39 protein-coding genes, 2 pseudogenes and 1 riboswitch (2 of these 42 cut by a window edge) are annotated in these 57,671 nt (G+C 50.6%); of the genes and pseudogenes, 27 read left to right on the top strand and 14 right to left on the bottom strand.

Annotated elements, in window-relative coordinates:
* On the top strand, positions 1–545 hold the 3' portion of the coding sequence (locus ABWH99_RS16295; RefSeq protein WP_375582896.1) for a CPBP family intramembrane glutamic endopeptidase. 4 nt of this gene lie to the left of the window's left edge; 545 of the gene's 549 nt are visible here — the last part of the coding sequence; its start codon lies beyond the left edge, outside the window; it ends in the stop codon at positions 543–545.
* A 194-nt stretch (positions 546–739) separates the two neighbouring features.
* On the opposite strand, the gene ABWH99_RS16290 is transcribed toward ABWH99_RS16295, so the two are convergent.
* Together ABWH99_RS16290 and ABWH99_RS16285 are read right to left on the bottom strand one after the other, a co-directional pair.
* On the bottom strand, positions 740–2,611 hold the full coding sequence (locus ABWH99_RS16290) for a beta-N-acetylhexosaminidase (RefSeq protein ID WP_375582895.1): 1,872 nt from the start codon (positions 2,609–2,611) through the stop codon (positions 740–742).
* A 362-nt stretch (positions 2,612–2,973) separates the two neighbouring features.
* Entirely contained in the window at positions 2,974–4,074 is a 1,101-nt protein-coding gene (locus tag ABWH99_RS16285) for a metallophosphoesterase (RefSeq protein ID WP_375582894.1), read from the bottom strand.
* A gap of 601 nt (positions 4,075–4,675) precedes the next feature.
* Here ABWH99_RS16285 and ABWH99_RS16280 point away from each other — a divergent pair.
* From ABWH99_RS16280 to ABWH99_RS16255, 6 genes and pseudogenes are all read left to right on the top strand, one after another.
* Complete coding sequence (locus ABWH99_RS16280) at positions 4,676–6,433, top strand: SLC13 family permease (RefSeq protein WP_375582893.1); 1,758 nt, start codon at positions 4,676–4,678, stop codon at positions 6,431–6,433.
* A gap of 34 nt (positions 6,434–6,467) precedes the next feature.
* Positions 6,468–7,061: an adenylyl-sulfate kinase gene (gene cysC / locus ABWH99_RS16275; RefSeq protein WP_375582892.1), complete on the top strand. Its 594-nt coding sequence runs from the start codon at positions 6,468–6,470 to the stop codon at positions 7,059–7,061.
* A 2-nt stretch (positions 7,062–7,063) separates the two neighbouring features.
* On the top strand, positions 7,064–7,969 hold the full coding sequence (gene cysD, locus ABWH99_RS16270; protein WP_375582891.1) for a sulfate adenylyltransferase subunit CysD: 906 nt from the start codon (positions 7,064–7,066) through the stop codon (positions 7,967–7,969).
* A 298-nt stretch (positions 7,970–8,267) separates the two neighbouring features.
* Positions 8,268–9,527, top strand: a complete 1,260-nt coding sequence (locus ABWH99_RS16265) for a sulfate adenylyltransferase subunit 1 (RefSeq protein WP_375582890.1) — start codon at positions 8,268–8,270, stop codon at positions 9,525–9,527.
* A 92-nt stretch (positions 9,528–9,619) separates the two neighbouring features.
* Positions 9,620–9,979: pseudogene (locus ABWH99_RS16260) on the top strand (3'(2'),5'-bisphosphate nucleotidase CysQ); the annotation flags it as partial.
* Positions 9,980–10,010: 31 nt separating this feature from the next.
* The gene (locus tag ABWH99_RS16255) at positions 10,011–10,379 is read left to right on the top strand and encodes a 3'(2'),5'-bisphosphate nucleotidase CysQ (RefSeq protein ID WP_375586588.1); all 369 of its coding nucleotides are present in this window, start codon (positions 10,011–10,013) and stop codon (positions 10,377–10,379) included.
* 214 nt (positions 10,380–10,593) lie between these two features.
* Here the strand turns inward: ABWH99_RS16255 and ABWH99_RS16250 are convergent, their stop codons facing one another.
* Both ABWH99_RS16250 and ABWH99_RS16245 read right to left on the bottom strand, forming a co-directional pair.
* The gene (locus ABWH99_RS16250) at positions 10,594–11,955 is read right to left on the bottom strand and encodes a hypothetical protein (RefSeq protein WP_375582889.1); all 1,362 of its coding nucleotides are present in this window, start codon (positions 11,953–11,955) and stop codon (positions 10,594–10,596) included.
* Positions 11,952–12,957 (bottom strand): annotated as a pseudogene (locus ABWH99_RS16245) (c-type cytochrome). Before ABWH99_RS16245 ends, ABWH99_RS16250 begins: the two are co-directional and overlap by 4 nt.
* A 105-nt stretch (positions 12,958–13,062) precedes the next feature.
* Between ABWH99_RS16245 and ABWH99_RS16240 the strand changes: the two are divergent.
* The 5 genes from ABWH99_RS16240 (at position 13,063) to ABWH99_RS16220 (ending at position 19,027) form a co-directional block, all read left to right on the top strand.
* Entirely contained in the window at positions 13,063–13,248 is a 186-nt protein-coding gene (locus ABWH99_RS16240; RefSeq protein ID WP_375582888.1) for a hypothetical protein, read from the top strand.
* Complete coding sequence (locus ABWH99_RS16235; protein WP_375582887.1) at positions 13,245–15,200, top strand: heparinase II/III family protein; 1,956 nt, start codon at positions 13,245–13,247, stop codon at positions 15,198–15,200. Before ABWH99_RS16240 ends, ABWH99_RS16235 begins: the two co-directional genes overlap by 4 nt.
* Before the next feature lie 33 nt (positions 15,201–15,233).
* Positions 15,234–16,628, top strand: coding sequence for an MATE family efflux transporter (locus ABWH99_RS16230; protein ID WP_375582886.1), 1,395 nt, complete (start codon positions 15,234–15,236; stop codon positions 16,626–16,628).
* Positions 16,629–16,743: 115 nt separating this feature from the next.
* Positions 16,744–18,318, top strand: coding sequence for an acyl CoA:acetate/3-ketoacid CoA transferase (locus tag ABWH99_RS16225; protein WP_375582885.1), 1,575 nt, complete (start codon positions 16,744–16,746; stop codon positions 18,316–18,318).
* The gene (locus ABWH99_RS16220) at positions 18,311–19,027 is read left to right on the top strand and encodes an enoyl-CoA hydratase/isomerase family protein (RefSeq protein WP_375582884.1); all 717 of its coding nucleotides are present in this window, start codon (positions 18,311–18,313) and stop codon (positions 19,025–19,027) included. The genes ABWH99_RS16225 and ABWH99_RS16220 overlap by 8 nt, the downstream gene beginning before the upstream one ends.
* Before the next feature lie 810 nt (positions 19,028–19,837).
* On the opposite strand, the gene ABWH99_RS16215 is transcribed toward ABWH99_RS16220, so the two are convergent.
* From ABWH99_RS16215 to ABWH99_RS16195, 5 genes are all read right to left on the bottom strand, one after another.
* Positions 19,838–21,805, bottom strand: coding sequence for a hypothetical protein (locus ABWH99_RS16215; protein WP_375582883.1), 1,968 nt, complete (start codon positions 21,803–21,805; stop codon positions 19,838–19,840).
* A gap of 322 nt (positions 21,806–22,127) precedes the next feature.
* Entirely contained in the window at positions 22,128–22,415 is a 288-nt protein-coding gene (locus tag ABWH99_RS16210) for a Trm112 family protein (RefSeq protein ID WP_375582882.1), read from the bottom strand.
* A complete protein-coding gene (locus tag ABWH99_RS16205; RefSeq protein ID WP_375582881.1) occupies positions 22,396–23,061 on the bottom strand; it encodes a thiamine phosphate synthase in 666 nt (221 codons plus the stop codon). The genes ABWH99_RS16210 and ABWH99_RS16205 overlap by 20 nt, the downstream gene beginning before the upstream one ends.
* Positions 23,058–24,107, bottom strand: a complete 1,050-nt coding sequence (locus ABWH99_RS16200; protein WP_375582880.1) for an AIR synthase-related protein — start codon at positions 24,105–24,107, stop codon at positions 23,058–23,060. Before ABWH99_RS16200 ends, ABWH99_RS16205 begins: the two co-directional genes overlap by 4 nt.
* Positions 24,108–24,833, bottom strand: a complete 726-nt coding sequence (locus ABWH99_RS16195) for a class I SAM-dependent methyltransferase (protein WP_375586587.1) — start codon at positions 24,831–24,833, stop codon at positions 24,108–24,110.
* 77 nt (positions 24,834–24,910) lie between these two features.
* Positions 24,911–25,006, bottom strand: a riboswitch (TPP riboswitch).
* A 153-nt stretch (positions 25,007–25,159) separates the two neighbouring features.
* Between ABWH99_RS16195 and ABWH99_RS16190 the strand changes: the two genes are divergently transcribed.
* Entirely contained in the window at positions 25,160–27,079 is a 1,920-nt protein-coding gene (locus ABWH99_RS16190; RefSeq protein WP_375582879.1) for a D-arabinono-1,4-lactone oxidase, read from the top strand.
* Positions 27,080–27,770: 691 nt separating this feature from the next.
* Here ABWH99_RS16190 and ABWH99_RS16185 read toward each other — a convergent pair.
* From ABWH99_RS16185 to ABWH99_RS16165, 5 genes are read right to left on the bottom strand one after another with little or no spacing between them, the layout of a single operon-like run.
* The gene (locus tag ABWH99_RS16185) at positions 27,771–28,727 is read right to left on the bottom strand and encodes a catalase (protein ID WP_375582878.1); all 957 of its coding nucleotides are present in this window, start codon (positions 28,725–28,727) and stop codon (positions 27,771–27,773) included.
* Entirely contained in the window at positions 28,720–29,346 is a 627-nt protein-coding gene (locus ABWH99_RS16180) for a Dyp-type peroxidase (RefSeq protein ID WP_375582877.1), read from the bottom strand. Before ABWH99_RS16180 ends, ABWH99_RS16185 begins: the two co-directional genes overlap by 8 nt.
* A complete protein-coding gene (locus ABWH99_RS16175; RefSeq protein ID WP_375582876.1) occupies positions 29,315–30,136 on the bottom strand; it encodes a hypothetical protein in 822 nt (273 codons plus the stop codon). Before ABWH99_RS16175 ends, ABWH99_RS16180 begins: the two co-directional genes overlap by 32 nt.
* Positions 30,136–30,858, bottom strand: a complete 723-nt coding sequence (locus ABWH99_RS16170) for a hypothetical protein (RefSeq protein WP_375582875.1) — start codon at positions 30,856–30,858, stop codon at positions 30,136–30,138. The genes ABWH99_RS16175 and ABWH99_RS16170 overlap by 1 nt, the downstream gene beginning before the upstream one ends.
* Positions 30,859–30,865: 7 nt before the next feature.
* Positions 30,866–31,456, bottom strand: a complete 591-nt coding sequence (locus tag ABWH99_RS16165; protein WP_375582874.1) for a hypothetical protein — start codon at positions 31,454–31,456, stop codon at positions 30,866–30,868.
* Between the two features lie 251 nt (positions 31,457–31,707).
* On the opposite strand from ABWH99_RS16165, the gene ABWH99_RS16160 reads away from it, so the two are divergent.
* The 14 genes from ABWH99_RS16160 to ABWH99_RS16095 all read left to right on the top strand — a co-directional run.
* Complete coding sequence (locus ABWH99_RS16160; protein ID WP_375582873.1) at positions 31,708–33,582, top strand: sulfatase-like hydrolase/transferase; 1,875 nt, start codon at positions 31,708–31,710, stop codon at positions 33,580–33,582.
* A 3-nt stretch (positions 33,583–33,585) separates the two neighbouring features.
* Complete coding sequence (locus tag ABWH99_RS16155; RefSeq protein WP_375582872.1) at positions 33,586–34,212, top strand: hypothetical protein; 627 nt, start codon at positions 33,586–33,588, stop codon at positions 34,210–34,212.
* Positions 34,209–35,801 (top strand): metallophosphoesterase family protein, encoded by a 1,593-nt coding sequence (locus ABWH99_RS16150; protein WP_375582871.1) that lies wholly within the window; start codon positions 34,209–34,211, stop codon positions 35,799–35,801. The genes ABWH99_RS16155 and ABWH99_RS16150 overlap by 4 nt, the downstream gene beginning before the upstream one ends.
* Complete coding sequence (locus ABWH99_RS16145; protein WP_375582870.1) at positions 35,798–38,509, top strand: family 78 glycoside hydrolase catalytic domain; 2,712 nt, start codon at positions 35,798–35,800, stop codon at positions 38,507–38,509. The genes ABWH99_RS16150 and ABWH99_RS16145 overlap by 4 nt, the downstream gene beginning before the upstream one ends.
* A 475-nt stretch (positions 38,510–38,984) precedes the next feature.
* Positions 38,985–39,584, top strand: a complete 600-nt coding sequence (locus tag ABWH99_RS16140; protein WP_375582869.1) for an RNA polymerase sigma factor — start codon at positions 38,985–38,987, stop codon at positions 39,582–39,584.
* Between the two features lie 270 nt (positions 39,585–39,854).
* The gene (locus ABWH99_RS16135) at positions 39,855–40,889 is read left to right on the top strand and encodes a FecR family protein (RefSeq protein WP_375582868.1); all 1,035 of its coding nucleotides are present in this window, start codon (positions 39,855–39,857) and stop codon (positions 40,887–40,889) included.
* 147 nt (positions 40,890–41,036) lie between these two features.
* Positions 41,037–44,492 (top strand): SusC/RagA family TonB-linked outer membrane protein, encoded by a 3,456-nt coding sequence (locus ABWH99_RS16130; RefSeq protein ID WP_375582867.1) that lies wholly within the window; start codon positions 41,037–41,039, stop codon positions 44,490–44,492.
* A gap of 12 nt (positions 44,493–44,504) precedes the next feature.
* On the top strand, positions 44,505–46,214 hold the full coding sequence (locus ABWH99_RS16125; RefSeq protein WP_375582866.1) for a RagB/SusD family nutrient uptake outer membrane protein: 1,710 nt from the start codon (positions 44,505–44,507) through the stop codon (positions 46,212–46,214).
* A gap of 461 nt (positions 46,215–46,675) precedes the next feature.
* A complete protein-coding gene (locus ABWH99_RS16120) occupies positions 46,676–49,135 on the top strand; it encodes a hypothetical protein (RefSeq protein ID WP_375582865.1) in 2,460 nt (819 codons plus the stop codon).
* 4 nt (positions 49,136–49,139) lie between these two features.
* Entirely contained in the window at positions 49,140–51,221 is a 2,082-nt protein-coding gene (locus ABWH99_RS16115) for a glycoside hydrolase family 172 protein (RefSeq protein ID WP_375582864.1), read from the top strand.
* Positions 51,222–51,757: 536 nt separating this feature from the next.
* A complete protein-coding gene (locus ABWH99_RS16110) occupies positions 51,758–53,539 on the top strand; it encodes a hypothetical protein (RefSeq protein ID WP_375582863.1) in 1,782 nt (593 codons plus the stop codon).
* Positions 53,540–54,205 carry a hypothetical protein gene (locus ABWH99_RS16105; RefSeq protein ID WP_375582862.1) on the top strand — a complete coding sequence of 222 codons (666 nt, stop codon included), beginning with the start codon at positions 53,540–53,542 and terminating at the stop codon, positions 54,203–54,205.
* A gap of 237 nt (positions 54,206–54,442) precedes the next feature.
* Positions 54,443–56,590, top strand: coding sequence for a serine aminopeptidase domain-containing protein (locus ABWH99_RS16100; protein ID WP_375582861.1), 2,148 nt, complete (start codon positions 54,443–54,445; stop codon positions 56,588–56,590).
* A gap of 51 nt (positions 56,591–56,641) precedes the next feature.
* Positions 56,642–57,671, top strand: the beginning of a protein-coding gene (locus ABWH99_RS16095; protein ID WP_375582860.1) for a right-handed parallel beta-helix repeat-containing protein. The gene runs 1,100 nt beyond the window's last position; 1,030 of the gene's 2,130 nt are visible here — the first part of the coding sequence; it begins with the start codon at positions 56,642–56,644; its stop codon lies beyond the right edge, outside the window.

Raw genomic sequence — 57,671 nt, 5'->3', positions numbered from 1 at the left:
ATCCTGACATGCGTTTTTTGGGCTGGGCTACCTTGTTGGGTTTTGGCCTGACCGGCCTGGGCCTGGTGTATTTTTTTCAGGAAGTACCGCTCCCGGTGCTATTGACAGGGCCCTGGCCGATACCGGAGCAGCTGCTTCTGGGCGTTCCCGCCGGAGCCCTCGCGGCCTTATTGGCCAAATGGATCATCTGCCGGCCTTTCTTTTCCCGGGAAAGGGTAAAATACCAGGGCCTGATCAATCAATGGCCCTGGACTCCGGGGAGGATCCTCTTTATTTCCTTCTGTGCGGGGGTAGGGGAGGAACTGTTTTTCCGGGCAGGATTGCAGCCCTTGCTTGGACTCTGGACTACCTCCCTGTTATTTGTCCTGCTTCACGGATACCTGAATCCTTTCAATTGGAAAATCAGCATCTACGGATTGGCAATGGTGGGGCTGATCGCATTTTTTGGCTACTTATTTCAGGAGACAGGGATTTTTACGGCCATGGCTGCCCACGCTGCTTTCGATGCGGTGCTTTTGTTTTGGCTTACCTCAAAAACACGATAAACGGACGAGATAATGGGCGCAATTCCTGCACCCGCTACCCCAGGAGTGGACCCCCTCAGGTCTTCCCTATGGCGCAGGGTTTTTCCACTCCCCGTTCTTTGGCGGTTTCGAGACGGTGAAGGTCTTTTTCGTTCACAATCGGCAGCCGGTCCTTGAGGTTTTAGAAACCTCAAGGACCGGGGTAGCTTTCCAGGCTAGTCGATGGGTACCTGAAATTCATTGCTGCTTCTGCCTCCGGGAGTCAGGGTAATGTACCGCAGCACCAGCGGTTCCTGACCCGCTCCGGGCACTGGCGCCAGAAAAGGACCCGTATACAAACGGGCAGTTTGATCGGCTTTGTGCCCGTCTACCGTGTAGTAGACCTTTGCGCCCGCCACCAAAGGCTGAATCGAAATCCGATGGGCACCGGTAGCTGCATCCTTGCTGATGCGAACGCTCGCTTCGGGTATGCGGAAAAACACCCCTCGCTCTTCAAGGGACCGAAGCTGCTGCGGCAGTCGCTCGTGAACAAAGTAGGAATAGTCCTTGTCCTCCCGGGTTTTCCAGGCTACTTCGGCGAGGGCCAGGGCACGGGGAAAAAGGAAATACTCCATTTTCTGGTTGCTATCGATGTATTCTGTCCAAAGGTTTGCCTGTACGCCCAGTACATGGGTGGCCTCTTCCGGGTTCAGCGCGTCGGGAATCGGCGAGTAACTGTAAACTTTTTCCAGGGGCAGGAATCCGCCGATGGCCAGGGGTTCGGTAGTTTTGTCTTCGGCCTGATAGTGGTCAAAATACAAATGGCTGTTGGGGGTCATGATGACATCGTGCCCCATTTTTGCAGCGGCAATTCCACCTTTTTCCCCACGCCAGCTCATGACCGTGGCATTGGGCGCCAACCCACCTTCCAGAATTTCGTCCCAGCCGATAATTTTGCGTCCGTTTTTATTCAGGAATTGCTCGATTTGCTGGATAAAATAGCTTTGAAGCTCGTGTTCGTCTGCCAGCTTTTCCTTTTTGATGACCTTTTGGGCAATGGCAGAAGTTTCCCAATGGTCTTTGGGCACCTCGTCTCCGCCGATGTGAATGTATTCCGAGGGAAAAATGTCCATGACCTCGGCAAGTACATCCTCCAGAAATCCGAAAGCCGCAGGAGTCGGTCCGTAAATATTGTAATGGACGCCCCAATAGCCGGGTACCTGCCTGCTGATTTCGTTGTTCAAGGGCTCTCTCTTGTCGTTGACGGCCGCAATGCTGCCCCTGGCTGTTCCGTCCTGTACCTCAAAACTCCCAAACTCAGGATAGGCGGCAAGAACGGCCGAACTATGTCCGGGAAGTTCGATTTCCGGGATTACGGTGATGTGCCGATCGGCAGCATACCGAACGATTTCCCGTGCCTCTTCCTGAGTATAATAGCCGCCGTGTTTTTCTCCATCGTAAATAAAGGGCTTGAAATCGTAGTATTGACCGATGATGGTGGAATCCCGCCAGGCACCGATTTCGGTCAGTTTGGGGTATTTCTTGATTTCCAGGCGCCAGCCCTGATCGTCGGTCAGGTGCCAGTGCATGGTGTTAAACTTGAGTTGGGCCATCAGGTCCAGTATTTTTTTGATCTGATCCGTACTAAAAAAATGCCGGGATACGTCCAGCATGATTCCGCGATAGCCAAAGGCCGGAGCATCGGCAATGTGGACCAGGGGCACGACGGCTTCGCCACCCTGCATTTCTACCAGCTGGAACAAGGACTGCAAGCCATAAAAAAGCCCGCTGCTACCCCCACGGATACCGATGCCTTCGTTGGTAACCTGCAGTGTATAGGCTTCCGGGTTCCCATCGACGATTTCCTCTTCCAGCAAAACGACCGGGGCATTTGCCGGAGCCGCCTGCTGCACGCGCAATTGAAACCCGGTTTTTCCTTCCAACAGACCGTTAAACAAATGGGCAGACGTTCGGGCCGAAGCCGTCGTTGCCAGCAATACGGTACCTGCCTGCAGACGAAATTGCCCCTCCCCGGCAGTCAACGTCCGGGGTTGAGGAAGGATGGGATAGGTTTGGGAAAAAGCAATGCCTGGCACAACAACAGGCAAAGTCCGGTAAGAAGGAGTTTTTTATTCATGGATTATTTGGTTGTATCGGTCCACCGACCGGTTGAAATTAGTTCTCGTCGTTTCGTAAAAAATTTAACGAAGTATCAAATGTAACTATAAAAAATAATAAATAAAATTTCGGTTCTTTCGATGGTTTGGGGATGGGTTGAGGCCTCGTCCTGCCCGGAAGATGGATAAGCGATGAGGCATGCGGCCCCGGGAACGATCTGTTCCCGGCCGAAGGGTAGGTGTTTTTTCGTGTACATGCGGAAGTAGCGCTTCGAGGGTACTGAAACCTCAACGGTCAGGGGATACCCTTTCACGTTTCCCGGGCCTTTGCGGGGGCGGCCGGAGCATGTCGGTTAATTGCCGGGCACGTAAAAGGGGTCGATGGAAAATAAATTGGGATGCCGGGGATCGATTTCTACCTGCACCGCATGCATGTCCCGGTCGCCAAATACCTGCACCGCCGTAAAATGGGTGACGGTTCGGCCCGAGTTGTCCCGAAGCGGCTGATCCACCATAAACCGGTGGTGGTCTCCATAGAGCAGCAGGACCGGTTTGCCAAAATCCAAAACCTGCTCCCGGAGAATGCTGACAAAGCTCGCATGCCCGTTGCGCTCGTCCCGGGTTTGGTAGTTTAGTCCGGCATGCAGTACCAGCACCAGGCCCAGACTTTCGTTTGCCCTTGCCTGCTCAAAAAGCTGCTCCAGCCAGAAATTATTGGCCATTTCCCGTTCGTAAAATTCATCGTTCAGGGCGCCTGAATCCAATTTGAAATTATTATTGGAACCGATCACATGCAGGGTACCAAAGGTCACTCCTCCCTGCTGCCAGCGGGCATTTTCGGGAAATTTCTCAAAACCCTCCCAATTGTTCTGTCGCTCAAGGGGCATGGGTTGCTTGCCCTGACTCTGATCGCTGCCGAAGAAAAGCTGCCGTAGTTTGTCGAGGCGTTCCTCCGGCTCGTAGCCACCGCAGGCTTCCCGGTGACAATCGGTCCATTCGTTGTCGCCGGGCGTGTATACCAGGGGATGCTCAAATTCATCGAAATAGCTTCGGATGGTTTCGTAATAGGCATCCGAACAAGGCGTACTTCCCGATTTGATATCGCCTACATGCAGGGAAAATGCCGGTGCCGCGGCATTGATGGCCTCGATCATCCGTTCAAAGCGTACAAAATCTTCGGGAAGGTGGTAAGGAACATCGCCCATGGCCATAAAGCGTACTGATTTCTGCTCCGGGGGTGCACAGGCTGCGATCAGGCTGCTGACGAATAGTACCAGTCCATAGCGAAACCAAAAACCGAGTTCCCCTGCCGGAAGTTGACTCCGCCGTGCAGGTGGATTGCTAATCGACCCGGAAAACGGACGTTTGAGAATCCGGCCGGGAAATGCCTCCGGAAACCGTGGGTAGCTGGGGGCCTCCTCGTGGAGGTACCCGTTTGATTTTTTGTCGGGCATGTTTTTTTTTGGTTATGCTAAACGCAGGCGTTGCAGTAGATTTTCCTAACCCGGGTTGTTTTTAGACAACAAACGGATGGTATCGGTAACAGCTAAAATACGCCGAAAGGGATGATTTCACCAAATCAAAAAGCAAGATCGGTACACTCTCGATCAAACCGATAGGGAAAGCAGGAAAAAATATTCGGGATCCTTCCCCGGCATGTTTTCGGTAAATATATTTATAAAAAACATTTTAAATTATTTAAACCAATAAAAAGTGTATTTAAAAAATAAATCCCCGCAGAAAAGGTTTGGGAGGACATCGGTCGGAGGCTTGCAGTCCAGGGTTTAATTTTCGCCAAAATTTTGAAATAAATGCCTGCCCGACTACTTTTGGGCGTTTGAAAAGCCATGAGTTGCAGGGTATTTCCCCTCTTCTCGGCTTGCAGGATACCGGCACCGCCATTGGTAAAATCCCCAGCTTCTACAGGTAAGGAATTGGTTTTCTCCCGGAATAGGATCGCTCGGGAGCCGCATTTTTCGCCGGGACCCGAACGAGTGAATCCGGTCCTTTCCGGGACTCACGAGGCGAAGCTGTGTTTTGCCCTAAACGCCAACTATGTTTACTCCCAGTCTGATTACCTTGTATGTAGTAGCCCTGTTGGTCCTGGTGCTTTATAGGGATCTCCTTCGACCGTCCTTCGCGTTTTTGGGGGCGGTTTTTTTATTGCTGATCCTGCAAATCATTCAGCCGGAGGAATTTTTAATGGGCCTGGCTAACAAGCAAATTGTGGTCATTTTTCTTCTGATCGGACTTACGGCCGGAATTCAGCAAAATATCGGAACGGGATTCTTTTTTCGGATTTTTAGCCAGAAGCTCAAGCCAGGGATTTTCAGGGTCCGCATGATGCTGCTGGTCGGAAGTTTATCGGCGGTATTGAATAACACCCCCGTGGTGGCATTTATGATCCCTTATGTGAAGGAATGGACCAAGACCAATCAGGTTCCGGCCTCCAAATTCCTCATTCCGCTGTCGTTTTCCACCATACTTGGCGGAATGATCACGGTGGTGGGTACGTCTACCAACCTGGTACTGAACGGCCTGATCAGTCAGTATGGGTTGCCGCTGCTGGGATTTGAGGATTTTTTGTACCTGGGTTTACTGGTGGCATTATCGGGAATTCTCTACCTGAGTCTTGCCTCCAATCGGCTGCTGCCGAACCGGGAAGAAAATAAAAGCGAAATCATCGACCACCTGAACGAATACCTGGTGGAAACTCACCTGCTTCCTGGCTCAAAGATGCACGGAAAAACCGTAAAGGAGGCCGGCCTGCGAAAGTTACGCGAAGTATTTCTTGCTGAGATCAAGCGGGGCAGTCAGGAGATTTCTCCCGTGGGTCCCAACGAGTTGCTTCAGGAAGGAGACATCCTCTTCTTTACGGGCAATACGGATGCCATCTTGCAGCTGATCAAGGAAGAAAACGGACTGAGTCTTCCGGAGGAAGGGCACGTGTCGAACTACGGATTTTTCCAGCTCACCGAAGCGGTGGTGCCTGCAAGCTCCTCTCTGATCGGGGAAAAGATCAAGGACAGCGACTTTAGGAACCGGTACCAGGCTTCCATCATTTCCATACATCGGAACGGTACCCAGCTAAAGGGCAATATTGGAGAGACCAAGGTACAAGCAGGAGACCTGTTTTTGATGCTAACCGGTAAGGACCACAGCCGAAACGATTACCTCAAAGATTTGATCGTCATCACCCTGCGGGGGGAAATCAGCCCCGAAAACGGTCGTTTCCGCCAATTGCCCTCCCTGCTTGCCCTGTCCCTCTTGTTTACAGGGATCATCGGCTGGTTGGATCTTTTTATGGCAGCTTTTGCAGGAATCCTTACCCTGTATCTATTTAAAGTGTTAAATTTGCAAACCTTGCGGAAAGCGGTAGACCTGGACTTGCTCCTGATACTGGTTTGTTCCCTTTCCCTGGGCGTGGCACTGAACAATTCGGGAGCGGCCACCCTACTTGCTTCGGGATTGCTTTTCCTGACGCATGGCGCGGCGCCAGTTTGGGCTTTGTTGCTGCTCTTTGTGATGACCCTCGTTCTGACCAGTCTGATTACCAACGCGGCGGCGGTATCTATCATGTTTCCCATCGCGATGGAGCTGGGGCAACAATTGGGCCTCCCCTTGACGCCCTTTTTTGTGGCCATTGCCTTCGCGGCGTCGGGAGACTTCATGACCCCGATCGGATACCAAACCAATCTGATGGTGATGGGGCCAGGAAATTACAAGTTTAGGGATTATTTTGCCATTGGGTTTCCCTTGACCTTGATCTACGGTACCGTGGTCATGGTTTTTATCCAATGGTACTATTTCTAAAAGACTCAAAATCGCTGGAAATCGGCATTGTATCATGCAGGAAAACATTCATCCGTCCAAATTCAAGATTACCCGTGAGCTGCGGGAGCAGGCTCTGGATCAAAAGCCGGGGCTGATTTGGTTCACCGGATTGTCCGGGTCCGGCAAGTCTACCCTTGCCAATGCTGCAGAGCAGGCCTTGCATCAACGCGGGTTTCATACCTACCTGCTGGACGGAGACAATGTACGGACCGGCCTAAACCGCGACTTGAATTTCAGCAAGGAAGACCGGATAGAAAATATCCGCAGAATTGCCGAGGTGGCCCACTTGATGATGGATGCAGGATTGATCGTTCTGTCGGCCTTTATTTCTCCCTTTCGCTCCGATCGGGAAATGATCCGGGACCTGGTCGGTGCGGGACGGTTTTTGGAAATTTACGTGGACTGTCCGCTCGAAATCTGCGAGAAAAGGGACGTTAAAGGCCTGTACCAAAAGGCCCGCAAAGGCCTGATCAAGGATTTTACGGGAATCGACTCCCCGTACGAAGCACCCGAATCCCCTTTTATGACAATCAAAACCGCCGAGGTTCCCCTGGAGCTGTCGGTGCAGCAATTGGTAGACGCATTAGATAAAAACCTCAAACGTTGACTATGGCACATTACTATTTATCGCACCTGGAAGAACTGGAAGCGGAGGCGATTTTTGTTATCCGGGAGGTGGTCTCCCAGTTTGAAAAACCAGCGCTTTTGTTTTCGGGAGGAAAGGACAGTATCGTACTGGCCCACCTGTCCCGCAAAGCTTTCTACCCTTCCAGAATTCCCTTTCCCCTGATTCACATCGATACCGGGCATAATTTCCCCGAAACCATCGCCTTTCGCGACGAGCTGGTGGACAAGTTGGGCGTGCAGCTGATCGTAGGCTCCGTGCAAAAAAGTATCGACGAGGGCAAAGTCCGGGAGGAAACCGGCGCCAATGCCAGCAGGAACGCGCTGCAAACGGTAACCTTGCTGGATACATTGGAGGAATACAAGATCGACGCCGCCATGGGGGGAGCCCGTAGAGACGAAGAAAAGGCCCGGGCAAAGGAACGGTTCTTTTCCCATCGCGACGAATTTGGGCAATGGGACCCCAAAAACCAACGTCCCGAACTGTGGAACCTGTTCAATGGCAAAAAGCACATGGGCGAACACTTTCGGGTGTTTCCAATTTCCAATTGGACGGAAATGGATGTTTGGCAGTACATCCAACATCAAAACATTGACCTGCCTTCCCTGTATTTCTCCCATCAGCGCGAATGCGTGGTGCGCGATGGCGTGATTCTGGCCAAGTCGGAATACATACAGCTAAAGCCCGAAGAAGAAGTTCAAACCATGACCGTTCGGTACCGTACCTGTGGCGATATGCCCATTACGGGTGCAGTGGAATCCGGTGCGGATACCCTGGAAAAGATCATTGCAGAGGTCGCCACTACCCGGACCACCGAGCGCGGTACCCGGGCCGATGACAAGCGGGGAGAAACTGCCATGGAAGACCGGAAGAAGAGCGGGTATTTTTAGGCAGCGTAACGGGCGAGCAAAGAAACGCTGCCCGGCCTGAAAGGCGCTGCCGCCGGAACCTGGGGATTTCCAAGGTCCCGCCCTCGATTTTGATCCAGCCGTCTTCGCACCATTGCCCGGACCCTTTGCCCGGCGCGTAGCGAGGCTTTGTTTCCCAAGGTTTTGGCGCAGCAAAACAAAAGAAAGTACCAACAAAGGATGCGGCAGCGCTTCCTCTAAAAAATGATTCCAATAAGATAGCAACCTCCCGAGAAAATGCATCGGCACCGATGCGGATTGAGGAACTAACACAACGCGCATGAACATACAAGAAACCAATCAACTCTTACGTTTTACTACCGCCGGGTCGGTGGACGATGGAAAAAGCACCCTGATCGGCAGGCTGTTGTTTGATTCCAAGTCCATTTTTGAAGATCAGATCGCCGCCGTTAAAACCTCCAGTGAGAAAAAAGGCTTCGACTACGTGGATCTTTCCCTCCTTACCGATGGCCTGAAATCGGAGCGGGAGCAGGGCATTACCATCGACGTCGCGTACCGCTACTTTGCCACGCCGAAACGAAAATTCATCATTGCCGATACCCCGGGTCATATCCAGTACACCCGCAACATGGTAACCGGTGCTTCTACAGCCAATCTGGCCATTATTTTGATCGATGCCAGAAAAGGGCTGCTCGAACAAACCTATCGGCATTCCTTTATTGCCTCCCTGCTGAAGATTCCGCACGTCATTGTTTGTGTAAACAAGATGGATTTGGTGGATTACGACGAAACGGTATTCGAAACGATCATCAAGGATTACAAGGCCTTTGCCAGCAAGATGGAAATCAAAGACGTGCATTTTGTACCCATTTCCGCATTAAAAGGTGACAACGTGGTGGACCGTTCCAAAAATATGGAATGGTACGAAGGACCCACCTTGCTCTACCTGCTGGAAAACGTGCACATTGCCTCCGATTTGAACCATATCGATTGCCGTTTTCCGGTGCAGATGGTCATTCGCCCCCATACCCACGAGCACCGGGATTTTCGGGGATACGCCGGAAGGATCGAAGGGGGGATTTTCAAACCGGGCGACGACGTGAAGGTGCTGCCTTCCGGGTTTACTTCCAAAATCAAAACCATCGAACTCAACGGGCAACCCATCAGCGAAGCGTTTTCCCCCATGTCCGTCACCATGACGCTGGAGGACGAATTGGATATCAGCCGGGGCGACATGCTGGTGCGGCCCAATAACGTGCCCACCGTCGGGCAGGACCTGGACGTGATGATTTGCTGGATGAGCCAGCAAAAGCTGGCCGGAAGAAGTAAATTGCTGCTGCGGCATACCACCAAGGAATGCCAGGTGATGGTGCGGGAGATCCTTTACCGGGTAAACGTCAATACCCTGCACCGGGAAGAAGGGGTAGGCGAAATTGGCATGAACGACATTGCCAGAATCAGTATTCGCGCTGCCCAGCCCCTGTTTTTTGATGCCTACCGACGCAACCGTCAAACAGGGTCCATCATTCTCATCGATCCCAATACGAACGAAACCGTTGCCGCCGGCATGGTGATTTAGTTCGCGAGAGAACACGCGGCTCCGCTGTCTGCTTGTGAGCGGCCTGCCCGGAACGAACCTCCGATTTACCAACCGATACCGACCCTTCTTCCATGATTGATCTATCAAAATTGACCCGCCTTGCCGTCGAAGCCTCTCGGGCTGCTGGCACGGAAATCTTGAAAATATACCATTCGTCCGACTTTGGGGTGGAAATGAAAAGCGACGATTCCCCGCTTACCCGCGCCGATAAGGCGGCCCATGAGCGGATCATGCAGTACCTCAAAGAAACCCCCTATCCGGTGTTATCGGAGGAGGGTAGGGACATTCCCTATTCCGAACGAAAAAACTGGACCTACTTCTGGATGGTGGATCCACTGGACGGGACCAAGGAATTTATCAAGAAAAACGGGGAGTTTACGGTAAATATCGCCTTGATTCACCGGGACAGCCCGGTGTTGGGGGTGGTGTACGCGCCCGTACTGGATTGGATGTATTGGGGCAATGCGGAGGAGGGATCCTGGAAACAAGCGGGGCAGGAAAAGCCACGATCGCTGGCAGGCCCCGGCCGACCCCACCGTACGTTCCATCGTAGCCAGTCGTTCCCATTTGAGTCCGGAAACCCAGGAGGTGATCGATCGATACCCTGGTGCGGAGGTAATCAGCATGGGTTCCTCCTTGAAATTCATGCTGTTGGCCGAGGGAAAAGCCCAACTTTATCCCCGCTTTGCACCGACCATGGAATGGGATACGGCAGCCGCCCACGGGGTATTGCTGCCACTCGGATTTACCGTCAAAAAGACGGATGAAGACCGCCCGCTCCTGTACAACAAGGAAAACCTGCTGAACCCCTGGTTCATCTGTTCCGCCTGAACCCAGCCCTCCCTGGTTTGCGGATCGGGAGGGAATCCCTTCCCAGTCGTTGCGGGAAAGGGGCATGCATTCCAGCAATTACATAAAAAAAACCGTTGAAACCTGTCGGGAGTCAACGGTTTTTTTGTGCCAAATAGGCAGGTGTTTACCTGCTTTCTACCGCACAGCTACTACCGATTCCTGCCCTGAGGTTGGGAATGGATGTTCCGGAGAATCAATTTCCCGGCAGTGTGTAGTTGAGAATGAGGTTGGTATGAAACAAGTTGACCTTGTTGTAGATCCAGGCCGGCCGAAGCCCTTCCTGATCCAATGCCACTTTGCTCATTAGAATCAGGTGGAGATTCAAGCCCTTTAGTGCGTTTTTTGGGGCAAACCGCAGTCCCAGGTTTGCCTGAGCGTAGGAAGGTATGGCATATTTGTTTCGCCTGGCGTCTGCCGGATCGGGTAGGAAGTACAGGCCCAGGTAGGTGTAGGCTTGCAGGGATTTTTCCGGGAAGGTCTGCTGAAAATAGGTATTCACCGCGTCTACCTGCCCCATTCCTTCGTTTCGTTCTCGGGGAATAAAGGTATAGAAGGGGTCTCTTCCCCACTCCCTGGGGCTCAGATACCGTCCCTCTCCCTGCATCTTGGTGTAATTGAGATGCCAGAGGCTTTTTTTGGATTTGAGTCCGATCCTTCCGCTGAGGATCCAATGCGCATCGTCCGGATTTTTGTACCGAAGGGCTATTTCCTCATTTCCTCCCTGCCCAATGCCGTGCTGATAGGTAGTTTGCAATCCCGTGATCCCCTGTACCTGGGTTTGGGGCAATTCCCAGGTTTGGTCCCATTGGGCCTGGTAACTGCTGTAGATATTTTGTACGAGGGTGTGGTTCAGGCGAAGCGATGATCCTGCCTGTAGCCCCAGGGTCAGGTCCAGTATGTGGGCCAGGTCGGACCGGGTATTGCCAAAATAAGCCGAGGGCTGCCCAAATTCATCCCGGGCCACGGGATACATCCCAATGCTTTCGCCCAGACCAAACCAGTGTCCGGTAGATCGGGGAGAAACGCCCCAGATCAAGTGGTGGCTTACTGCCAGTTTTGGATGGGCCTGTAACTCCCAGCGAACGCCTTCCACAAAGGTGGGGCTCAGGCGCCCGTCCTGCGCATTGATAAAAGGGGTATTGATTTCCATCCGGCCCAATCTGGCCTGAAATCGGGGCCGCCGGTAATCCAGGTGCAAGTTGCCGATTTTTCCAAAAATCGCCCGATCCAGGTGGTTTACGTCGAATAAGCCCACTTCGTAGCGGTTCAGGTTAGGGACGCGGGGATCCAGTTGGGTCAGGTCGGAACTGGCCAGCCGGATAAATCCCAGGTAATCGGCTTTCACCCGAAAGCCCATGGGAAGCCGGCTTTGGAGGGATATCCGGGCCATCTGACCCCAGGCGTAGTCGTCTTTAAAATCCTCCCAATAGGAGGTGCTCATGAAATAGGAACGCAGGCTCAGGCCCAATTCAGGTTTCCAACGTGTGGAATCCTGTTGGGCAAATCCCGGTGCCCACCCTAACCCTAGTGTCAGCAGAAAAAATAGTTTTCTCATTTGGATTCATTTTTCGCTGCCAGAATGGGTTGAAAGGGGCCGTACTTGTGTTGTTCTTCGGAAAATGGGTCGGCATACGGACCAAAGGGGTGGTCCATGGGCTTCTTCGAGATGTCGGGCCAATCTCCGGAAAGGTCCTTGGACGGACGTTCCATGGAATTGACATAGGCGGCCAGATCCCAGGCTTCTTCGTCACTGAGCAAGGGGCGTTTATAGGTGGCTCCCAAAGGCATGTTGGCCTTTACGTATCCGGCAAAGCGGGACAATCGGTACAAGCCCGCGCCCTGATTGTAGCTGGAAGGTCCCCAGAGGGGCGGATACAGGTAGGCGGTACCGGAAGGGTTTTTCATGCCCAGCCCGTCTGCTCCGTGACAACTAACGCACTGCCGGTCGTACACGGTCTTTCCTTTCACCGGATCAGCCGCCCGATCCAACAGCGGTACCTCGTAAATGCCTACGCCCGGTAGCTTCTGCCCCTTGGGCACCTCCTGTCCCAGCCACTCCATGTATGCCACCATGGCTTTCATTTCTTTGCTGTCCCGGTCCAATCCGCGCCCATTCAAACTCCGTTTCGAAACAGTCGTTGATCCGTCGGGGAATGTCCTCGGAGCGCCCGGAGCGATTTCTAACTTTGGGATAAGTGGCCGCCACGGCGCCAAAATTATTCCCCAAAGGGGCCGTACCCGCCTCCAGGTGGCAGTTCTGGCAATTCATGCCGTTTGAAATCCGCAAAACCTTTCCCTCCGGCCCCAGGTATTCGGCCGTATGTGCAACCAGTTCCCTGCCGTACTCGATTTGTTCCGCATTGGGGGCTTCCGCAACGCTGCTCCAGTCAGGGGCCTGCCAAAGTCCTTCTTCTGAAATCAGTCGGGGATCCGGTGCTGCGGGAGGGCTTACCTGGCTTACTTCCCTGGGGGCATTGCTTGTATTCCCGGTCGAAGTCCATTGGCTGAGGACCAGGCCGGCAACAAATAAGGTCAACAGAAATACGGCGACCAACATGCCGAAAAGTGCCCGAATCAACGGTAATGGAGTTTGGGATGAGTTTTTCACGGTATTTTTCGTTTTTTAACTGTACAAAACTACCTCCATTCGCTTCCCAAAAAAGTGATTTGTATCACACAATGGCTGCAGCCCTACCGCAGAAATGCGTATATTTCCCCGGAAATACCCGGGCAAACCTCCCTGGCATTCTTCCCGCTGCGTGTGGGTGCCGGTACGGCCGGGCGGCGCGCAGCGGCATGCGCCCAGGCAGCCAGCCCATTGACCAAAAAAAAAGATATACTCCGATGAAGCATTCTGCAAAGACGTATGGATTCACCCTGCTGTTCGTCGCCCTTTTTTATTACGCCCATGCACAGCAATTGGTCAGTGGAACCTATACCGAAAAAGAAATTTCCGAATTGTTGGTTCCCCGGTCGGAATGGCGCCCTTTTCCAACGCTGGACGACCGGTCTGCCTGGAAAAAAGCGGATGCTGCGCTGTTGCAAGGATACCTGGCCTTTGCCGAAGAAAACCTGGACTACGACTGGCCTTACATTCCCGCTACCAAATCCCTGCTCATCGACCGCACCGGTGACCGGGACGAATACCAGGCCATTAGCTTCGAAAAACGAAGGATACTGGGAAGCATGATTTTGGCGGAGATCGCCGAAAACGAAGGCCGATTTATCGATCCGATCATTGACGGGATCTGGTCCATCTGTGAGGAGTCCTTCTGGGGTGTACCGGCCCATTTGCCGAAGACCGATGAGTATTCGGGATTGATGGACGTATCCAAACCCTTTGTGGATTTGTTTGCTGCCGAAACGGCTACCTACCTGGCTTGGGCGGATTATTTTTTGGGGGAAAAATTTGATCAGATCTCGCCGCAAATTCGCAAACGCATCCGCTACGAAACGAACCGGCGGATCTTTGAGCCGCTGATGAATCAACAACATGGCTGGATGAGCGCCAATGAAAACGGCCGCCCGCCGAACAACTGGAACCCCTGGATTTGCTCCAATTGGATCAATGCGGCACTGCTACTGGAGGAAGACGAAAAAAAGCGGACAAAATTGATCTACAAGGCAATGCAGGTCGTGGACGAATTTCTTGGACCCTACCCCTCGGATGGGGGCTGTGACGAAGGTCCCAGCTACTGGGGAGCCGCTGCGGCATCTCTTTTTGACACGATTTCCCTACTGGATCTCGCCACCGATGGAGCCTTTCAATACGTATACGCCGACGAGAAAGTAAAAAACATGGGTAAGTTCATTTATCGCGCTCAGATTAGTGCCGACTACTTTCTCAATTTCGCCGATGCAGACCCCCAGCCCAGCATGGCCGCTTCCATGATTTACCGCTACGGTAAAGCCATCAATGATCCCGATATGATGCGGTTTGGGGCTTACTACAGGGAAACGGAAGCGGCCTCCATGCCTCGTTTTCATTATTTTAGAAAGTTCTTCGAGCTTTTTATACAAGAGGAATTCCGACAGGCAGATACCGGGCTTCCACTTCCAAAGGATGTCTGGCTTTCCGATACCCAGGTAATGGTAGCCCGGGACCGGGAAGGCAGTACGGAGGGGTTCTTTTTTGCCGCCAAGGGAGGGCATAACGACGAAAGCCACAACCACAACGACATTGGAAATTACGTGGTGTACTACGACGGCCTGCCCTTGTTGATTGACGTGGGTAGGGGCACCTATACGCGAAAAACGTTCAGCGGGGAGCGCTATACCATTTGGTACAACCGCTCCGATTACCACAATTTGCCCACAGTCAATGCCCGGACTCAGTTGGCTGGAAGTCAGTACCGAGCCAGGGGATTGGAGTACCGCAGCGGGAGCAATTACAGTTCCCTTCGCATGGACCTGTCTGGCGCCTATCCCGCAGATGCAGGCATAAAATCCTGGCACCGGACGCTGCGATTGGACCGGGGAAAAAAAGTTCGGATAAGCGATGCGTATGCATTGCAGGAAGGGTCGACTTTCACCCAACACCTGATGACCGTATTTCCGGCTCAGATCGTTCGCCCGGGCCAGGTGCGCATTCCTTTTCAGGATGCTAGCGGCGAAATGCAGCCGTTTCTCCTCGCCTATGACCCGAAGAAAATGGAGGTAACGGTAGAAAAGATCGCCCTCGGCGAACCGGAGGACAAAGGGGTGGGCCAGAAATGGGGTGACCGCATCTACCGCATAAATTTTGTTCACAACGCCCCCGGAGAACGTGGGCAATCCACCTTTGAGCTCTACCGGGAGTAGTCAGGTGGTGGTACCTGCAGCCGAATCGTTCTGATGAAAAAACGCGTTCCATTTTGGAAATTGATTGGTACCTCCATTCGGGGGGAGGAACAGGATTATACCCGCATTTCCATAAAAACGGGGATCGTATTGCTTGCAGTACCCATGATCCTGGAAATGATCATGGAATCCTTGTTTGCGGTAGTGGATATTTTCTTCGTAGGCCGCCTGGGAGAGGATGCCGTGGCCACGGTTGGCCTTACGGAGGCGGTCCTCACCATCATTTATTCCCTGGGCGTGGGCATCAGCATGGCAGGTACGGCCATGGTGGCCCGTCGTTTTGGGGAAAAGAACTACCAGGGGGCAGGTACCGTGGCTTTCCAATTGCTGCTGGTCGGCGCATTGGCTTCCCTGGCCTTGGGTCTGGGGGGCTTCATGTACTCCCGTGAAATCCTCAGTTTGATGGGTGCGGAAGCGGAGGTATTGGCGCAGGGGAGCTCCTATACATCCGTTATTTTTGCCGGAAACACGGCGATCATGCTACTCTTCCTTATCAATGGGATCTTTCGGGGTGCGGGTGCCCCTCACCTGGCCATGCGCGCGCTGTGGATTTCCAACGGCCTGAACATCCTCCTGGACCCGCTGCTTATTTTTGGTTTGGGCTCCTTGCCGGGGCTGGGGCTGGTCGGTGCTGCCTGGGCCACTACCCTTGGCAGGAGTGTGGGTGTGCTGTACCAGGTGTACCATTTGGTCAATGGCAAGCACCGCCTCGTCATCGGTCGGCAAAACCTGAAGGTGCGTTGGTTCACCTTGCAAAAAATTATTCGCATCTCCCTGGGTGGTATGGGCCAGTTTTTGGTCGACTCGGCTGCCTGGATTGTGCTGACCCGGATTGCTGCCGAATTTGGGAGCGCAGCGGTGGCGGGATACACGATCGCCTTTCGAATTTTGCTATTTAGCCTGATGCCGGCCTGGGGCCTTTCGGCTGCCGCAGCGACGCTGGTGGGGCAGAATCTCGGCGCCGGGAAAGCCTATCGGGCAGAACTCGCTACCTACCTGACGGCCCGCTATAATTTTATTTTTCTTGCGTCCGTGACGCTTATTTACCTGTTTTTTGCCGATAGCCTTGCGGGTATCTTTGTACAGGGGGAAGAAGTCCGGGTAATAGCGGCCACCGGGCTGAAAATAACCGTTTTGGGGTACATCTTTTATGCGGTAGGTATGGTAATGGTACAAGCCTTTAACGGTGCGGGAGATACCCGCACACCTGCCTACATCAATGTGGGCGTGTTTTGGTTGCTGGAGATTCCCATGGCCTATGTCCTGGCGATCAGCTACGATCTGGGAACCCTGGGGATTTTTAGTACCATCGCCTTTTGCCATTCCCTACATTCCCTGATTGCTCTTTGGTTTTTCCGAAAAGGACGGTGGAAGTTTGCAAAGGCCTGAGGAGAATACCCGTTCCTGGAAGGAAAAAGTACCGGCAAAAATGGAATAATGGGAGCTTTACTTGAAATTTCGGGAAGCGATGCCTTACTTTTGCTGTTACACGCACAGTTCTTCCATGAGCAGGTACCCACAATCAATCACGGCAACTGAAGCAGCCGCACTCGTCAACGATGGACAGACCCTCTGCATCGGGGGAGGCGGAGCCGGACACGCCATTCCGGACTCCTTGCTGAAGGCCATTGGGGAGCGCTATTCCCGGGAAAAATGCCCTGCCGGACTGACCCTTCTGCATCCCTGCGGTTTGGGCGATTCGGACCAGCTCGGACTCAATCACCTGGCGCAGCCGGGCTTGGCCCGACGGGTGATTGGTGGGTTTTTTGGAAATGCCCCAAAAATGGTTGCTTTGGCCCAGACCAATCAAATCGAGGCCTACATTTTTCCTCAGGGAGTCCTCAGTCACCTGATGCGGGCCACCGCCGGGGGGGAAAAAGGGCTGTTGACCAAAACGGGACTACATACCTTTGTGGACCCCCGGCTTGAGGGAGGCAAGGTCAATGAAAAGGCTGTGGAAGACCTGGTCAGCAAGGTCCAAATTCTTGGGGAACCCTATCTTTTTTTCAACACCCACGCGGTGGATGTGGCGTTGATTCGCGGAACCAGCCTGGACAAATACGGCAACCTGTCCATGGAAGGGGAGGTGGCCAGTTTTGCCATGCTTTCCGAAGCCCAGGCGGCCAAGGTCAATGGGGGGCTGGTCATCGCACAGGTGCAGGCCATACACCGCGATCGGTGTACTCCGGCCATGCAGGTAAAAGTACCGGGAGCCCTTATCGACTACGTGGTAGTGGAGCCGTCGCAGCCCATGACCTACCTCAGCACTTACGATGCCTCCTTTATTTCCAAAGAAGGAGCCATCGCTTCGGAAGAGCAGTTACAGCTTTCGGGGATCAAACGCATCATCAGCAGGAGGGCGGCCATGGAATTGTTTCCCGGTGCTTTTGTGAACCTGGGTTACGGTCTTTCCGACGGGGTTCCCATCGTGGCCAGACAGGCCGGCGTTTTTGCCCAATTGACTTTTTTGATCGAGCAGGGACCCCTCGGGGGCATTCCAACGACCGGTTTAAATTTTGGTGCCATGCACCAGCCGGATGCCATCCTCGACGACGGCTACCAATTTGACTTTTTTCACGGGGGCGGGTTGGACCTGGCTTTTCTGGGATTTGCCCAGGTGGATCAATACGGAAATGTAAATGCCAGTAAATTTGGAGGCAAACTCACGGGCTGTGGTGGTTTTATAGATATCTCTCAGCATAGCAAGAAAGTGGTTTTTTGCGGCGGATTTGCAGCACGTGCAGTGGTAGAAACTGGAGAAAGGGGAATCCGTGTAAAAGATCCGGGTACGTTCAAAAAGTTTGTTTCCCGGGTGGAACAGGTGACTTTTAGCGGCAGCTATGCCCTGGAGAAAGGGCAGGAAATCCTGTACCTGACCGAACGGGCCCTCTTTTCGCTGACGCCGGATGGTCTGGAACTGATAGAAATCGCCCCGGGCGCTGACCTGCAGACCGATATACTCGATGCGATGGATTTTCGCCCCCGCATTGCTAGTCAGTTAAAAACCATGGATGTCGGAGTGTTTGCAGCTACCAAGCCCTTTCTACCTAATTTTAGCACGGATAGTACCCATGAATAAGACCTATCTTGATCGTTTCACCCAGGGAAGCACCCTGTTTATCGTACTCAATCGCCCTGAAAAATACAACTGTTTCGGGATGCGGGAACTGGAAGCCATGGAACAGCTACTGGCGGAGGCAGAAACGGATTCGGACATCCGGGCCGTGGCGTTTCAGGGCAAAGGAGAAAAGGCTTTTTCCACCGGTGCCAACCTGGGAGAGTTTAAGGCTTTGGACGATCCGGGCCTTGCCAATTGGATTCGGAAAGGGCACGCGGTTTTCAATTACCTGGCCCGATTTCCCAAGCCAACGGTCGCTTTGTTGCAAGGATACGTTTTGGGTGGGGGGCTGGAACTGGCGCTGGCTTGCGATTTTCGTCTGGCCAGCGAGACGGCATTGTTGGGCTGCCCGGAGCTGCGGCACGGCTGGCTGCCGGGTTGGGGAGGCATGCACCGGTTGCAGCAGCTGGTAGGTGATCCCGCGGCACGGGAGCTGGTGTTTTTATCGGATAACCTGGATGCGGTGGAGGCCTTGCGACTTGGTCTGGTACACCGGGTGTTTGGGAGCGCAGATTGGGAAGCCGAATGCGACGCCTGGCTGGAAAAACTCGCCCGGGCGGATCCGGAGGCATTCAAAATGGCCAAGGAGGCATTTTCCAAAAAAAGTCAAACGGATGCTTCGGCCATAGAAAAAGACGTACAAAGTACCCTCCGCCTACGGGCGAACTGAAAAAGGTTTTCTCTGGCTGCGGCATTTTTTACAGCCCTCCATTTCGGTAAGGCAAACAACGAGGCGCTTGTACTACCGGTTTGTTGGTAGAAAACCAATAAGCCTTCGTAAACGAGGTTCAGGTACTTTCGACCTCTTAGAGATTCGAAATATCTCGGGTGAACCCTACGAGCTGGGCTAGTCAGCGTTTCCCGGAAGCGGTAAGGCAGGAAGGACGGGTAGCGATACGCATCTACGAATGCAGTCTTAATTTGCAAGGTCTTGAACTAATTGGGGGAGGGGTAAAAGAAAACTACCGGACATTCAGCAGACCGGTAGCCAGGTTAGGTACATAGGATTTGATAAGTAACAATGCCGTTACGTGTATCGCTATAGGGCTATAAAGGTACCGACAGAGAATGGAAATAGGGGTAGTCATTTGTATCAATAAGGGGTACAAAATGTTTCATTGGCAAGAAAAAAGCGACTTTTGATCGGAAAGCCGGCTGTTACAGAACGTTTCGATGAGCCCCCAGATAGATCAGGTTTTCCAACATTTGAAATACCGGCAGGGGTAGTAAACGAGGCTTTTGGAAAGCAATCCCATCCATGCTTTGTTGGAAAGAGATAACCAAAGGTGGGGATTGTTCTACGGGCAGGGGAGGGTTGTCCGTTGCCTTACCTATGCAACAATTCCCCGGACTTCTGATCACTGGCCTGTTCTTCGCCTGTTTGTTTAAAGAGTTTCAATACAGGAAGGATCGGAAGGTTTGTGTGGACAGAAATTGGGAGGGGACCATGTGCTGTGGAAATGCAAGTAAGCACTAGGGCTCAGTAGACGGTGGTTAAGACCACCAGGCGGTCGTTTTCGGTGAGCGGGCGTTTTTGTTTTTTTTCTGGATTGAGCAGCAGAGAGTTTGTCCGGTGCAGCAGGGGATCGAGCGCCAGACCAAGGACCGTCTCGCCATGTACGGCGGCCAGGGACTCAATTTCCTGAAAGGAGATTTCTCCGGGTGAGATTCCGTAAGCCGCCGGCTCTCTAAAAATGATCTCCGCGCCTCCGACCGTAAAGAGTTCGTTGTAAATGCTGTTTAGATCTCGTTGCAGGGCAATACCTGCCAGCAGGTGGCTCAATACCATCGGGCTGATGATAACCTCGGCCTGAAACCGCCGGATCAGCGATTCGTTGCTGGGGTCGGCCAGTTCCAGTAGTACGGAGGGCCGTTTGGGTGCCTTGTCCAACACTTCTTCGAGCAGCACATAGCCCACCATGGTCCGGGCGTCTGCTTCCTCCTCTTCTTCCATGCGGTCGCTACTGACCATGACGATGTGGTCGAAACTTCCCGCTTCGGTTCGTAGAATCTCGGATTCCCGAATGTAATCGGCTATCACGTGTTCCAGCGTTACGCGTTTTTGGGGCTCGTTAAGGAATTGAAGTTCTTTCTCCCGTTCCTTCAGGGGCCTCAGGGCCACCAGCCGTACAAAATAGCTTTCCTCTTCGTAGGAACAAAGTTCTTTGATCAGGGAAGGGACGTGTTCGTTCCAGCCCAGGATCAACACCCGAATGGTTTCAGCGGGCTCTTCCACAGGCAGTGGGGTCCGGGTCTGCGAGTCAATTGGTTCCCTGGACAGCAGGTCCGAATTCCAGACCAGATCCGCGGAACTCTTTGCCAGAACTACCAGGCGCTCGTCGGATGCCAGGAGGTGGTTTTCCGGCAAATTTAAATCGGGGACTCGGGTACTCTCTCCCTTCGTGTTACGTACCACGCCGAGAATGACCGCCTTGGTAAATGCTTTTTTCAGACTTCCGATGGTAAAGCCGACCAGTTCGGGGAACTGTTGACAAAACAGATTGTTGTTGACGATTTGCGACAGGATCTCGTTGTACACCTCCGAGAGACCCGGATGACGGATGTTTTGAGCCATGAGTCTGCTCAGAATGGTATTGCTTCCCACTACCTCCAAGGGACCGCTATAGGATCGATAGGCGGCCGCTACTTTGAATTCGTCTTGAATTTCGGCCACGACATAGGGTAACTTGTGGCCGGGGTATCGGCTGGCTTCTGCGTTCAGGGACAGCAGGCATTTGATGGTTTCTATATCGGGGTTGATCAGTTCCCGTCTACCGTATGCCAGGCTGGGCACAATGATGGCAGAGGCATTCAGACTATCCACCCGACGCAGGTGCTCCCGATCGATGGCCGATCCGGTTCGCAACACAATTTCACTGGCGCGGCTTCCAATCATGGGATGGTCCTTGAGTTCCTGCATTTGAAAGGGACCCACTTCTTCGGATAAAATGATTACCTGCAATTTACTGGTCCCAAAGCGTAGCAGAAATCGTTTGATTCGGCCCACCGATTGAAAGATTTCGGCAGCAATGTGAATGGTTCGGTTGGACCAGCCCAATATTAGCAAGTGGTTATTTGCAGTCACAGGCGTTAACCCCTGTTCCAGATCCCGGATTTTTCGGTTCATCCAGGTGGTGATGATGGCCACCAGTGATCCCAAAAAAACGACGTAGCCGGCGACGGTAATGAGGGTGGAGATCAACCTGCGCCAACCTCCCTCGTCATCGCCCAGATAGCCCGGGTCGGAAAGTCGCAAAAAGGCCCACCATACCGACTCGCCCAACCGGGAGGTAGGCGGACCGGAGGGCATGACCAGCAGTCCACCAACAAGGGATAGGATGCCGATAAGTGCGGCCACCAGCAATAGTTGGTAGTGTGCACCTTTGACCAATTGCCGTTCTAAGGTAAATAGGATTTTTTGCCGAATACGGAGTTTTGTAAAGCGCATACAGGGAAAGACGAAAGCGGTGGTTGTATCCCCTCCAATATAGGCATTTCATCAGATTAACTAAACGAACGGTCCCGTCATTTTTGATTCCTGCGATTTCCCAATCTCCATCACAGGGGAGACAAGCGAGCGCCGTGCTACCCGTGTCTTGCCAAAAAAAACTCCGTTGGCACCAGAGGCCTCCAACTGGTTAGGTAAAAAATGTCCGATAGTCACCCGCTTGCCTCTTTCCAATAAATTCGCAGGATTCGATTGCCACTGGATAGAAATTGACCGGGGAGTAGCTGTTTTCTCCGGAGGTAGGCTATAAAGAGCTTCGGTTTCACGTATCTTCTTCCTGCCCGCTATCGAGTAAACGAAATGCTTTCACCTGCCGGCCTTTCAATTGCTTTTGCCAACGGTCGAGCAGGGGTTGTTCCAGGCTGGGTTCCCGGAATTCATCCGGGTTCATGATAGGAATTCCTTTTACGATTGGGTAGATGCGTTTGCATTGGCTGCAATGCAGCCAGCCTTCTTCAATTTTCCCATTCAGGTCTTCCGTAATTTGGGTTAGTTCCAGGTCCGACCGATCGAAGGGACAACATAGTTTTTCAATTGTCGTTCGTTTCATTTTGTTGGTTCGTTTGGAGTAGGTCAATAAATTGAGTCATGGCTGCTTCCGGATCGGGCTGCGCCAAGATTCCGGAAATCAGTGCCAGGCCCCGGTAGGGGATGCCTGCCAAGCGATGCAGGTTATCGGTTCGGATTCCCCCGGCCAGAAAAAAGGGCAATTGGCTTTCCGTTGATGCAGCGCGAAGTGTGTCCTCGCTTACCAGCTCGCAGGCCCCTGCACTGGGAGAGGGGAACACCGAGCAGAAGGAAATGTAATCGAATCCGTTTTTCTCCGCCCAGCGCATGGAGGAGAGATCGTTGGTGCAGGTCAGTCCCAAAAGGGCATTTTCGGGTAGTTGGCTTGAGATTTCTGCGAAGTTTTCGGGAATTTCGTCAAAATGCACGCCGTCCAGGGTGGTCTTCGTTACCCATTCCCAGCCGTTGTCGATCAGTACCGGGAAGGGGTAGGGAGCCGCCAGCGAACACAGCTTTTCGATAAAGCGCCGTTTGTGCTGGTCATCGGAAAAATTGTCCCAGATTTGCAAGGCAATCAGGGGCTGCCGAAAGACCCGCTCCAATGTTTGAAACAGCTCTTTTTCGGATTTTGAGGAGGGATCTACTACCAGATAGATTCCTTTTTCGGAAGATAGATGGAGTGGTTTCATTTCTTTCCCTGTTTGTACGCGTTTAGGTAAGCGGCCCAGTACGGATCGGTTTGCTGGTAGCGCAGCGGCTCCTTCGTTTCTCCCTTTCGCAGGTAGGCGCCTTCCCTGGCTGTGGTGAGTTTGCCCACCTGGGTGCAGGGGATCCCTGCGCTTTCCAGCCGGTGTTGAACCGCCGCTGCGCCCGACTCCTTGCAGGCGATGATCATGGAGCCGGCGCCGATGCTCCGCAAGGGGTCCAGCTCAAAAAGCCCGCATACCGCTGCCTGCACCGGTCCCACGGGAAGTTGCTCTTTTTCGAGCAGTACCCCGCACCCGGCGGCTTTGGTCAACTCGTAGATGGCGCCCAGCAAGCCGCCTTCGGTGACGTCGTGCATGGCCGTAACCGAGGTATTGCCGTTTTCCACCGCCAGCAAGGCGTCTTGCAGGGAAGAGGTGTCGTAAAAGGAAGCGCAGGCTTGCCGATAGATTTCCTTTCCAAGATTATTTTGGGTCGTTTCCGGGAAGCTCATCGCCAGAATCGCCGCGGAGGAAATCGCAGCCGATTTGCTGACCAGCAATACATCGCCAGCCTGAGCTTTGTTTGCGGTGAGCGCCCGGTCCTCCGGTAGAATACTGATAAACGTTCCTCCCCCGGCGATGGTAGAATGTTGCCCTTCGACAAATCCCGTATGTCCTCCGGTAATGGCCAGTCCTATTTTCTGGCAAAAGGAATGGATGTATTCCCAGTACCGATTAAAATCTTCCCTGGAAAAACCCTCCGGGAGGTTCAGCACAAACTGCCCGTATTGGGGGGCAAAGCCGGTGGTTGCCATATCATTGGCCATCAAGTGCACCGACAGCCAGGCAGACTCCTCCAAACCCAGTCCGGGGATAAGGGATAGGGGGTCGCTGGTCAGTGCCAGTACCTGCTTTCCCGGCAGGGACACCAGCGACACGTCCCGTCCGAATCCCGGCTTTACCACTACTTCCGGACGATCGTGTCCGCAGCGATCGGCGATAAAATTCTCCAGGAAAGCTTCGTCTATTTTTCCAACTGATTTACTCATTTAGCGTTCATCCAATAGTTTGACATACAAGCCGAAAAAATCTCCGTATGGCAACCGCCATTGCTGCACGGGAAACCATTTCGGCAGGCCGGTGCAGGACCATTCGATTGTGTAGTCTCGTCCCTTGAGGGCTTCCTGGATGATTTGGATCAATCGATCGGGCGTGTAGAAGGTAGCGGTCACGTAAAACGGATTTTTACCAAAGAGTTGTTGCACCCGTCTTCGCAGTACCTTGGGGGAATTGCGGTTCATCATGCCCATGGCAATGCCATACCGGGCTACCCGCGCGGCTTCCCGAATGACCCGCACGGGATCCTTGTAGTACTCAAAGGTGGTAATGAATGCCAGCGCATCAAAGGTGTGGTCTTTAAAGGGCATGTGGTGGGAATCGGCCATGACCAGATCGCCCTCAAAAAGATGAATCGCCTGAGATAACATCAGAGGGGAAATATCTCCACCGGAAGCTTCGATGCCAATTTCTTGCCACCAGCGGGTAAAACGTGTGGTGCCGCAGCCAAATTCCAATAGGGTTTGGATCCGGCGGTCCTTGGAGACCAGTTGCTCCATCACCTTTTTTTGCCAGACTTCTGCCCGTTTGTACCGGCCCTCGTACCAGAGCTCGTAGGTATCCGTGTGTTTTCTGTTGAAGAACCATTCCGGCCGGTTCTGCCAGTTTTGTTGGTGTTGAGGTAGCAGGCCGGTGGTGCCTGAAGGGTTGATTTCCATGTCTTTCATTTGCCTGAAAATAAAAATTCCATTCGATTGGAAAGGCCAAAGGAATGGAGCGACAACTAACAGATCGGAAATTGGTTGGCTTGCATCCCTACGTTGGCATTATCCAAATCAGGTTTCGGGTCTGATCTCAGCCTGGCTTCCGCCAAGCACCCCGTGCATTTATTTGGATCAAATATACGGAAATTTATTCGTGCATCCAATCGCCCGGGTTCTTTCCGGCAACGTTTTTCCCCGCTCCCGGACATTCGCAAACATTTTTTAGTATATTTAAAAGTTACGAGTCCTAGGCAATACACTGAAAGAAAACCCCTTACCCCATGAGTGCTGTATCGAACTTTCTAACCTGGAAAAAAGGAAATACCCTGGTCTCCTGGGTGCTTTTTCGCTTATTGATTCAGGTGCTGTTTCATCGGGAGAATGTGCCCCGCTACATTGAACTATTGGACGATACCCTTACAGACCACTGCTCCCGGCAGAAGCGAACCCGTTGGGTGAATACGATTAATTTTCTGGTCGGTCCACGTTTGGTTCGGAGATTGATCGAAAATCGACTGAATAAAAACATGGCCAAAAACGAGCGGGTTTTCCTTTCACTGGACAAGGAATTGACGCAGGAAGATGTTTTTTCCAAAGATAAAACCCTGCGGCAGAAGTGGGGGAATTGGTACGGCAACCATTCTTCAGAGCCCCTGCAGTTTTTTGTTCCGGGCAATGGTGCCTACGAGGATTTTTCACCGGAGGCGGAATCCTGCAGTACCTACGATTATGAGGGATTGGCAGAGGTAGTGGATTTGGTAAAGGAAGCAGAAAAGAACGGAAAGAAGATACGGGCGGTAGGATCCGGACATGCGCTGACCGAGGTAGCGCAATGCGAGGATTACCTGGTCTGCACCCAACACTTAAACCAGACCCAGCGACCGGCCCGTGATTGCATCAAGGCAGCCTATGTGGATGGATTTTCCGTAGCGGTCAATTATTGCAACGAACCAGGGACCGAAATGCACTATCTCTTTGAAACCGGGGGAGGTACCAAAATCCGGCACCTGATTCAGGCGCTGACGCACCACGGGTATGCCCTCATCAATCAGGGAGGATCAAGCATCCAGTCGATTTCCGGGGCCATAGCCACCTCGACCCACGGGTCGGGTATAAGCATCGGGCCCGTCTCTGCCTTTGTGCGTTCCATGACGCTGGTGGGCAAGGGCGGCAAGGTGTATCGGGTAGAACCGACCGATGGCATTACTGATTCGGATTGTTTTGAAAAGGACGAGATGGTGCAAAAATACGGGATTACCCTGATTCAGGATGACGAAAAGTTCAATGCCGTTATGGTAGGGATAGGGTCCGTGGGCATTGTTTTTTCCATGATCCTGGAAGCACAGCCGGAGTACCGCTTACAGGAAGAGCGCATCATGCGCAACTGGGAGGATTTAAAGAAGGAAATGCAACAAGGAGACCTCTACGCCTACATCAATGCGCACCGGCATTTTGAAGTACTGATCAATCCCTATAGAGATTTGGATGCGCCTACGGAGGCGGAGCAACAGCGTAAATGCCTGGTGACCACGCGTAATTACAGCCAGCAGCAACATGAAAAACACCATGCGGGTAGGGAGCGGAATTACATTTCCACTTTCATTTCCGGCATTGCCATTTCCGGTAAACTGTCGCCCTGGGTGTTTAACAAAAACCACCTTTCCATTCCCCGGATGACGAATAATTCCATCAAACGGCTGGTGGACCACAAAGGTGACGAAGGGGGAGGATACGAGGACCTGGCCCGAAACGTATTGGACCAGGGCCTGGGTGAATTGAAATTCTACGGGTACGCCATTGAATTCGGATTTCCTATCGACCGGGTGTTTGAGGCGGTGGACCGGATCATTGCGGTTTGCGAGGAATCCCAACGGTACAACCAACTACTAGCGGCCCCTTTTTCCCTGCGCTTTGTGAAGCAATGTCCGGCGCATTTATCGATGATGCAGCAAGGGGACATGTGCATGATCGAATTGGTGAGTGTCAAGGGGGTGACCGGCAGCCTGCCCTTGTTTATGCGCCTGGAGCGGGAATTGCTGGCCATTGGTGCGGTGCCGCATTGGGGCCTTTCCGTGGAACCCTGGTACAGGGAAAGGGTAGAAAAGGCCTTCCCCCGGTTTTCGGATTGGGAAAAGGAACAGGAGTTTTTTGGCGGAGATACCTTTCGCAATGCGTTTTTGGATCGAATCAAACAATCGTGAGCATAGTCTCGGATCCGAAAGTCTGACGATCGATCACAGGGCTTCTTCCGGTGCTGTGGTATTTCGCGCCTTCAGCGCTTGGATTGCAGGGTCAACACCTATCCGCAGGGCTTCACCCTGCGCTAGGGTATTTGGCACCTTCAGCGCCAGGAATTTAAGATTCTTACATGGTTTAACAAAAATAATTGGAACCGCATAAGGGCAAAAAAGGACATAGAAGGGGTACGAACAGAATGGCATAAGCGACCAGACAGACGGCACTCAACGATTTAAGAAGGAATAGAACCACGCTCGACATCTCTTATATGCCTTCTGTGGTTCAAAAAAATGATTAACCGGTATACATGGTTCGTCAACGATCGGAGTTCATGTATCGATTTGTCGTTGGTCGTTATACAGGTTTCCGGATTATAGGCAAGGGCGGATATCTTCCTGCATTTGGCGTTTGGATTGACGCCTTTATTCCGCGCCTTCAGCGCTTGGGTTTATATTTGTTGCTACTCAACCGTTGGACATCCTATTATCGATTGGGTCTGACCCCTAACTCATCGTACCAATTTTCAGCATTGAATGTGCCTCATCCCCCAGCGATGGGTGCAGCCCATTGTCGCCATAGCAATGATTGTATCGTTAAGCGCTGGAGGGGTGCGATAGTTTCCTGCACGGGAGAGGGATCAGCGCACGTTTGGATTTACTGTGTTTTCCGAAAGGCTGCCAACTCTTTGTATACCCTTCTTCGGGCCCGGTTGATTCCGCCTACGGGTACGTGATCGACCAGTCCGATCCAGGGCGAAAACTCCATTTCTTCAGCCAGGGCGATCCGCTCGGGAAGGTCAAATTTCTGGATGGGGAGCGTTAGGGTGGCCAGCGGAACCGTCGCCGCTTTCCATACTTTTGAGGTGTTTTCCAGGGGATGTTTGGACTCATTTTCGTGGAGTTGGACGGAAAGCGTAAAGGAACGAGCGCTTTTTTCCATATCCTGAACCAATTGTTCTTTCAGAAAGGAGTCCGACTTGGGTTTGTCCAGGGTGTAGCCCAGCGAGGCATCCTGAGGATGGAGCACGAATTTGACGAACCGATCGGGCCCGAATCGAAATGCACCTCCCGAAAAATAGGTTTGGGACAGCAGGTTGTCGTGTTTGGCGGAATAGGTCAGCGTAAGGAAAATACTTCGCCAGTGCCAGGGGTTCAGAGCGAAGGTTAGTTGTGCCCAGAAACCAAACAAAACAGCCCGGATGGCTTTTTTATACAGGCGGATGTTCCAGGCAGAAAGGATGGGACTAGTCGTCAGTAAGAAGTTTTGGCTGGGAACGCCGATTGGATCCGTTTCCAGCATTTCTCCTTCCACATCCAGTACCTTGATGGCCAGCCCCCTGCCGGAAGCAGGTTTGTCGGATTGTACCTTGGGCGGGGCGTTGGACAGTCGAACCCAGACTTCGTAGCTTTTCGGTTGTTTAAACATACCCTGTCGCAATTCGGGCGGAATGTCCGGAAGCACCTGAAGCGTTCCTTTCAACAAGCCATGCATCTTGGGGTGGAAATTTCTCAGTACGGTACCTTCGGGGTAGGTCGCTTGCAGAAACGTCTTCATCTCCTGAATCAGTTCCTGTATGTCTCTTTCTTCCGCTTCTGTAAACAAATCATCCATTGGCTAACAAGTAGTGCAGGGCCCGGATTCCGGGAAAGAAGAAATAGGCCCCGCCTTTAAGTCGTGTAAAATTAGGTAGGTCGGTTAATACCTTTCGTACCGGATACTCCGGGATGCTAAAGGAATCGGTTTTTCTCCGCTCGTTTTGGTAATGGTTGCCGATAATGGGATCGGAATCGTTTTCCAGTCCACCGAATTTATGGAAGTTCACCCAGTTGTTTTGGACAAATTCAAATTGCCGTCGGATATCTGTGACCAGGCAAATAAAATGCAAGCCCCGCTCTTCCCCGTCCTCCGTGCGTTGCAGCAGGGTATGGGGATCCAGTTCCGGGCTTAGGGGAGGTCCATAGGGTCTTCCTTTTCGTAACATGCGGTGTTTGGCGGCCATTTCCCGTGAATCCTTCTGGGTTCGTTCCGTTACCAGGTGATCCCGGGGATTGGTTCGCCGGATATGCGCTCCAATGGGACACTTTAAACCTGCTTTGTCTTCCTCCCAGAAACCAAAATCGTTGGCGTCGGAAAGGGAAGGGTCGGGTTTCGCGGGACAGCGCGTCAGGGGCGAGCCGTCGGGCCACCTGCCGACCATTTTACTTGCCAATGCGATGGCTGGCATCCGCATCTCCTGCTTTGGTTTTCATGTACTGCCAAAAATCGGAAACCCGTTGTTCCATTTGCCGGAACACCAGGTAGCATCCATTTTTGCCCAAGTCGCGTTGCTCCTGCTCATCCGGGTGGGGAGGGAGTTTGTTTTCGGGATCCAGTTCTTTGGGCACCGTGGGTGCGGGGGCAAACTCGTCGTACAGGTTTTTGTAGCCCATGATAAACTCCCCTGCAGGAAAGCTGGTCTCCGGGTCCAACTCGGGGCTATCCGCCAACTCGCGAATGATGGGGCGGGAAATGTCATCACGGAAGCCGAAATGCTCTTTTTGTCCATACAGCAAGCCGGTTGGCAACGCCTGGTTCAGCTGTACTGCATGGGTCTGAGCCAAGACCTTAAGCCAGGAGATCCTTTCTTCCAATTGCTGCTCGTCTTTTGCATACACCAAAAGGAGGAAATGTACCGGTTCATTTCCCCAGTTCCAATGGTGAGCGGTATGTTCACCGGTGTCCCCCAGGATTAACTGTCGGTGAATGTCGTTCATGCCCTCTTTGAATTCCCTGGAAAAAGAATCCAACACTACTTCGGGAAGCTGCAGAAACGCCAGCCCCGGATGCGTAAAGGCCAACTGAAAGGCTACCGAATCCGGTTTTTCCGAGGCGGGAGTGATTTTTGGAAGGATGGTACGGAGAAATTCCAGGGTCATTTCCGGCTCGGTACCGGTATACAGGAGGTACCGGGCAGTAGGCAGGTTGCCGTAGCCCCGAACCAACAATCCCTGAATGTCTTCTTTTTCCAGTTTCTTCATCATCAAATACGTAATAGCCATTCCCGGATGGCGCTAGTGTCCATTTCTTTAAAAAGGCCTTCCCGAAAAGCCCGGTTTCGTTTCAGGTTTTCCACGCTCAAGTCCCGGTTGTAGCTGTACCAAAACTGGGTAATTTTCTGATGGGCACGAACGCCCTTCATGTATTCGCTGCGGTGGTTGTATAGCTTGTGTACGAGCCAGCGGGTGGCGGGGAAGCCGAAGGCATGGCTGAAGATAACGGCCATGTTCATGGACCTCCGCTCACTATCCACAAAATCATGCGCATAGGCTTCGGATAAATTGTCAAAATTGGCGATAAAAACCAGGCGCTTTCCACGGTCCATTTGCAGCCATCGGGCGGTATGTACGGTGGGGATGTACGCAAAATAGGCCACCAGCCCCACCAGTTTTAGGGTCACTGCCAAAAACACCCGTCGGATCCATCCCTTCTTCAACGGGGCAATCACGGTCATTTCATTGATCACCGGATTCGTCTCCAGTGCAACGATCTCGCGCACCTTCTCATCGGGCAGGGGGTCAGAGGTTTCGTGGGGATTATTTTCGTTCAGGCGAAGGAGTAAAAAAAGCGTGAGCAAGGTGAGTACAACTACCGGGAAAATCCAGGCAAGCCACTGAAATACCGCGGCATCTGAAAAAAACAAGGCGATAAGCGAGCCGATGGAGGCAATCATCACGAGGGAAAAGACAACCAATGGAGCCAGCATCCGCAGTTTATTTCGAAAGGAAAACGGAATCCCCCGCGACGCCCAATGGAGCTTTCGGGTGGTTTTCAACGTACCGCTCTATCTTTTCCTTCACCTCGGAGGGGCTGGAGTCGGAATTTATCTCCGGAGCAGCCTGCAGGTAGTCCAATACGGCAGCTTTCAATGCTGCCTCTCTGTCTGCTTCCCGGGTGGTAATGAATTTGAACCCGGAGTAAAACGTATTGGGAATGCTTTTTCGCTGTAAAAACCGAATCAATTCCTGTTCGTCGATTTCACCCGTAGGAAATTCCGGACTTTGGCTAAAAACCTGTCGTAGTTGAGGTCCCAGAAATGCCACCAGCTCTCTGAGATGGGCCGCTTTGCTTCCCACATAGCTACTCAGTAACAGAATCCGCGCGGGAAGACGTTCTTTTCCAGCATATTGCTGTTCCGGAAGCGTCAGCCAACTGATAAAAAAAGTAGTGGAAAGGGACTTTCGGTAGGTTTCCTGATAGATCTTAAGGTCTTTACGGTATTCCGACAGCAGCCCGTTCACGTAGGGGATGTTTTTTTCATCCAAAGTAACGGTAACGGTTAGGCCTTTGTGGACAGTAGACATAGAAAAAGCATCTATTTTTACACAATATATTCATTATGATTTATGAAATGAAACCATTTGTACTTATTTTCTATGTAAAACACCTGTTTTTTCAAAGAATATTTTTTGCCAGCTGGCGATTACCGGTAAGCGGTCGTTTTTCCGGTGCAGAGAATGAGGATCATCTGCTTGCTTTTTCGTCCATTGCTACCAAAAATCGAATAATTTGATTTATTTTATGAAATTCCCAGTAAACGTTAAACCGACCCAAAATGAAACACCTTACCTATTGTCTCTTTTTTCTGTATTTGGTTTCCTGCCAGTCTGCCAAGAAAGACCTGCCTCCCCCGAATATTCTATGGATTACGAGCGAGGACAACAGTCCCTTTGCCGGTTGTTACGGGGATACGTTTGCGACCACACCAAACATGGACGCGCTGGCCGCATCGGGATTTTTATACACCCATGCCTATGCAAATGCGCCGGTCTGTGCACCCACCCGAAATACCATTTTAACCGGCGTGTATGCCAATTCGGGTGGACACCAACACATGCGTAGCTATAACGACAAATCCGAGGTGGTGGGCTTTTATCCCCGAATGCTTCGGGAGGCGGGGTACTACTGCACCAATAATTCCAAAGAAGACTACAACATCAACCCGGAGCAAAATGCGCACATCTGGGACGAGTCCAGCCGTACGGCCCACTACCGCAACCGGCCGGAAGGAAAGCCCTTTTTTGCGGTTTTCAATTCGACCATTTCGCACGAAAGCTCCATTCACAAGTCCATCCCTTCAGAAGAGCTGCGGCACAAGCCCGAGGACGTGACCTTGCCGCCTTACCATCCGGATACCCCCGAAATGCGGCACGATTGGGCCCAGTATTACGATAAAATCGAAGACATGGACCAGGTGATCGGCGAGCTGCTGCAGGAACTGGAGGAAAGCGGTGAAGCAGAAAATACCATCGTATTTTACTACGGAGACCATGGGGGGGTGCTGGCCCGAAGCAAACGCTACGTGTACGAATCCGGTACCCGCGTGCCCTTTATCGTACGTATACCTGAAAAATACAAACACCTGTATCCTGCCGAAAAACCGGGTTCCGAGGTGGACCGGCTGATCAGTTTTGTGGACCTCGTGCCCACTTTGCTGAGCCTAACCGGCCAGGAAATACCGGAATATTTACAAGGAAACGCCTTTTTGGGAGAACAAAAAACGGATGATCCGGAATACGCCTTTATGTTTCGGGGCAGGATGGACGAGCGGTACGACATGAGCCGATCCGCCCGAGACAGCAAGTACCGCTACATTCGAAATTACATGCCTTACCGGGTATACGGCCAGTTTTTGGAATACCTTTGGCGAGCTCCCTCCATTCGGTCCTGGGAAGCCGCCTACCAGGCCGGAGAATGCAATGAAGTGCAATCCAGGTTCTGGAATACCAAACCGGCAGAAGAACTCTACGATACCGAAAACGATCCCTGGGAAGTGAATAATCTGGCAGCGGATCCGCAGTACGCCGAGGTATTGGAGCGCATGCGGTCCGCTACCCGCGACTGGATGCTGGAAATCAACGATACGGGCTTTATTCCGGAGGCAGAACTGATTGACCGTACCGCCGAAACAACTGCGTACGACTACATGAGAACCTCCGGCATTGATCTGAATGAACTGGTTGACGGTGCCAATCTGGCCTCGAACCCAAGGAAAGGAGACATTCCTTTTTTGCAGGAGATGCTGGCCAGCGAAGAGCCTGCCATCCGGTATTGGGGGGCAACGGGGTTATTGATACTTGGGACCGAGGCGAAAGAAGCCGAAGAGGCGTTACGGACCGCCCTGGCGGATGCGTCTCCGAATGTAAAGGTGGTGGCCGCCGAAGCCATGTACCGGCTGGGAAATACCGAACAGGGACTACAGGCCCTTTACGAGGTGCTGGAAACCCCCAATTCATTTGCCCGTACCCATGCATTGAATGCCATTGACTGCATCGAAGACAGCGCTTCTTCCACCCAGCAGGCGGTGCTGGACATGATCGGTAGGGTGGGTGAGTTTAACCGGAGTCATTACGATCTTCGGGCAGCCAAAGGTCTCCTGACAAAATGGGGGGTGGATCCCCAGGACCATGGCTACGATATGGATTGGTAAGTCATGAAACGAAGGAAATTTATTTCCCGGCTGGGTGCCGGTTCCTCACTTTTCCTGTTTGGATCGGCCGGTGAGAAAAAGCGTGCATTTATTTTGCCGCCGTTTTCTTACCGGCAACCTACCGATTTTCCGGAGGTACTTAACCAGCAAGGGCAATTCCAGCTGCGACTGGAAATCCGCACCCTGACAGAGGTAGCTCCTCAGCCGGTGCTTTTGGAGGTAACAGCGCCTGGGTCCCAATTAAACCGGGTGATAGCCTATCCCTTTGCAAACAAGCCGGCTACCATAGCGGCAGATAAACGCAAGTTTCGCTTTTCGGTGGGGAAAGCATATCCTTTTGTCTTTGCCGTATGGATCGATCGCCCAAAACCCGGCACCAGGGTTCGCCTGGTACTGAATGGAGAACCCTGTGAATTCTCCCTGGAGACATTGGTACAGGAACAGCAGCTGTTCTTTGTAGCGGATGAAGGCATACAACTCCATTGCAACTACCTTTTGGATAAGGAAATTGGCGTTTTGGAACCGGCGAGACTCGGGATCGCACCGCCTCAGCGGCAGTTTTCCTTTGCGGTGGTCGCAGATCCACAGGGGGGAATCCGACCATCCCAGAGGCTCATCCCACCCGAATGAAGATCCACAATGCATTTTTTTCGGATAGCATCAACCGGGTCAATGCGCTTTCCCCAAAGCCGGCCTTTACCCTGGTGCTGGGCGATGTGGTCGACAACCAGGGGGAGGTGGCCCATTTTGAAGCGATGCATGCGTACCTGAAGCAGATTGAGACACCGGTGCTCTATGCGATTGGGAATCACGAAACCCGCTACCGGGCTACGTTCACACCGGGGTACCGCATGGAGGAGTTTGATAACTTTTTCCGTGCACAAAAAGCCATGAACGGAATGGAATGGTTGCTCTATAGTTTTGACCTGGGGGACTGGCATTTTATTGTGTGGCCGGATCCCCTGCGCAGTAATTTTTTTGAAACCCACCCGCATTATTTTGACTGGCTGGAGCAAGATTTGGAACGAAACAAAGAAAAGCCGACGTTGTTTTTTCAACACGTACCCGCGCAGCCAATAGGCATCGATCCCCTGATCAATTATGCCGAATCGGTGGCGGTAAAACGAATGGTATTGGATACCCTGGCCCGCCACGGCAATGTCCGGTACATTTTTAGTGGTCATGTACACATTCCCATCCGGGCTTCACTAAAAACAGCGAGGCAATACAAGGGGATGCGGCTGATCAATTTACCTGCTGCGGGTTACCGCGCCCGGGGATTTGGAGAAGAAGAAGTAAACGGTGGACCTTCCCAGGGTATCCTGGTAGTAGAGATCAATGGAAAAGACTGCCGGGTCTTCTTTAAGACGGTCACGGAAGAAGTATATCCCTACCCGGAAAACCTCCCTTCGTTTGACGAGCGGGAATATCCCCTATGGCTGAAGTACAAGTGGGAGTTGGATGCATTCCCGGATGTCAAAAACGGAGATTTTTCCGCTGGCTTGGATTCCTGGAATACCCGGTACGTGTACCGGGAAGACGAAACCCCTTCCAACCGAATGGAGGTTCGGGATTTTCAGGGATATCGGGCGCTGTACCTGTTTTCCTCCAAACGAAGGTATCACATACCGGGACAGGACCGGCTGCCCCAGAGCATCAACCACCTATGCCAGGCCCTGCAGGTGGGTAGAGAGCCATTTCTGATTCAATTGGACTATTGTCTGGACAAGGAAAGTACCGGGCAAACGGATGCCTGGGCGGGAGGGTTTGTGTGGCTGGAGGGCTTTCAGGGTAGCGTCAAATTGCTCAACCTTGCTTATTGGGTGGGCAGGGGATACGGCCAGCTATCCGACCGTTTTTCCGATAGTAGTGACGTTCCACTGTTGCATTACCAGCTTCCAGCTCCGGATGAGTACTGGCGAAGCGCGCATCTCAACTGGATGCAGGATTACAAGGGGCTGGGCATGGACCTATCGGGGCTTGATCGACTGGTAATTAACCTGGGTACTTGGCACATCAACGATGGAAATAGCCCCGGATTTGGGTTTTATCTTACCAAACTAAAGCGCCTGTCCGGGTCCGGACCCTCAGTAGCGGGAGGGAACGGGATCCAGCCCATGCCCGACGAGGCCCTGTGGCGGATGAATAAATACGAGCCATTTGTACACATAGCCGGGGAACACCGGTACATTCGTTCTACCCAATCCATCCATCCATGAAAATCCATTTCCAACTTTTATCGCTAGTTGTTTTTATCGGGTTTGCCTGTCGCCAGGAGGCCTCAGTGGAGGTTCGTTCGCTGACTACCAATCATGTGGACCGCCCCCTGGGTTTGGAGGAAACCCCAATCTTTGGCTGGCAAATCCAGGAGCCAAATGGTTTCAATCAACAGGCCTACCGGCTCTTGCTGGCCTCCCATCCAGATAGTCTGGAATCCGGAACGGCCGATATCTGGGATTCCCAAAAAGTTATTTCCGGAAGATCTCAGGGTTTAAAATACCCGGCAGCCTTGCCCGAAGGTGGAACGCGTGTGTATTGGAATGTACAGGTTTGGGATCAGGCCGGCCGTACGGCTGTCAGCGAACCTTCCTGGTTTGAAATGGGATTGATGGAGGAAGCGCATTGGAAGGCGGTTTGGATCACGCACCTGGAGGAGGATGGTGACGTTCCCCCCCTGACCGCGGCTCCTTACTTTCGAAAGTCATTTGACTTACCTGGCCCCATACAGTCCGCCAGGCTGTACATCGCCGGCTTGGGTTACCACGAAGCGGTAATCAATGGGCAAAAGGTGGGAGATCATGAGCTGGATCCGGCCATGACGCGGTACGACAAACGGGTCAAATACCTGGTACACGATGTAAGTGCCTTGCTTCACCCGGGTGAAAATGCGATTGGTGTCGTCTTGGGAAATGGCTGGTACAATCAACATACGCGGGAGGCCTGGAACTTTGATCAAGCACCCTGGCGGGATTCTCCGGCGCTCAGGGCCCAGCTAAAGGTAGTGGATACGGCCGGTAAGGAATATTGGATAACCACCGGAGCGGACTGGAAATTCAGTCTGGATGGGCCGATAATTTTTGACGGGGTGCACAATGGAGAAAGCTATGATGCCAGGAAAGAAATGCAGGGATGGGCAGCCCCCGGATTTGCAGACGATTCCTGGCACCCTGCGCATGAAATTTCAGGTCCGAAAGGAAAGATGTCTGCTCAACTGATGCCACCCATCAGGCAAGTCCAATCACTGAAAGCAGTACATCAATGGGAAGTCAATGACAGTACCCTGATGCTTGACTTTGGGCAAAACCTTACCGGATGGGCCGATATCCGGGTAAATGGACCCGCCGGACCCCGGGTCAAAATGAGATACGGTGAGCGCATTTATCCCGACAGCACACTGGATGTGGAGGAACTCAGCCGTTTCATCTGGACCGGGGACACCCAAACGGACAGGTATTATTTAAAAGGAGCGGGTGAAGAATCCTGGCATCCCATTTTTACCTACCAGGGATTTCAGTATGTAGAAGTGACACGCAGTGATCCGAAAATAGAAATCCTGGATATACGGGCCGATGTGGTTCACACCGATCTCCCCAGGAAGGGGTACTTCAGAAGTTCCAATGCCCTTTTCAATCAGCTTCAGGAAAATTTTGACTGGTCTTTTTTAGGTAATTACCATGGATATCCTACCGATTGTCCGCATCGGGAAAAGATGGGCTGGTCCGGAGATGCCCTGTTGGTGGCGGAAACAGGCTTGTATAATTTTGACCTGACCCGGGCGTACCTCAAGTGGATCGATGACTTCGTGGACGAACAGCGGCCAAGCGGAGATCTGCCGGGGATCATCCCTACCAGTGGCTGGGGCTACACCTATAAACAAAGTGAAGATCCGGAGCGGGGATATGGACCCCAGTGGGAAGGAGCCTTTATGGAAATTCCCTGGCAATTGTATCGGTTTACAGGAGATTCTTCGATTATCCGGAAATACTACCCGGCATTAAAGAAATATGTGGACTACCTGAATGCCCATTCGGATGGATACCTCTTAAATTTTGGTATCGATGACCACAAGCAGCTGGAAAACAATACCCAGGGACCCTTCCTCGCCTCCGCCTTTTTTTACTATTTCAGCGATATGCTTGGCCAAATGGCAGCGATTGCCGGGGAGCCGCAGGACGGGAAGATCTATGCCGATCTCGCCGAAAGGATACAGAAGGCCTTTCATTCCCGGTATTACGATCGGGAACAAGGAACCTACGATCACGGGGGGCAAGCGGCGCAGGCGGTTCCCTTGTTTGTTGGGCTGGTAGAAAAAGATCAGGAAGCGGCTGTTCTGGCCGGTTTGTTACAAGCCATTGCAGCAAAAGGCGGGCATATCGATGCAGGAGTAGTGGGTACCAAGTCTATTCTCCATGTATTGATGGATTACAAGCAGGATAAGATATTGTATGAAATGGCCAATAAGCGTACGTTTCCCGGTTGGGGGTATTGGGTAGACGAATTGGGAGCCACCACACTTTTTCAGAATTGGGACGGATCGCAATCCAGAAATCACATCATGTTTGGGAGTATTGGGGACTATTTTTACAAGGGCCTGGCCGGTATCCGTCCCCTCCAGCAGTATCCGGGATTTAAGAAAGTGCTGATCCAACCGGATTTCAACAATGCGTTGGAATGGGTGGAGGCCGGGCATCAATCGCCCTACGGCTGGATCCGATCTCATTGGAAAAAGGATGGGGAAGGCATTACCCTGGAACTGGACATACCGGCAAATACCTCTGCGGAGATCCGTTTGCCGAAGGAGCTGGCAGAAGGCTTGCGTTTGAACGAAACGCAGGTGGCCGCTGCCGACTTGTTTGGGAATACCGATACCCCCGGCCCCTACACCGGGCTGCAGGTGGGTAGTGGAAGGCATGTGCTGGAGTTTTGAATGAGCTGCAACCGGGCCGTGCCATACTACCGCTCTTCTTTCTGGACCATTACTATTTTTTTGCCCCCGGGCTTAAGGCAATGAAAGCCGATACGTGCAAAGAACGTACAACAGCATTGATTTTTGGATAATTAGTTGGAGTTTCTTTGATGAAAGCTAATCCATTGGAGTAGGGGAGTCCTGGTAATTTTGGGTTCTTCTGGACTCCATTTACGGGTTTCTTTGTCTCCTTTTCCGTTGCCAGGACCCTTAAAAAAGTGGCAGAAAAACCATGGCGAATGAGTTTGAAGCCAAAAAAGGATTTGTGTATTCGATCCCCTTTTATAAAAGCTAACGGGAAGGGGTTTGCATTGGTGACAGCAGCTGGCTTATGGAATACATTTTTGAAAAAAAGAAAGGAGATAATCTTTGGTAGTTTGTAGGTATTTCCTGACTTTTCTTTAAATTTAAAACCGAATACCTTATTTAATCCAACATGTCTGCGCCTTATCCCAACCACCCAACGGTCGTTCGTGCCAAGGAAAAAGCGACCGATCGTCCGTCCGATTCGGTACTCTGGGATCAGTTTCGAAAGGGCAGCGATGCAGCCTTTATACAGATATACGAGTACCATTTTGATGCGTTATTTTCCTACGGTATGCGCCTGACGCAAGATGAGTCGCTGACCCAGGACGGGATACATGATGTCTTTTTTGATTTGAGAGAACTCCGTAAGAAACTGGGGCCGACGGATCATATCCGGTTTTACCTGCTAAAGTGTCTGAAACGCAAGTTGTACAAGCAACAAGAGCGATGGGACCATCGCCGCTCGCAATTTTCCGGAGAGGATGGTTTTGGATTTGAGTTGTCCCACGAACAGGTGCTGATAGACCAACAGTTGGATGCGGAACGAATCAAGCAGCTTAACCGGGCCATTGCCGAATTAAGTCCCCGAAAGAAAGAGATTATTTACTATTTTTATTACGAAGGCCTGAGCTACGCCGAAATCCGTGAATTGATGGGGCTTGACAGCGACCACACCACCCGCAACCTGATGTACAAGGCGCTGGGTTTTTTGCGGAAAGCCCTGCAATAGTTATCCTGTAAGAGGTCCTTTCGAATGATATCTTAGTCAGAAAAGCCCGTTTTGGCTGGTTTCACCATTTTTTCAGCGCGAGTCGGTGTACCGGCCCATCTCCCCTCCTAAAAACCAGCAGCCGGCTGGAGGGAGGTGATTTTTCCAATCACATCTTTGATTCCAATACGAGATTTTCACCCATCTAAAAATAGTTTGAAAAAATACAGATTTTTTGGGTGTTGTTTTGCTTCTTCTTTGCATTTACAGAAAAGAAGGAAAAAGAAGTACATGAAAACCAAAGAGGATTTTTTGACGGATCCGGAATTTGTTGCCTGGGTAAAGCATCCCAATCCGCAGTTGGATCGGTATTGGTCCAATTGGATGGCAGCCAATCCCGGGCAGGTGGGGGAGTTAAAGTTGGCCAGAGAAATCTTACTTCGGGTTCAGTATCCAACCTATCAGGTACCCAAAGGCGCCCGGGAGGAGGTCTTGCAACAGTTACTTCGAGAACCGGAGCGACTCGGGAAGCGGAAATCCACGGCCCGTGAAAATAACACCGGATGGGGTTGGCAACCGGCCGGGCAATTTTACCGCACCGCGGCCATACTGCTATTTGCTTTTGGCTTGGGTTGGTTGCTTACGTCCGTGGAGGAGTCCTTACCGGATGGGGTAGTTGCCGAAATGTACTGGGTTGAAAAGACGACTCAGCCCGGAGAAAAATTACAGTTGACCCTGGGAGATGGCAGTCGGATTTGGTTAAATGCCAATAGTCGACTTGTTTTTCCAGAAAAATTTGACCCGTCGGAACGCACCGTAAGATTGATCGGCGAGGCTTATTTTGAGGTAGAAAAGGACAGTTTACGGCCCTTTCATGTAGAAACCAACGGATTGGTGACGACGGTATTGGGCACCAGCTTCAATATAGCCAACAGAGAAGGATTCGAAATAGCCATCTCTCTGGTCTCCGGGGCCGTGAAGGTAACGGAGAAAACCTCGGCCGACCCGGTGATACTGGCGCCGGGGGAGGCCTTGCACCACGATGCAGGCTCAGGAGCGCAACGTGTTGGGTATTTTGATCCGAAAGTAGTGTTGGGCTGGAAAGAAGGGTGGATCCGGTTTGATCAGGCCTCGGTCAACGAGGTGCTTCAAACGCTGGAAAATTGGTATGGAGTGGAATTTCGGGTTAAGGGTTCGAGACCTGTTGGCTGGGAGTTTTCCGGAGAATACAAGGAGCAGACCCTGGAGGAGGTGTTGCGTAGTATGGCTTATGTGCAAAACTTCCGATACGATATAGAGGGAAAAGTAGTTCACTTAAAATTTTAAAAAATGGTATACATACATGCTCCATAAAAAAGCCGGTTGGGTTAAACCAACCGGCAACAGGCTGGTCTGATGATGGTGCACATTGGGGAATGGGGCCATCAAGAGACCAGGCTTACTGAAATCAACTTTCAATAAACATATAAAACTATGAAAAATTATTTACTAAAGACAATACTTATGTTGTCGAAAGGCTTTTTATATGGCTTGATTTTACAAATCTTACTGGTCAATTTTACCAGCATCATGCAGGCCAAGGGCCAATACAAGCGTATTGAGGAGGTGACCATTCACTTATCTGCCCAAACGCTTAGTGTCCGTCAATTTTTTAACGAAATTGAGCGAAAAACGCCTTTTAAGTTTGCCTACGACAACAAAAAGCTGGACAAGTCGCAATTGATTCATTTTGATACTCGGAATGCAACGGTGGAGGAGAGTCTGCAAGTGGCGGGGCAGCAGCTGTATTTAAGTTTCCGGCAAATGAATCATACCATTGATGTGGCGGCCCGGGGACGCTCGAAGGTGACTGTCATCGCGGATGCGTCCGTTGGACCCATCACGGGAACGGTTAGGGATGTAAGCGGGGAGCCCATCCCCGGGGCTACTGTCCTGATCGAAGGCACTTCAAATGGGACGGCTACGGATATTGACGGTAAATTCACTCTGGATGTAGAAGAAGGAGCCGTTTTATTGATTTCGTTTATCGGGTACGAGTCAAAGCGTATCGTTATAGCCAACCAAAGTACCCTGTCCATTACCCTGATTGAGGACCAGTCTTCCCTGGAAGAGATAGTGGTGGTGGGGTACGGTACACAAGAGAGAGCTAAATTAACGGGCTCCGTGGCAAGTATAAACTCGGACGATATTGATTTTATACCAACGTCCAACTTGTCGAATGTATTGGCTGGCAGGGCACCCGGCGTACAGATCGTACAATCTTCCGGATTTGCCGGTGCTCCTTCGAATATTTCTATTCGAGGCAGTGCAGCAATAGCGGGCTCTTCCCCCCTGTACGTCATAGATAATGTGATCAAAACAAGAGATGATTTTGACGCCTTGGATCCGAATGAAGTAGCAAGTGTCAGCTTCTTGAAAGACGCCGCCAGTTCCGCTATTTATGGTGCCAGAGCAGCAAATGGCGTAATTTTAGTGACCACGCGTACCGGCAATACAGGAAAGGCGGTATTCAATTACAAAAGTTTTTTTACGACTTCTCGCTCTACAAAACCCCTTCCGAGGTATACAGCTATTGACGAGTTGGAGTTTATCAATTCTCGTGCTGAAACTTTTGGTAATCCATTACCCATATCGGATGAGATTTTCCAATACTTTGAAGATAAAAATTATGAATTGAACGACTATATATGGAGAAATCCAACTTCTCAACAGCATAATTTGAGTGTAAACGGGGGGACAGACAAGTTGAGCTATTTCATGATGCTTGGAACAAATTCAGACAAGGGCTCTTTTACCAATACGGATTATTCCAGATACAATTTCAGAAGCAATGTGACGGCAAAAGTCACGGATGATTTTTCGGTTAATTTAAATATTAGTGGTAGTAAACGAGTGACCAATCGATTTTTCTGGCCCTACGACGGGGGAGGTTTAAATAATTTCGAATTGTCCGATTTTTATCGAACCACCTTCAATTGGTCGAGACTATATCCCTTCTTTGTGGATGCAAACGGAAATCCTACTACAGATACGGAAAATGGTTTTCCCATTGGTCGCGGAGCCTGGAATCCGGTACTCATGCTTGAGAATGGGAATTACCGGCGAGGCGCAGAAAACTCCATCAATGGAATCATTAAACTTGATTACGATATACCCTTTATTGATTGGTTGAGTACCTCCCTGATGGCAAATTATTCGTTTGACTCTCAGAATCAAAAGAATTTTGTGATTCACAATAAATCATTTTTGTTTCAACCGGCCTCGGCTACCAACCCCTACATTCCAGGTCCAATTGATCCAAATGAATTAAACGTGCATGCATTGTCCAGGCCGTTTGAAGGCATTGATGAAGTCGCAGTTTTTGGTGATACCTATCAGCTAAACTGGTTTTTGAACTACGATAAGAACTTCGGAAATCATAGCGTTTTAGGTACCGTGATTTATGAACAGGCAGGTTTCACCGGTAAATCTTTTTCCGGCTCTGCCAATAATCTTTTGACCAGTAGTGTGGATCAGATTTTTGCTGCCTCAAATGACACTCAGTTCCGCAATTTCAGCGGAAGTGAATCGCAGAATGCAAGACAATCCTGGATAGGCAGAGGCAGGTACGATTATATGGGCAAGTACATTGCCGAGTTTACGCTTCGCTACGACGGTAGTTATCGATTCCCGCGAGATACGCGGTGGGGTCTATTTCCCTCAGGGTCCGTTGCTTGGAGAATAAGCGATGAAGGATTCTTCGGGAGTGAGAAGATTAGTGATTTAAAGCTCCGCGCATCTGTGGGATCTACCGGAGATGATAACATTGCCCCATTTCAATTCCAAAACAATTTCGTTCCCGGAAGTGGATACGTTTTTGGTAATTCTTTGCTGAATGGAATTCGGGCAGGTACTCCACCCAACCCAAATATCACCTGGGCTAAAATGATCGCCTATGACGTTGGGTTCGATTTCGGATTGTTTAACGATCGGCTTTTTGGATCATTCGATTATTTCTATAACCACCGGTATGATTTGCTGCGACGCAGAATTCGTGTCGTACCCGGTACCTACGGTGCTCCTCTAAGTGATGAAAACTATGCGGAAATAGACGTAAGGGGCTATGAGTTTTCCATTAATTACCGTGAAAATATAGGTAATTTAAATTACTACATCGGTGCCAATATCGGTTATGCGAAAGATAAGGTCGTCTTTATCGATGAGCCCGTGGGGTTGGAGGACTGGCGCTCCGCAATTGGTCATCCAGTAAACCGGATTTTCGGTTTCAAAACCGATGGTATCATCAGGGATCAGGCCAGCCTTGACGGAATTCCCGAGGGTTTTACCCAATTCGGAAGAGACCCGATGTTAGGTGTGATTTTGTTTCAGGATATACGAGGGGTTAATAGATCAGAAGGTGCAGACGGTATCGTGGATAATAACGATCAAGACTGGCTTTCTGACAATGCAATACCAAGAATCAATTATGGAATTAACGGTGGTTTTTCCTGGAAAAATTTGTCCGTTGATTTCCTCCTCCAAGGAGTAGGCAATTATGATAAAATTGTAAAAACGCAGAATACATCTTCGGGTGGCGTGTTTCAGGTGGGTGATCGACCCTATTTTCCTCTTTGGGTCGATAGATGGAGACCCGACCGGCCAAGTGCACCTTACCCCAGGGCTGGCAACTGGGGCATGCCTGAGTTTGGTTGGGGCCCTTCTGATTTTTGGATCAGAAGCGGAGCGTATTTACGCTTAAAAAACATCAATGTCGCCTATGATTTACCTTTCGAGTGGTTGAAATCCAATAATATCAATCTCCAGTTCTTCTTCAACGGGACAAATCTCTTCGTACTCTCGCCTTTCAAAGAGTACGATCCGGAGCAGGATCGATTGGACTCGTTCCCATTGATGAAGTCCTTTACAGGTGGATTAAATGTCAGATTTTAAATGAACCTAATTATGAAGAGCTATATAAAAAATTTATGCCTTTCTTTGGTAGCAGTCGTTATCCTGGGAGGCTGTTCAGAGGACTTATTGGATGTCAAAAACCTTTCGGTTTACAATCCAGAAGACGTATGGAATGACCCAACACTGGCAAACGCGTACTTGGTTGACCTCTATGCATCTACATTTTCGGGATGGCCATTGAATGATGGCAACAATGCAGACGAGTCCGTGGGAATTCTTGGAGAGGGACAAGTGCAGACTACGAATAATGCATTCAAGCTTTGGCCTTATTCCCAGATTCGAAAAATCAATGTTTTACTTTCAGAAATCGATAATGGTCAATTGGGGAATGAGGAAAAAATGCAGATTAAGGGACAAGCGTACTTCATGAGAGCGTATCATTATTTCAGAACCGTGGTTTACCACGGCGGGGTGCCGATTATTGAAGAGCCACAGCTGTTGACAGATGATTTGCTAGTTCCGAGAAATACTACCAAAGAGTGTTTTGATTTTATTTTGGAAGATTTGGATGCCGCAATTGCCGGGTTGCCGGATCGATTTACAGGTAATGATTTAGGAAGGATCGATAAAGGAGCCGCACTGGCATTCAAAGGAAGGGTTCTTCTTTACATGGCCAGCCCGCAATTCAATCCTTCCAACCCGTACGATAATGCGTATTGGCAAGAAGCCTATCAGGCAAATTTGGAAGCCAGACAATTTTTAGAAGCTCAAGGGTATGGTTTGATGGAAAATTACAATGACATTTGGATGCAATCAGGAAATAGGGAGGTTATTCTTGCCAATATCTACGAAAACCCGGTAAAGGTAAATGGTAGAAGGGAGGATTGCGTACGGCCGCTTTCACAATCTAGAAACTGCACGGGTGGGGATCAGCCTATCTGGGACTTTGTCAGCAAATTCCCGATGAAGGACGGTTACATGCCGGGTGAATCTCCAAATTATGAATACAATTTGCAACGTTTTTGGGAAAACAGAGATCCCAGGTTCTATGACATCGTCGTTTACAACGGGGCCATCTATGAACTCGGGGGAAATCCGGATAGAAGGCAATACACCGACACACAGGTCGCGGACATCAATGATGGTTTCCGCCCGGGGTCGGACGGTCGCTCCGGTTTTTACACGCGAAAAGGTATCCAGGTTGAGCTTCCGGTAGCCCAGGTTGACTTGAATGACGTGGATTGGGTAGAGATTCGTTTTGCGGAAGTTTTATTCAACCTTGCCGAAGCTGCTAATGAAGTAGGTAGGCCAGATGAAGCGTTTGAAATTTTGAAATTGATCCGGCAGAGAGCGAAAATTGAAGCTGGAACAGATGGAAACTATGGACTGGCCACGGGCATGAATAGGGATCAATTAAGAGATGCGTTGTACCAGGAAAAATTCATCGAGTTCGCTTTTGAAGGAAAAAGGTTTTGGGACTTGAGAAGAGCAAGAAGACTTCATACACAAATTAATGGCATGAAAAAATACGGCTTGGTAGCGGTGTTAAAAGAAGGACTGGATCCGGTAAGTGGAGCAGATTTTTTGCCTGAGGATTTCGATTACGAGGTGACAGAGCTCTTTAGTACCGGACAGACCGAAATGTACACGCCAGAAACGTATTACTTCTTCCCCATACACCAAGATGAAATTGAAAAAAACCCTAACCTGGAGCAAAATATGGGATGGGACAATGGTACCTTTGATCCTACATTGGATTGACCCGACAAACCATTTCAGAAAGGCGTTAGTGGATTGAACAACCTTTTTCTTTGAATTAAATCAGAATGTGAAGTTATTGCGTGACCACGAATTGCATTGACCGGTGAGGGAACGCTTGATCAATCAATACCTGGGGTCCCAATAATTTCACATTTTTTATCTACACATTTAGTTTTCGGATTGGTTACGAGGCCTAGGCTTCGTGTCGTTTTTCCACGAATCAAAGCAAGGTTCAAATGTGAATAGATTTACCAATGGATTAGGTAGGTGTAGGTGTTGTGTCTTATTTTATTTGTGCCGGCTGTTACAAAGAAGTGAAAGGCAGAGTTGGAAAGCAATTCTCGGCGCCTACAGTAAAAATAGACACATAAAACGTCATTTGGTACCTACAAAAATTGATTGATCGGGGGGCAGTCTGGCCAGGTAAGATTTTAGAAAGTGATAAATAACAAGTAGCAACAATGATCAGATTATTCGTACGGATAGTGTTTTTGTACAGCATAACAGCATGCACTATTTCAAACAATCAATCCCCTCTAGAAAACGATTACTTTAAGATTTCCCTTGACAACCAGGGACAGCTAACCGAGCTTTTGGAGAAGGAATCGGGGAAAAATCTGTTGGTACCGGGGTACCGTGTTTCGTTGGTAACGATCGAGAGCGGAGGAATCGACTATCCCATTTCAAGCTGGAAACGCAATGGCGATTTTTTGACCTTTAGATTTGATGAAGTGGGGGCAGAGATGGAGATGAAGGTCAAGAGCAAGGACACGCACCTAAGCTTTGAAATCACACGATTAACGCCAGCAAAACAGATCGATAAAGTTACCTGGGGGCCGTTTCACGTGACGCCTGCCGATAAAATCGGCCAATCCATTGGAATAGCTTACGACGATATCGTTGCCGTTGGATTTATGGGGCTAAACCTAAAGAGTCGCGGGGGATACGAACAGATAAGCCGGGGTAGGTTTGGAAACGCTGCCCAAAATATTGAGGGCGGTGCGAGTTTGACGGGTTTTGTGCGCAATCGATCCGTTTTTCGTACGGTGGATAACTGGGAGCAAAAATTAGTACAAGCCGTGCCCTTACAAGACAGCGATGCCGAAATTACGGGTGCTAAATTTGCGCTGTATTGCGTCCCGGCTGCCAAGCTGAAGGCGGTAATCGAGCAGATTGTGCTGGAAGAAAAGTTGCCTCATATAAAAAATGGGGATACCTGGAATAAAATTTCCAACTACTCTACCTCTTCTAAATTCATCATGCCGTTTAATGTCAAGACTATTGACGCGTGCATAGACATTGCGAAAAGAGGAGGCATCACCTGTATTTACCATGGTAGCATTTTTGAAACTTGGGGAACCTTTAACCTACGCGAGCAAGATTTCCCAAATGGGTACGAATCGGTGCGCGAATGTTCCGATATTGCTGAAAAACACGGTATCAGCCTTGGTGCCCATACTTTAACTAATTTTATTACCACAAACGATCCCCTGGTGTCTCCCATCCCGCACCCTGAGCTGGTAACCGCTGGAATAACCGAATTGGAAAAAGATATTTCTGCGAGCGACACGGAATTGGTTTTACACGACGAAGCGGTGCGTGCAGCGTACCACGAGCCCAATTTACACAAAGTAAATCCACGTTGGCGGGAACATACCGCCGTCCGTATTGGCGACGAAATCATTGAATATGCCTATGCCACGGCCGACGGGAAGTTACTATTGAAAGAGTGTAAACGAGGAGCGTTTGGAACAAGAGCTACTGCCCATAAGAAGGGAGAGCAAGTAGCCCGATTAATGTCGCACGGCTACAAGGTATTTTTCCCAAACATTAGCCTGCAAGATGAAATGGCGAAAAATCTGGCAAATTTTTTCAACGTGGCCAATCTGAAACGCATCAGTTTCGACGGGATCGAAGGAGGACTGGCAGCTGGTCACGGCCGGTATGGAAGCGACCGTTTTGTGAAGGTCTTCTACGATCATTTGAAAAACCCGAATATAGTCGCCAATTCATCCGATGTTACTCATTTTGGATGGCACTATTTCTCAAACGAAAGCTGGGGCGAACCCTGGACATCAAAGAATTTTAGAGAGGCACATTTAGGTCATCGGATTCGGGTTCAAAAAGGACTCAAAGAAGATTTGCTACCCAGTAAAATGGGACAATTCAGCATCAATGAAAAAACCACCAAAAAAGATATGGAATGGGTGATGGGGCTTGGCGCAGGTTTCGATGCAGGAGTAGATTTTTATATAAGTCCCAATTTTTTGGAGATTAACAAAGAAGCCAACGAAATCTTGGCTGAGATCAAGAAATGGGAAGATGCACGAATGGAAGGCTCATTTACGGAAGAACAAAAAGAAAAGCTCCGCGACCCGTATACGTTTTATGGTTTGGAAGTAAACGATGGAGTAGCGCAGTTGGTTTTTATCGAATCCTGGGCGCCGGAGGAAGGAAGCACATCTGAGGAAAATGAGGTAAGTACCTTACCAGCTGCCATTTTGGTAAATAGTCCGGAGGCACCGGTTTCAGTGGATTACAAACACGTAAATCGAACCACCGAACCCGGTTTGCCAACCTCCAGTACCTGGGAATATTTTTGTGTCGGAGAAAAACAAAAGTTATCCTATGTAATTCGCCTGCCGAAAACATCCAAGGAACCAGTAAACGGTATTTACTTAAAGGTGGGCACACAAAAAGCGATCATGCCCTTTACATTAGAACCCGGAGATTACCTACTCAACGAAGGGACCCAAGCGGTCAAGCATTTTTCAGAAAATCATTCGCTTAAAAAGGAATTGATTTTTGAGCCAGCTTCCTTTACGGTAAACGAAGGCCGCAACCTGATTGAATTCGACTACAAAGGCAGTGAAACGGCTGCTGGCCCTGAGGTGATTGTAAATTTTAAAACAAGGAAATAAGATAATGAATAACATAGTAAGCGCTCTGATCGCTTTATTGGTGTGTATTTCGTGCAAAAGGGTTGATGAAATAACGATGGCTAGCCTGCTCACCGAAATGGCGGACCGCGATCAAATCACGCGTTTCCCCGAAAATGATTACCAAAGTTTGCAGGCGAGCAGTTACAACCGGGAATCAATTTCTCCGGACAAGCCTGGTTGGTTTGCAGACTCCGACGGAATCGGATTTATTCGGACCGAAGAGGTGAACGGTGAAACAGAATGGGTAATCATGGAAGACGAAGGACCCGGTGTGATTACCAAAATATGGGCGGTTTGTTTTTACTACGGGCTCAATGATACAACCGGTGCCACGATTAAATTCTATCTTGACGGCAATCCAGAGCCGGTCATAAACACTAATTTTTTCAAACTAGTCAAAGGGCAGGACTTTGTAAAACCTCCTTTTGCAGAGGAGACTGCCCGGGCAGGAAACTTGTATTTCCCGATCCCCTATGCCAAAAGTTGTAAGATAACGATGGATAAGAAATCATTTTACAACATCATTAACTATCGAAAGTATCCGAAGGGAACGCCCGTGAAAACCTTTACAAGGGAAGCGTTCGACAAGCTTGCCGGCCTACGCGGAGAAGTCGGAGCCACTCTGACGAATCCTCCACCGGCAGAAGGTAGCGAGATGGAGGACGAGCAAACCTTAAAAAAGGGAGATACCTTAAAGCTACAACTGCCGGAAGGGCAACGTGCCCTTCGTCAATTGGAAATCAAAATTCATGCGGCAGAAAATTACTCCCAGGCACTTCGTTCAATCATTCTGACCGGTGATTTCGATGGAAACACGACCGTTTGGGCCCCCATTGGCGATTTTTTTAACAACGTAGGAAAGATTCAGCCCTACGATATGTGGGAGCGCTCCGTAAAAGATGACAGTATCATGGTTTGCAGGTGGGTGATGCCTTACCGGGAAAGCGGCTCCGTCAGCCTTATAAATCTGGTTGATCAACCTGCTACCGTATCGTTGAAGATTATTCAGGATGAATACCGGTGGAACGAAAGGAGCATGCATTTTTATGCCTCCTGGCGCCACGATGCCCCGACTCCCACCTTTCCCTTGTTCGACTGGAATTTTCTGTCGGCTGAGGGGCAGGGAGTGGTTGTTGGTGATCAGTGGACGGTGCTGAACCCTACCGAAGGATGGTGGGGTGAAGGAGACGAGAAGATTTACGTAGATGAAGATTTTGACAGGAATTTCCCTTCTCATTTTGGTACCGGAACAGAGGATTACTATGGCTGGGCAGGTGGAGTGGTACCAACTCCAGCCGATCAGTTTTCCAAACCCTTCCTGGGAAATATTATCGTTGGAACCCCCCGCTCCCAGGGATACAATGTGTGCTCCCGTACGCGGGTTCTGGATGCCATCCCGTTTAATGAAAAAATTAAGTTTGATTTTGAGTCTTCTTGCGGAACCAGGCAAAGCTGGTTTTACCTGCAGTATGCCCAAACCACCTTTTGGTACGGTGTACCGGGTGTGAGGCATAACCGTCCGCCATTGCCGGATAGGGCAGCCCATGCCCTGCCTCAACTGGAGAACCTCCAATCATTAATTGAAAATGCAAAAAACGATTTGTTTGTGGTAGAGGGGGCGCTGGAAGCTGAAAACATGAACCTTTCCGGAAAGTCGGAAGCAGTCAGCGAAGGTTTCGCTGAGATTCAGGTTTGGGGAGAAACAAGCAATGGTGACTTGAAAAATTTGTGGTTTGAACGCTCCGGTGATTTTATTGAATTTACACTGACGGAACAATTTGAGCCATCAAAACTGAAAGTTGCATCAGCAGTCGGTCGGAACAGCGGCATATTTGATATTTACGTAAACGATAAAAAAATACTTACCCAAGACCTCTATTCAAATCACGCCGGAATCACAAGTCCGTATATTGACTTGGGAGAACACGATCCGGTTAACAACGCTTTTAAAGTGAAATTTGTATTTCAGGGAATAAACCCGGGAGCCCGAAAAATCGATCAAAAAGCGGCGCTGGGAGTGGATTTCTTTCTGATTAAAAATAGCTTTTTACAGCGTGAATTGTGAGTGTGCTCGTACAAATACCCCAGGGTCTGGGGGAATTTCTGGTCTTGTTCGCGCTTGCACGATTTAGGCATCAGAAAACAGCCGGTTCTTTGGGTTGATCCCGGTCGCTGTTTTTCCTTGCGGGTAGCTTAGGAGTAAAGAAGGATCAAATTTGCCGGGAGGCCGACAGCCGAATGGAACGGGATCGAGCCTTTTCGAACCCCGCAACGGTACGCTGGAAAATTCTCGATAATCCAGGGGGAGAAAAAGGAGAGGCGTGTTCAACCTAAAAAATGGCAGGGGATCGTTCCTTTTTGCCTGGTTCGCTCGGTATCCATTGGACTTCGGTTTCAGGAACCCGTGGTCTTCATCTCCTGATAGGAAGGATTGAATCGCTTGTACTCCCGGGATGGCGCCGCAGGTAACTGGTCTCAGTTCTGGACTTTTGCCTGAAAGTTTTTGCGAGATTGAGCCGATTAAAATGGAAATTCACGAGTGCCTGGTAGGAAGGAATAAGGGATTAACTGTCATTGATAGAATTAAAAAAAATGCAACGTATGAAAATAGGTATCACCATTGTTTTGATGACCACTTTTTTAAGTGCTTTCGGACAATCTGAAAACATTGATTTTCAGACCGGATCCTTCGCTGTTTCATTCAGTGGAGAAGGAATACTGACCAGTATCCGGGACAGATTCAGCGGCACAGAGTACCTTGCCGACAACCAGACTGGCCCGTTGCTAAGCATCGCGGTTAATGGGGGTATAGAAAAGCCTGTCCTGGCACTTTTGGAAGACGGCATGATGGTGCTGAAGTATACAGACAACCATGCAGAAGCTCGTATTAGCGTAGTGGAAAAGGAAGATTACCTCACCTTTGAATTAGTAGAAATCACTCCGGCCAAAAAAGTGCAACTGGTGGTTTGGGGCCCTTACCCAACCAAAATTAAGGAAACGGTTGGCGAAAGTGTCGGAGTGGTACGAAATCAGGATTTTGCAATTGGAATTCAGGCACTTAACGTAAAAACGCTGGGCGGGTATCCAGACCATGAAAACGATATTGAACCTGCATACGACATCTTTTCAACCGATAATCTAATTGATGTGGACGAATCGGTTCGCATGTTGTACCGGGGACAAACGGCCAAACATACCGATTTCGGAAGCGTCTTGCAGGCCTATTGCAGAAACAGAAATCGGGAGCGAATAATTTCCAACTGGGGACATGATCGGTATTTGGCTCCTGCGTTTGAAGATGGCGGAGTTGTTGGCTCTAAAATCGCCCTTTTTGGCTGCCCGGCCGATCGGGCACTGGATGTTATCGCAAAAATTGAGTTGGACGAAGGATTGCCTCATCCGGTTATTGACGGGGAATGGGCGAAAAAGAGTGCTAAAGCCACAGCCTCTTACCTCATCATTGGGTTTAGTGAGGAAAATCTGGATCAAGCCATTGAACTCACCAAAAAAGCAGGACTTGAATACCTTTACCACGGTGACCCTTTTGACACCTGGGGACATTTTAAACTGAATGAGAAGGCGTTTCCTGATAACTGGGAGAGCATGAGGCGTTGTGTTCAGCGTGCCGAAGAGGAGGGAATTAGGCTGGGAGTACACACCCTCTCGAATTTTATCAGTACCAACGATCCCTATGTCAGTCCGGTACCCGATGACCGTCTCGCGAAAGTTGGTGAAAGTGTGCTTACCAAATCGATCGATTCGTCCGATGAGGAGATCTTTATTGAATCCCCTGTTTTTTTTAACCAAATGAACAATAATTCCCTTCATTCGGTGGTCGTAGGAAATGAGATAATACGTTATCGGGAAGTTTCAAAAGAAAAGCCCTGGCGGTTGACTGGCTGCGTGCGGGGCGCGTTCAACACAGAGGCCGCTGCGCACGCGCAAGGGGCAAAAATCGCAAAGCTGATGGACCATGGTTACAAGGTTTTTTTAAGTAATGCCGCATTGTCCCAGGAAATTGCTGAAACAATTGCCCGTTTTTTTAATGAGACCGGACTAAGACAGCTCTCTTTTGACGGGTTGGAAGGCGTTTGGTCAACGGGTATGGGGCAATATGCCAGAAGCCTGTTCACAAAAACCTGGTATGACCATTTATCTGAAGATTTAAAAGGTAAGGTAATTAACGATGCCAGTAATCCCAGCCATTTTAACTGGCATATCAATACGCGGTACAATTGGGGTGAGCCATGGTATGCGGGATTCAGGGAAAGTCAAACCATGTACCGCTTAATGAACCAGGACTTTTACCGGAGAAATCTTCTGCCCTCCATGCTGGGCTGGTTTAGCATGAACGGACAGACCAGCGTTGAAGACGCCGAATAGTTGTTGGCGAGGGCAGCGGGATTTGATGCGGGATTTGCCTTTAACGTAGGGGTCGATGCGGTACAAAAAAATGGACAGAGCGAAGCCATTTTTAATGCCATTAAGACATGGGAAACGGCGCGCATGGCAGGTGCATTTTCTTCCGATCAGAAAAAACGCATGGAAGACATACGTAAAGAATTTCATCTGGAGCAAACAGGCGCCAACAGGTGGAATCTTTTCCCGCTTGCGGTGGAGCAATTCGTTTTTGAACAAAAAGTTCGACAACCCGGTGAACCCCTGCACAGCACCTTCGAATTCACTAATCCCTACGAGGAACAGCCCATGGTATTTTCTGCCGTTTTATTGCCTAAAGAAAATACTCCGGGAGCGAATGTCACAAAAATCGCCCTGGAGATAAATAGAACCCAGCAGGTGGAAATCCCTTTGGAAATGGAACCCTATCAAATCCTGCAACTGAACAAAGATGGTGGATTGCACCTGCTTGACAGAAACCGCAACGTCATCCGAGAAATCGACTATACTGGTATCCTACCGGCATTTAAAAACGGAATTAATGTGATCGTAGCAGATGCTGAGTTTAGTCCGGAAGGCGCTTCCAACCTCAAATTTGAATTTAGGACTGCGGGACCCGCGGAACCGGTAAGTGGTAGCAACCTTCATTAAAGCCCTTGCCCTAGCCCGGAATGGGGTTCAGAGGCCCGTCCGATGCGGTATTTGCCAGACCCAAAGCCCAGAGTGAAGAAAGGTTGGGAGGAGGCATTTGCGTTTTTATCCTTCTTCCTCCGCAAATTACTCCAAATTTTATACCCGATTAATCTAACGAAATCCCCATAAATTCGCCATTTTTAACCAACCGCTGTCTTTGGCATGCCCGGACTACTGAAAGAAATCCATCCCTCAATGAACAAATGTATCCTTCTTTTATCCCTCCTACTGTTCTGCGTAGCCGGCCTCACAGCGCAAACGTACACCAACCCCGACCTACCCGATGCGCTTACCTTTCTGGACGGAAGCAAGGTGCAAACAACGTCCGACTGGGAAAGACGAAGAAAAGAAATTCTTGACCTTTGGTGCAAATTTATTATCGGGCACTACCCCGAAGAAGTACCGAAACTCCTTTCCGCCGTTGTTCGAAGTACAACAAAAGAAACGGATGGAAGCACCCGAAAACGCCTGCTACTGACCTTTGACACACCCGGCAAACAATCCTTTGAAATTGCTCTCTGGGAACCTGCCGGTACCGACCAAAAAGCCCGGCCATTGTTCCTGACTCAACCCAAAGATTACCAGCTTCCCTGGGCGGAGGAAGCGCTCAAGCGCGGGTACCTTGTCTGCCTGTATCCCGGTTTGGATGCCCACCATTCCGAAGAAGCGTACCCCGATTACCAATCGGTCTGGAAGCGGTTTCGCGAAGAATACCCCGGGGCAGGTTGGTCCTCGTCACTCGGAATACAGGCCTGGCTAGCGAGCAGGGCACTCGATTACCTTTTGGACGAGAACCAGGGATACCGCATTGATACCAGCGCCATCGCCATTGCGGGGCATTCCCGGTACGGGAAGCAATCGATTTACGCCGCGGCTTTCGACCAACGCATCAAGACGGTCATTGCTCGCAGTTCCGGTTCCCCGACAGGCACTTCCTACCGGTTCGCATCCCGGCATACCTTTATGGAATCCGTAGATGACTTCCCGGAAGTATGGGCAAAAAAGGAGTTGACCGATTTTTTAGGGAGGGAGCACCAATTGCCAATCGAAGGCAATGCGCTACTGGCCACCATTGCGCCTCGGAATCTAATGCTCCACACGGCATATAATGACGGAAGCGACCCCACGTTTGGCGTAGAAAGGAATTACGTGAACGCCAAAACCGTTTACACATTGTTGGGCGCGGAGAATAATATATATCTTAGCTACCGGGAAGGGCAACACAATCCGATAACCGAAGCCCACACCCAGCACATGTTTGATTATTTCGATAGCACCTTTGGAAGAAATTCCCTAACTCGCGAAGACTTTCCGGAAATCCTGCACCACCAATTCGATTTTGAGGCCTGGAAGGATAAACAAGGGGAAAATGACCTGTACCTGGAAACCAACCAACCCCTGCCGGAAATAATTCACTGGATGCTGGGAGAAAAAACAGGCGCTGACTCAAACCAACCGGAGTACCGTTTAAAAACCGAAGAGGAACTGGGCGTTCCAGCCTGGTCGAGAGACCGTTGGAACCCGGGTGGGATGAAACGGGTGCCTTTTGCCTTTGGCCAAAATAGGAATGGTAACATGTATTTTGATCCCAGGCGAACGCATTACAAAGGGACAGTGATTTGGCTGCATCCCTGGAATTATTCGCACGGCAGCAACGAAGGATACGGCGTGGAGGAAACCACGGTCTACTGGCGACTCGCCCAGGAAGGATACCTCGTCGTTGGTTACGATCAGTTCGGATTTGGCGATCAGCTTACTGCCGCCTTTGGTTTTTATGAGAATAATCCGCGCGCATCCTTACTGGGTCGGGCGGTGTCCGATGTTAGTGAGGTAATCGATTTCCTGCTGGCGGGCGAAGGAATTGCAGCGGAGAAAATCCCGGCAACGGATGCCACTAAGATATATGTCTGTGGATTTGCCTATGGAGGAATGGTCGGCTTGTATGCCACGGCGCTCGACGAGCGAATTGCCGGCGTGGCTTCGTTTAGCGGCTTTACTCCCATGCGAACGGATACCGATGAAAAGCCAACCGGGGGGATCCGCCGGCTTTGGCAGTGGCACCATGTATTGCCCAAGTTGGGGCTGTATCAGGGAAGAGAATCCGAAATTCCCTACGACTATCCGGAACTTATCCGCCTGATTGCCCCACGCAAGGTGCTGGTCTATGCACCCGTACGCGATCGGTTTGCCGACCCGCAGGACCTACGCCGGGGAATGAAAGAAGCCCAAACGGCCTGGACCGGGCAGGGAGGTTTCGTATTCCTGGCTCCAGACGATGTGTGTCGATTTCAAAAGGATCAGCAAGATGTGCTGCTGGAATGGTTGAACCAAGCGTTGAATTAGATAAGGGATCGGAAGAATAGATAGTAAATTAAACCTAAACGAGTTCACGAAATGAATCTGATCGGATTAGTTTTAATGCTCCTTACACTTTGTTGCGTAGAGGTAGCCGGAGCGACTATCCTTTACGTATCGCCCAGGGGGGCAGACACCAATCCCGGCACGCAGGAGCAGCCGCTGGCCTCCCTGACAGGAGCGAGGGATCGTATCCGTCTGCTGCAAACCCGGGATACCGTATGGGTCAAAATAGCTCCGGGAGATTATTACCTCACCGCTCCCCTGGAGCTCAGTTCTGCCGATGCCTCACCGATCGTTTTCGAAGGCACGGAAGACGGCGTCACCGTGTACGGCGGTGTAGCGGTGACAGGATGGGAAGCCGTAAACGAGCACCTGTGGCGGGCCGCCGTTCCGATACCGCTTTCGGCTGCTCGCCCTCCCGAGCAGCTTTTTGTCAACGGGAAACGAGCCCCAAGAGCCCGAATGCCCAACCGGGGATTTTTTCGGGTTCAAGAGGTAACCGAAACCATCCTAAGTAAGGGAAACGGGCGTTTGCCGGAATTTGCCGTCCAAAAATTGCGGTTAAACCCGGAGGAAATGGCCCTGCTGGAAAACGAGCGTCCGGAATTCTTGCGCCATGCGGTGATTTCCTTGTACCACAAGTGGGATGTGACCCGGAAGTTTATCGACCATTTTGCTGCGGATTCATCCTTTGTCTTTATCAGGGGAAAAGGCATGCAGCCCTGGAATCAGCTGGACGGCCTTACGAACTACAAAATCGAAAACGTACCGACTGCGCTGGATGCTCCCGGCGAATGGATTGGAAAAGGGGATGGGTACCTGTATTACATCCCCAGAGAGGGAGAGTCGATGGATTCGATCGCTGCCTATGTACCTGTTACCGACAAATTTATCACCATCAGCGGTGACCCAATGAATCCGGTGAGAAACAAAGCATTTAAAAACATCCGGTTCAAAGTGGCGGGTTACCACATGCCCATGCAGGGACAAGATCCCTTGCAGGCAGCGGCTTCGGTGGACGCCACCATCACGATGGATTACGCAGACAATATTCTGTTTGACAATT

Origin of the sequence: Cyclobacterium xiamenense (assembly GCF_042140265.1) — a bacterium.
In the GTDB taxonomy this organism is placed as follows: Bacteria; Bacteroidota; Bacteroidia; order Cytophagales; family Cyclobacteriaceae; genus Cyclobacterium; species Cyclobacterium xiamenense_A.
The sequence above is the reverse complement of the archived record's forward strand: the minus strand, read 5'-3'. Positions and strand labels throughout refer to the sequence as shown.

Coding starts and splice junctions, on each gene's coding strand:
- ABWH99_RS16280 (WP_375582893.1), top strand. CDS start 4,676: ATGTTTACTCCCAGTCTGATTACCTTGTATGTAGTAGCCCTGTTGGTC.
- ABWH99_RS16150 (WP_375582871.1), top strand. CDS start 34,209: ATGAAGATCCACAATGCATTTTTTTCGGATAGCATCAACCGGGTCAAT.
- ABWH99_RS16265 (WP_375582890.1), top strand. CDS start 8,268: ATGAACATACAAGAAACCAATCAACTCTTACGTTTTACTACCGCCGGG.
- ABWH99_RS16125 (WP_375582866.1), top strand. CDS start 44,505: ATGAAGAGCTATATAAAAAATTTATGCCTTTCTTTGGTAGCAGTCGTT.
- ABWH99_RS16205 (WP_375582881.1), bottom strand. CDS start 23,061: ATGAAACCACTCCATCTATCTTCCGAAAAAGGAATCTATCTGGTAGTA.
- ABWH99_RS16155 (WP_375582872.1), top strand. CDS start 33,586: ATGAAACGAAGGAAATTTATTTCCCGGCTGGGTGCCGGTTCCTCACTT.
- ABWH99_RS16210 (WP_375582882.1), bottom strand. CDS start 22,415: ATGAAACGAACGACAATTGAAAAACTATGTTGTCCCTTCGATCGGTCG.
- ABWH99_RS16250 (WP_375582889.1), bottom strand. CDS start 11,955: ATGAGAAAACTATTTTTTCTGCTGACACTAGGGTTAGGGTGGGCACCG.
- ABWH99_RS16220 (WP_375582884.1), top strand. CDS start 18,311: ATGAATAAGACCTATCTTGATCGTTTCACCCAGGGAAGCACCCTGTTT.
- ABWH99_RS16115 (WP_375582864.1), top strand. CDS start 49,140: ATGAATAACATAGTAAGCGCTCTGATCGCTTTATTGGTGTGTATTTCG.
- ABWH99_RS16185 (WP_375582878.1), bottom strand. CDS start 28,727: ATGGATGATTTGTTTACAGAAGCGGAAGAAAGAGACATACAGGAACTG.
- ABWH99_RS16165 (WP_375582874.1), bottom strand. CDS start 31,456: ATGTCTACTGTCCACAAAGGCCTAACCGTTACCGTTACTTTGGATGAA.
- ABWH99_RS16255 (WP_375586588.1), top strand. CDS start 10,011: ATGCGGAGGAGGGATCCTGGAAACAAGCGGGGCAGGAAAAGCCACGAT.
- ABWH99_RS16135 (WP_375582868.1), top strand. CDS start 39,855: ATGAAAACCAAAGAGGATTTTTTGACGGATCCGGAATTTGTTGCCTGG.
- ABWH99_RS16145 (WP_375582870.1), top strand. CDS start 35,798: ATGAAAATCCATTTCCAACTTTTATCGCTAGTTGTTTTTATCGGGTTT.
- ABWH99_RS16225 (WP_375582885.1), top strand. CDS start 16,744: ATGAGCAGGTACCCACAATCAATCACGGCAACTGAAGCAGCCGCACTC.
- ABWH99_RS16100 (WP_375582861.1), top strand. CDS start 54,443: ATGAACAAATGTATCCTTCTTTTATCCCTCCTACTGTTCTGCGTAGCC.
- ABWH99_RS16235 (WP_375582887.1), top strand. CDS start 13,245: ATGAAGCATTCTGCAAAGACGTATGGATTCACCCTGCTGTTCGTCGCC.
- ABWH99_RS16200 (WP_375582880.1), bottom strand. CDS start 24,107: ATGAGTAAATCAGTTGGAAAAATAGACGAAGCTTTCCTGGAGAATTTT.
- ABWH99_RS16175 (WP_375582876.1), bottom strand. CDS start 30,136: ATGATGAAGAAACTGGAAAAAGAAGACATTCAGGGATTGTTGGTTCGG.
- ABWH99_RS16215 (WP_375582883.1), bottom strand. CDS start 21,805: ATGCGCTTTACAAAACTCCGTATTCGGCAAAAAATCCTATTTACCTTA.
- ABWH99_RS16285 (WP_375582894.1), bottom strand. CDS start 4,074: ATGCCCGACAAAAAATCAAACGGGTACCTCCACGAGGAGGCCCCCAGC.
- ABWH99_RS16170 (WP_375582875.1), bottom strand. CDS start 30,858: ATGCTGGCTCCATTGGTTGTCTTTTCCCTCGTGATGATTGCCTCCATC.
- ABWH99_RS16130 (WP_375582867.1), top strand. CDS start 41,037: ATGAAAAATTATTTACTAAAGACAATACTTATGTTGTCGAAAGGCTTT.
- ABWH99_RS16140 (WP_375582869.1), top strand. CDS start 38,985: ATGTCTGCGCCTTATCCCAACCACCCAACGGTCGTTCGTGCCAAGGAA.
- ABWH99_RS16230 (WP_375582886.1), top strand. CDS start 15,234: ATGAAAAAACGCGTTCCATTTTGGAAATTGATTGGTACCTCCATTCGG.
- ABWH99_RS16195 (WP_375586587.1), bottom strand. CDS start 24,833: ATGGAAATCAACCCTTCAGGCACCACCGGCCTGCTACCTCAACACCAA.
- ABWH99_RS16120 (WP_375582865.1), top strand. CDS start 46,676: ATGATCAGATTATTCGTACGGATAGTGTTTTTGTACAGCATAACAGCA.
- cysC (WP_375582892.1), top strand. CDS start 6,468: ATGCAGGAAAACATTCATCCGTCCAAATTCAAGATTACCCGTGAGCTG.
- ABWH99_RS16180 (WP_375582877.1), bottom strand. CDS start 29,346: ATGCGGATGCCAGCCATCGCATTGGCAAGTAAAATGGTCGGCAGGTGG.
- ABWH99_RS16190 (WP_375582879.1), top strand. CDS start 25,160: ATGAGTGCTGTATCGAACTTTCTAACCTGGAAAAAAGGAAATACCCTG.
- ABWH99_RS16110 (WP_375582863.1), top strand. CDS start 51,758: ATGAAAATAGGTATCACCATTGTTTTGATGACCACTTTTTTAAGTGCT.
- ABWH99_RS16160 (WP_375582873.1), top strand. CDS start 31,708: ATGAAACACCTTACCTATTGTCTCTTTTTTCTGTATTTGGTTTCCTGC.
- cysD (WP_375582891.1), top strand. CDS start 7,064: ATGGCACATTACTATTTATCGCACCTGGAAGAACTGGAAGCGGAGGCG.